The 57,032-nt window shown below is 42.5% G+C and carries 58 protein-coding genes, 3 tRNA genes, 1 other RNA gene, 1 pseudogene, 1 riboswitch and 1 other annotated feature (1 of these 65 running past the window's edge); of the genes and pseudogenes, 54 read left to right on the top strand and 9 right to left on the bottom strand.

Annotation, left to right across the window (positions count from 1 at the left end):
* The 6 genes from atpA to AABI20_RS06065 form a co-directional block, all read left to right on the top strand.
* Positions 1-680, top strand: partial view of a F0F1 ATP synthase subunit alpha gene (gene atpA, locus AABI20_RS06090; protein ID WP_168778879.1) — the 3' end only. Its footprint begins 835 nt before the window's first position; 680 of the gene's 1,515 nt are visible here — the last part of the coding sequence; the start codon falls outside the window, past its left edge; it ends in the stop codon at positions 678-680.
* An 11-nt stretch (positions 681-691) separates the two neighbouring features.
* Complete coding sequence (locus AABI20_RS06085; RefSeq protein WP_047975167.1) at positions 692-1,603, top strand: F0F1 ATP synthase subunit gamma; 912 nt, start codon at positions 692-694, stop codon at positions 1,601-1,603.
* Positions 1,604-1,666: 63 nt separating this feature from the next.
* Positions 1,667-3,067, top strand: a complete 1,401-nt coding sequence (atpD, locus tag AABI20_RS06080) for a F0F1 ATP synthase subunit beta (protein ID WP_047975166.1) — start codon at positions 1,667-1,669, stop codon at positions 3,065-3,067.
* A gap of 11 nt (positions 3,068-3,078) precedes the next feature.
* Positions 3,079-3,522, top strand: a complete 444-nt coding sequence (locus AABI20_RS06075; protein ID WP_338347126.1) for a F0F1 ATP synthase subunit epsilon — start codon at positions 3,079-3,081, stop codon at positions 3,520-3,522.
* Between the two features lie 217 nt (positions 3,523-3,739).
* On the top strand, positions 3,740-4,732 hold the full coding sequence (locus tag AABI20_RS06070; RefSeq protein ID WP_338347124.1) for an aggregation-promoting factor C-terminal-like domain-containing protein: 993 nt from the start codon (positions 3,740-3,742) through the stop codon (positions 4,730-4,732).
* Between the two features lie 104 nt (positions 4,733-4,836).
* Positions 4,837-4,908: transfer RNA gene (locus tag AABI20_RS06065), tRNA-Glu, on the top strand.
* 145 nt (positions 4,909-5,053) lie between these two features.
* Here the strand turns inward: AABI20_RS06065 and AABI20_RS06060 are convergent.
* Complete coding sequence (locus AABI20_RS06060; protein ID WP_288846501.1) at positions 5,054-6,034, bottom strand: ketopantoate reductase family protein; 981 nt, start codon at positions 6,032-6,034, stop codon at positions 5,054-5,056.
* A gap of 131 nt (positions 6,035-6,165) precedes the next feature.
* Here AABI20_RS06060 and trpS point away from each other — a divergent pair, with 131 nt between their 5' ends.
* The 3 genes from trpS to AABI20_RS06045 all read left to right on the top strand — a co-directional run bounded on the left by trpS (position 6,166) and on the right by AABI20_RS06045 (position 9,677).
* A complete protein-coding gene (trpS, locus tag AABI20_RS06055; RefSeq protein ID WP_288846502.1) occupies positions 6,166-7,182 on the top strand; it encodes a tryptophan--tRNA ligase in 1,017 nt (338 codons plus the stop codon).
* Positions 7,183-7,464: 282 nt separating this feature from the next.
* Positions 7,465-7,938, top strand: coding sequence for a hypothetical protein (locus AABI20_RS06050; RefSeq protein ID WP_288846503.1), 474 nt, complete (start codon positions 7,465-7,467; stop codon positions 7,936-7,938).
* Positions 7,939-7,957: 19 nt separating this feature from the next.
* A riboswitch (Lysine riboswitch) is annotated at positions 7,958-8,128 on the top strand.
* Between the two features lie 97 nt (positions 8,129-8,225).
* Complete coding sequence (locus AABI20_RS06045; protein ID WP_047974810.1) at positions 8,226-9,677, top strand: amino acid permease; 1,452 nt, start codon at positions 8,226-8,228, stop codon at positions 9,675-9,677.
* Positions 9,678-9,791: 114 nt separating this feature from the next.
* Here the strand turns inward: AABI20_RS06045 and AABI20_RS06040 are convergent, their stop codons facing one another.
* Positions 9,792-10,382: an HTH domain-containing protein gene (locus tag AABI20_RS06040; RefSeq protein WP_338347122.1), complete on the bottom strand. Its 591-nt coding sequence runs from the start codon at positions 10,380-10,382 to the stop codon at positions 9,792-9,794.
* Between the two features lie 704 nt (positions 10,383-11,086).
* On the opposite strand from AABI20_RS06040, the gene AABI20_RS06035 reads away from it, so the two are divergent.
* From AABI20_RS06035 to rlmH, 32 genes are all read left to right on the top strand, one after another.
* The gene (locus AABI20_RS06035) at positions 11,087-12,088 is read left to right on the top strand and encodes a FecCD family ABC transporter permease (protein WP_288846505.1); all 1,002 of its coding nucleotides are present in this window, start codon (positions 11,087-11,089) and stop codon (positions 12,086-12,088) included.
* The gene (locus tag AABI20_RS06030; RefSeq protein WP_338347120.1) at positions 12,085-12,834 is read left to right on the top strand and encodes an ABC transporter ATP-binding protein; all 750 of its coding nucleotides are present in this window, start codon (positions 12,085-12,087) and stop codon (positions 12,832-12,834) included. The genes AABI20_RS06035 and AABI20_RS06030 overlap by 4 nt, the downstream gene beginning before the upstream one ends.
* The gene (locus tag AABI20_RS06025; protein ID WP_288846507.1) at positions 12,831-14,009 is read left to right on the top strand and encodes an ABC transporter substrate-binding protein; all 1,179 of its coding nucleotides are present in this window, start codon (positions 12,831-12,833) and stop codon (positions 14,007-14,009) included. Before AABI20_RS06030 ends, AABI20_RS06025 begins: the two co-directional genes overlap by 4 nt.
* Before the next feature lie 296 nt (positions 14,010-14,305).
* Positions 14,306-17,923, top strand: coding sequence for a DNA-directed RNA polymerase subunit beta (gene rpoB, locus AABI20_RS06020; RefSeq protein ID WP_047974806.1), 3,618 nt, complete (start codon positions 14,306-14,308; stop codon positions 17,921-17,923).
* A gap of 23 nt (positions 17,924-17,946) precedes the next feature.
* Entirely contained in the window at positions 17,947-21,600 is a 3,654-nt protein-coding gene (rpoC, locus tag AABI20_RS06015) for a DNA-directed RNA polymerase subunit beta' (protein WP_059394063.1), read from the top strand.
* A 94-nt stretch (positions 21,601-21,694) separates the two neighbouring features.
* The gene (locus AABI20_RS06010) at positions 21,695-22,147 is read left to right on the top strand and encodes a hypothetical protein (RefSeq protein WP_047974804.1); all 453 of its coding nucleotides are present in this window, start codon (positions 21,695-21,697) and stop codon (positions 22,145-22,147) included.
* A 191-nt stretch (positions 22,148-22,338) separates the two neighbouring features.
* Positions 22,339-22,749 carry a Mini-ribonuclease 3 gene (locus tag AABI20_RS06005; protein ID WP_047974803.1) on the top strand — a complete coding sequence of 137 codons (411 nt, stop codon included), beginning with the start codon at positions 22,339-22,341 and terminating at the stop codon, positions 22,747-22,749.
* On the top strand, positions 22,742-23,491 hold the full coding sequence (rlmB, locus tag AABI20_RS06000; RefSeq protein ID WP_047974802.1) for a 23S rRNA (guanosine(2251)-2'-O)-methyltransferase RlmB: 750 nt from the start codon (positions 22,742-22,744) through the stop codon (positions 23,489-23,491). The genes AABI20_RS06005 and rlmB overlap by 8 nt, the downstream gene beginning before the upstream one ends.
* A gap of 46 nt (positions 23,492-23,537) precedes the next feature.
* Positions 23,538-24,104, top strand: coding sequence for an RNA polymerase sigma factor (locus tag AABI20_RS05995; protein WP_338345141.1), 567 nt, complete (start codon positions 23,538-23,540; stop codon positions 24,102-24,104).
* 53 nt (positions 24,105-24,157) lie between these two features.
* The gene (gene rpmG, locus AABI20_RS05990) at positions 24,158-24,307 is read left to right on the top strand and encodes a 50S ribosomal protein L33 (protein ID WP_082131899.1); all 150 of its coding nucleotides are present in this window, start codon (positions 24,158-24,160) and stop codon (positions 24,305-24,307) included.
* Between the two features lie 11 nt (positions 24,308-24,318).
* The gene (secE, locus tag AABI20_RS05985) at positions 24,319-24,495 is read left to right on the top strand and encodes a preprotein translocase subunit SecE (RefSeq protein WP_338347118.1); all 177 of its coding nucleotides are present in this window, start codon (positions 24,319-24,321) and stop codon (positions 24,493-24,495) included.
* Between the two features lie 93 nt (positions 24,496-24,588).
* Positions 24,589-25,158 carry a transcription termination/antitermination protein NusG gene (gene nusG, locus AABI20_RS05980; protein WP_047974799.1) on the top strand — a complete coding sequence of 190 codons (570 nt, stop codon included), beginning with the start codon at positions 24,589-24,591 and terminating at the stop codon, positions 25,156-25,158.
* Positions 25,159-25,320: 162 nt separating this feature from the next.
* Positions 25,321-25,785, top strand: a complete 465-nt coding sequence (gene rplK / locus AABI20_RS05975; RefSeq protein ID WP_047974798.1) for a 50S ribosomal protein L11 — start codon at positions 25,321-25,323, stop codon at positions 25,783-25,785.
* Complete coding sequence (gene rplA, locus AABI20_RS05970) at positions 25,785-26,477, top strand: 50S ribosomal protein L1 (protein ID WP_047974797.1); 693 nt, start codon at positions 25,785-25,787, stop codon at positions 26,475-26,477. Before rplK ends, rplA begins: the two co-directional genes overlap by 1 nt.
* Positions 26,478-26,513: 36 nt before the next feature.
* Positions 26,514-26,632: a sequence feature (ribosomal protein L10 leader region), on the top strand.
* Between the two features lie 23 nt (positions 26,633-26,655).
* The gene (gene rplJ, locus AABI20_RS05965) at positions 26,656-27,174 is read left to right on the top strand and encodes a 50S ribosomal protein L10 (protein WP_047974796.1); all 519 of its coding nucleotides are present in this window, start codon (positions 26,656-26,658) and stop codon (positions 27,172-27,174) included.
* Between the two features lie 50 nt (positions 27,175-27,224).
* Positions 27,225-27,593, top strand: coding sequence for a 50S ribosomal protein L7/L12 (gene rplL / locus AABI20_RS05960; protein WP_047974795.1), 369 nt, complete (start codon positions 27,225-27,227; stop codon positions 27,591-27,593).
* A gap of 75 nt (positions 27,594-27,668) precedes the next feature.
* On the top strand, positions 27,669-28,286 hold the full coding sequence (locus tag AABI20_RS05955) for a class I SAM-dependent methyltransferase (RefSeq protein WP_047974794.1): 618 nt from the start codon (positions 27,669-27,671) through the stop codon (positions 28,284-28,286).
* A complete protein-coding gene (gene tadA, locus AABI20_RS05950) occupies positions 28,279-28,812 on the top strand; it encodes a tRNA adenosine(34) deaminase TadA (protein WP_047974793.1) in 534 nt (177 codons plus the stop codon). The genes AABI20_RS05955 and tadA overlap by 8 nt, the downstream gene beginning before the upstream one ends.
* 70 nt (positions 28,813-28,882) lie before the next feature.
* Positions 28,883-28,969, top strand: an RNA gene (gene ffs, locus AABI20_RS05945) — signal recognition particle sRNA small type.
* 46 nt (positions 28,970-29,015) lie between these two features.
* Complete coding sequence (dnaX, locus tag AABI20_RS05940) at positions 29,016-31,019, top strand: DNA polymerase III subunit gamma/tau (protein ID WP_338347115.1); 2,004 nt, start codon at positions 29,016-29,018, stop codon at positions 31,017-31,019.
* A 3-nt stretch (positions 31,020-31,022) separates the two neighbouring features.
* Positions 31,023-31,628 carry a recombination mediator RecR gene (gene recR / locus AABI20_RS05935; protein ID WP_047974791.1) on the top strand — a complete coding sequence of 202 codons (606 nt, stop codon included), beginning with the start codon at positions 31,023-31,025 and terminating at the stop codon, positions 31,626-31,628.
* Entirely contained in the window at positions 31,628-31,894 is a 267-nt protein-coding gene (locus tag AABI20_RS05930; RefSeq protein ID WP_047974790.1) for a YaaL family protein, read from the top strand. The genes recR and AABI20_RS05930 overlap by 1 nt, the downstream gene beginning before the upstream one ends.
* A 9-nt stretch (positions 31,895-31,903) precedes the next feature.
* Positions 31,904-32,536 carry a dTMP kinase gene (gene tmk / locus AABI20_RS05925; RefSeq protein WP_288846518.1) on the top strand — a complete coding sequence of 211 codons (633 nt, stop codon included), beginning with the start codon at positions 31,904-31,906 and terminating at the stop codon, positions 32,534-32,536.
* A 4-nt stretch (positions 32,537-32,540) separates the two neighbouring features.
* Positions 32,541-32,864, top strand: coding sequence for a cyclic-di-AMP receptor (locus AABI20_RS05920; protein ID WP_047974788.1), 324 nt, complete (start codon positions 32,541-32,543; stop codon positions 32,862-32,864).
* A gap of 6 nt (positions 32,865-32,870) precedes the next feature.
* Entirely contained in the window at positions 32,871-33,833 is a 963-nt protein-coding gene (locus tag AABI20_RS05915) for a DNA polymerase III subunit delta (protein WP_288846519.1), read from the top strand.
* A 6-nt stretch (positions 33,834-33,839) separates the two neighbouring features.
* Positions 33,840-34,757: a 16S rRNA (cytidine(1402)-2'-O)-methyltransferase gene (rsmI, locus tag AABI20_RS05910; RefSeq protein WP_338347113.1), complete on the top strand. Its 918-nt coding sequence runs from the start codon at positions 33,840-33,842 to the stop codon at positions 34,755-34,757.
* Positions 34,750-35,508 carry an acyl-[acyl-carrier-protein] thioesterase gene (locus AABI20_RS05905; RefSeq protein ID WP_338345150.1) on the top strand — a complete coding sequence of 253 codons (759 nt, stop codon included), beginning with the start codon at positions 34,750-34,752 and terminating at the stop codon, positions 35,506-35,508. Before rsmI ends, AABI20_RS05905 begins: the two co-directional genes overlap by 8 nt.
* Positions 35,509-36,504 (top strand): UDP-glucose 4-epimerase GalE, encoded by a 996-nt coding sequence (gene galE / locus AABI20_RS05900; RefSeq protein WP_338345152.1) that lies wholly within the window; start codon positions 35,509-35,511, stop codon positions 36,502-36,504.
* A gap of 165 nt (positions 36,505-36,669) precedes the next feature.
* Positions 36,670-37,548 carry an ROK family protein gene (locus tag AABI20_RS05895; RefSeq protein WP_338347112.1) on the top strand — a complete coding sequence of 293 codons (879 nt, stop codon included), beginning with the start codon at positions 36,670-36,672 and terminating at the stop codon, positions 37,546-37,548.
* An 86-nt stretch (positions 37,549-37,634) separates the two neighbouring features.
* Positions 37,635-37,707, top strand: a tRNA-Lys gene (locus AABI20_RS05890).
* Positions 37,708-37,775: 68 nt separating this feature from the next.
* Positions 37,776-38,531, top strand: coding sequence for a M15 family metallopeptidase (locus AABI20_RS05885; RefSeq protein WP_047974783.1), 756 nt, complete (start codon positions 37,776-37,778; stop codon positions 38,529-38,531).
* A 592-nt stretch (positions 38,532-39,123) separates the two neighbouring features.
* Positions 39,124-39,603 (top strand): 23S rRNA (pseudouridine(1915)-N(3))-methyltransferase RlmH, encoded by a 480-nt coding sequence (gene rlmH / locus AABI20_RS05880; protein ID WP_047974782.1) that lies wholly within the window; start codon positions 39,124-39,126, stop codon positions 39,601-39,603.
* 62 nt (positions 39,604-39,665) lie between these two features.
* Here the strand turns inward: rlmH and AABI20_RS05875 are convergent, their stop codons facing one another.
* Complete coding sequence (locus AABI20_RS05875) at positions 39,666-40,319, bottom strand: NAD(P)H-hydrate epimerase (RefSeq protein WP_288846525.1); 654 nt, start codon at positions 40,317-40,319, stop codon at positions 39,666-39,668.
* A 78-nt stretch (positions 40,320-40,397) separates the two neighbouring features.
* Between AABI20_RS05875 and AABI20_RS05870 the strand changes: the two genes are divergently transcribed.
* From AABI20_RS05870 to AABI20_RS05855, 4 genes are all read left to right on the top strand, one after another.
* The gene (locus AABI20_RS05870; RefSeq protein WP_288846526.1) at positions 40,398-40,727 is read left to right on the top strand and encodes a hypothetical protein; all 330 of its coding nucleotides are present in this window, start codon (positions 40,398-40,400) and stop codon (positions 40,725-40,727) included.
* Positions 40,728-40,774: 47 nt separating this feature from the next.
* Positions 40,775-40,862 (top strand) — tRNA-Ser (locus AABI20_RS05865).
* A 214-nt stretch (positions 40,863-41,076) separates the two neighbouring features.
* Entirely contained in the window at positions 41,077-41,415 is a 339-nt protein-coding gene (locus AABI20_RS05860) for a hypothetical protein (RefSeq protein ID WP_338347110.1), read from the top strand.
* A gap of 778 nt (positions 41,416-42,193) precedes the next feature.
* Complete coding sequence (locus AABI20_RS05855) at positions 42,194-43,942, top strand: glycosyltransferase family 2 protein (protein ID WP_338347108.1); 1,749 nt, start codon at positions 42,194-42,196, stop codon at positions 43,940-43,942.
* Between the two features lie 362 nt (positions 43,943-44,304).
* Here AABI20_RS05855 and AABI20_RS05850 read toward each other — a convergent pair whose 3' ends face one another.
* From AABI20_RS05850 to AABI20_RS05840, 3 genes are all read right to left on the bottom strand, one after another.
* Positions 44,305-44,490: a hypothetical protein gene (locus tag AABI20_RS05850; RefSeq protein ID WP_338343695.1), complete on the bottom strand. Its 186-nt coding sequence runs from the start codon at positions 44,488-44,490 to the stop codon at positions 44,305-44,307.
* Positions 44,491-44,541: 51 nt separating this feature from the next.
* A complete protein-coding gene (locus AABI20_RS05845) occupies positions 44,542-44,958 on the bottom strand; it encodes a DUF4231 domain-containing protein (RefSeq protein ID WP_338343694.1) in 417 nt (138 codons plus the stop codon).
* Between the two features lie 100 nt (positions 44,959-45,058).
* On the bottom strand, positions 45,059-45,613 hold the full coding sequence (locus AABI20_RS05840; RefSeq protein ID WP_338347106.1) for a helix-turn-helix domain-containing protein: 555 nt from the start codon (positions 45,611-45,613) through the stop codon (positions 45,059-45,061).
* Between the two features lie 152 nt (positions 45,614-45,765).
* On the opposite strand from AABI20_RS05840, the gene AABI20_RS05835 reads away from it, so the two are divergent.
* The 7 genes from AABI20_RS05835 (at position 45,766) to AABI20_RS05805 (ending at position 52,180) form a co-directional block, all read left to right on the top strand.
* Positions 45,766-45,960 carry a helix-turn-helix domain-containing protein gene (locus AABI20_RS05835; protein WP_338343692.1) on the top strand — a complete coding sequence of 65 codons (195 nt, stop codon included), beginning with the start codon at positions 45,766-45,768 and terminating at the stop codon, positions 45,958-45,960.
* 2 nt (positions 45,961-45,962) lie between these two features.
* Positions 45,963-46,160 carry a hypothetical protein gene (locus tag AABI20_RS05830; RefSeq protein ID WP_338343691.1) on the top strand — a complete coding sequence of 66 codons (198 nt, stop codon included), beginning with the start codon at positions 45,963-45,965 and terminating at the stop codon, positions 46,158-46,160.
* A 242-nt stretch (positions 46,161-46,402) separates the two neighbouring features.
* A complete protein-coding gene (locus AABI20_RS05825) occupies positions 46,403-46,621 on the top strand; it encodes a hypothetical protein (protein ID WP_338343690.1) in 219 nt (72 codons plus the stop codon).
* 9 nt (positions 46,622-46,630) lie between these two features.
* Complete coding sequence (locus tag AABI20_RS05820; protein ID WP_338343689.1) at positions 46,631-48,034, top strand: DUF5906 domain-containing protein; 1,404 nt, start codon at positions 46,631-46,633, stop codon at positions 48,032-48,034.
* 492 nt (positions 48,035-48,526) lie between these two features.
* Entirely contained in the window at positions 48,527-49,651 is a 1,125-nt protein-coding gene (locus AABI20_RS05815; protein ID WP_338343688.1) for a tyrosine-type recombinase/integrase, read from the top strand.
* Positions 49,652-50,464: 813 nt separating this feature from the next.
* Positions 50,465-50,614: a hypothetical protein gene (locus AABI20_RS05810; protein ID WP_338347104.1), complete on the top strand. Its 150-nt coding sequence runs from the start codon at positions 50,465-50,467 to the stop codon at positions 50,612-50,614.
* 948 nt (positions 50,615-51,562) lie between these two features.
* Positions 51,563-52,180 carry a DUF5067 domain-containing protein gene (locus AABI20_RS05805; RefSeq protein WP_338347101.1) on the top strand — a complete coding sequence of 206 codons (618 nt, stop codon included), beginning with the start codon at positions 51,563-51,565 and terminating at the stop codon, positions 52,178-52,180.
* Positions 52,181-53,590: 1,410 nt separating this feature from the next.
* On the opposite strand, the pseudogene AABI20_RS07605 reads toward AABI20_RS05805, so the two are convergent.
* Positions 53,591-53,950, bottom strand: a pseudogene (locus AABI20_RS07605) (helix-turn-helix transcriptional regulator); the annotation flags it as partial.
* 335 nt (positions 53,951-54,285) lie between these two features.
* Here AABI20_RS07605 and AABI20_RS05800 point away from each other — a divergent pair.
* Positions 54,286-54,498, top strand: coding sequence for a helix-turn-helix transcriptional regulator (locus AABI20_RS05800; RefSeq protein ID WP_338345158.1), 213 nt, complete (start codon positions 54,286-54,288; stop codon positions 54,496-54,498).
* Positions 54,491-54,940 (top strand): hypothetical protein, encoded by a 450-nt coding sequence (locus tag AABI20_RS05795; RefSeq protein ID WP_338347098.1) that lies wholly within the window; start codon positions 54,491-54,493, stop codon positions 54,938-54,940. Before AABI20_RS05800 ends, AABI20_RS05795 begins: the two co-directional genes overlap by 8 nt.
* Before the next feature lie 864 nt (positions 54,941-55,804).
* Here AABI20_RS05795 and AABI20_RS05790 read toward each other — a convergent pair.
* Positions 55,805-56,344, bottom strand: a complete 540-nt coding sequence (locus AABI20_RS05790; RefSeq protein ID WP_338345163.1) for a GNAT family N-acetyltransferase — start codon at positions 56,342-56,344, stop codon at positions 55,805-55,807.
* Between the two features lie 170 nt (positions 56,345-56,514).
* Positions 56,515-56,907 carry a VOC family protein gene (locus AABI20_RS05785; RefSeq protein ID WP_338345165.1) on the bottom strand — a complete coding sequence of 131 codons (393 nt, stop codon included), beginning with the start codon at positions 56,905-56,907 and terminating at the stop codon, positions 56,515-56,517.
* Positions 56,908-57,032: the final 125 nt, after the last annotated feature.

Raw genomic sequence — 57,032 nt, 5'->3', positions numbered from 1 at the left:
GTCCGCCTGGACGTGAAGCTTACCCTGGTGATGTCTTCTACTTGCACTCACGTTTGCTTGAACGTGCAGCCAAGTTGTCAGACGAACTCGGTGGTGGATCAATGACTGCTTTGCCAATCATTGAAACACAGGGTGGTGACGTTTCTGCATATATCCCAACCAACGTGATTTCAATCACCGATGGTCAGATTTTCTTGGATGCCGACTCATTCTACGCCGGTGTTCGTCCTGCCATCGATGCCGGAACATCTGTTTCTCGTGTTGGAGGGGACGCCCAGATTAAGGCAATGAAAAAGGTTTCTGGAACTTTGCGTTTGGACTTGGCTTCCTTCCGCGAATTGGAATCCTTTGCTCAATTCGGTTCTGACTTGGATGCGGCAACGCAAGCTAAGTTGGGTCGTGGAAAGCGCACTGTTGAAATCTTGAAGCAACCTTTGCACGCGCCAATGTCTGTTCAGCATCAAGTCTTTGTCTTGTATGCCTTGACACACAGCTTCTTGGATGACGTGGCAATCGAAGATTTGCAACGCTTCCAAGATGAATTTGTTTCATACTTGGATGCTAGCCAAAAGGACTTGTTGGACGAAATCGTTACAACAAAGGCCTTGCCTGACGAATCTAAGATGGATGCTGCAGTGAAGAGCTTTAAGGATGGCTTTGCTGGCTCAGTTGACCAATAAAAGGAGGCAACATGGCTTCTTTACAAGATATTAAACGGCGGATTGGCTCAACAAAAAAGACTCGGCAGATTACAGCTGCAATGCAGTTGGTTTCAACTGCAAAGCTAAGTAAGATTCAAAATTCGGCCACTGGTTATCATGAATATGCTAACCGTTTGAAGGCGGTTGTGGGCCACTTAATTGAGGCGCACGTGTTGGATAATGTCGATTCTGCTCATTTACCAATGGTTGCTAAGCGGCCGGTAAAGAAGACAGGAATCTTGCTTGTGACCTCAGACCGAGGTTTAGTTGGGTCTTATAACGCCAACATCATCAAGGAAACCAATGCCTTGATGGAAAAGCACAACTTAACCAAAGAAAATACTGTAATCTTAGCAATTGGTGGTAACGGGGCTGATTTTTATAAGCAACGTGGCTTTTCAATTGCCTTGGAACACCGCGGTATTTCCGATGTCCCAACCTTCAATGAAATTCGCCAACTGTTAAAGACGGTGATTTCATTGTATGAAGCGGAAGCCTTTGATTCTTTGCACTTGGTTTACAATCACTTTGTGAACCGCTTGGAATCAGAACAACGAAACACGCAATTATTGCCATTGACAAAGGACATTTTGGAAGACATGGATGATAGTCACGAACACGTGGCAGCGGACTTTGAAGTTCAATCAGCCTATGATTCTGAACCTAATTCAACTGCAGTTTTGAACGTGGTTTTGCCTCAATACATCCAATCATTGGTTTTCGAAGCCGTGTTGGATGCTAAGACGGCGGAACATGCCGCATCATCAACGGCGATGTCATCGGCAACCGACTCAGCCGACGATTTGATTGGAACGTTAGGTTTGCAATATAACCGTGCGCGACAAGCTCAAATCACGACTGAAATCACCGAAATTACTGGTGGTTTGGTTGCTTTGGAATAAGCTAATCGCAGCATCTTTGCTGATTTTTAAGCAGCAAAGCTTTGAATTTGAAAGGAAACAACGATGACTACTGGAAAAGTCGTACAAGTGATCGGTCCAGTTGTTGATGTTGCCTTTGAAGAAGGGCAAGTTGTTCCTGAAATCAACAACGCCTTGTTGGTTGATTTGGGATCTGACAAAACATTGACGGTTGAAGTTTCTTTGGCTTTGGGAAACGGTGTTGTCCGTACCATCGCCATGGACTCAACTGATGGATTGCAACGCGGCATGGCCGTGACCGATACCGGTAAGCCCATTGAAGTTCCCGTAGGGGAAGCTACTTTGGGTCGAGTTTTCAACGTCTTGGGTGAACCAGTGGATAATGCAGGTGCCGTCGACTCTTCAGTCGAACGCCACCCAATTCACCGTGATGCCCCTGAATTTGATGAACTTGCAACTTCAACGGAAATTTTGGAAACAGGAATCAAGGTTATTGACCTCCTGGCACCATATATCCGTGGTGGAAAGATTGGGCTCTTCGGTGGAGCCGGGGTTGGGAAGACCGTTCTAATCCAAGAATTGATCCACAACATTGCCCAAGGGCATAATGGTATTTCTGTCTTTACTGGTGTCGGGGAACGTACCCGTGAAGGTAACGACATGTACCACGAAATGAAGGAATCTGGCGTTTTGAAGCAAACTGCCATGGTTTATGGTCAAATGAACGAACCTCCTGGTGCGCGTATGCGTGTTGCCTTGACTGGTTTGACAATGGCCGAATCATTCCGTGATAACGAAGGTAAGGACGTTTTGCTCTTTATCGATAACATTTACCGTTTCACGCAAGCTGGATCTGAAGTCTCTGCCCTTTTGGGTCGTATTCCTTCAGCCGTTGGTTACCAACCAACGTTGGCTTCTGAAATGGGCCGTTTGCAAGAACGAATCACTTCTACTAAGAAGGGTGCCGTTACTTCAATTCAAGCCGTTTATGTGCCAGCCGATGATTATACCGACCCCGCACCTGCAACGACTTTCGCCCACTTGGATGCCACAACCAACTTGGAACGTTCATTGACACAACAGGGTATCTATCCTGCCGTTGATCCTTTGGCATCAACTTCTTCAGCTTTGGACCCACAAGTTGTTGGTCAAGAGCACTATGAAGTTGCCACTGAAGTGCAACGGACTTTGCAACGTTACCGTGAATTGCAAGATATCATTGCAATTTTGGGTATGGATGAATTGTCAGACGAAGAGAAGGTTACTGTTAACCGTGCTCGTCGTATTCAATTCTTCTTGTCACAACCATTCTCAGTTGCGGAAACCTTTACTGGTGTGAAGGGTGAATATGTTCCTGTTTCAGAAACTGTTCGCTCATTCAAGGAAATCTTGAACGGTCAGTATGATAACTTGCCTGAAGATGCCTTCCGTAACGTCGGTGCTATCGAACAAGTGGTTGATAAGGCCAAGTCGATGGCCCAATAAGGGGGTAATCCATGGCTGATGAAGAAACAAGCTCACGGGGAATCACAGTTAAGATTGTGACCCCTGAAGGCCAAGTCTACGACCAAGACCAAGTTGAAATTGCTGTGATTAATACACAGGGTGGACAACTTGGAATTATGGCCGGCCATGAACCAATTTTGGCCGCCATGGCCATTGACGAAATGTTGGTTAAAAAAGACCAGCAAGAGAAGTCACTCGCCGTTAACGGTGGCGTGGCTGAGTTTTCTAATAATCTGTTGACGGTCATCGCCGACAGTGCGGAAACTGCTGATAATATCGATGTGAATCGTGCTGAAAGTGCTAAGGAACGTGCGCAAGTTCGTTTGAACCATGCACAAGAAATCAAGAACCAACACGAAATGGATATGGCTCGTGTCGCTTTGATGCGTGCCGTTAACCGAATTCACGTTGCTTCAATTCGCTCAGGTCGTTAAAATCAAAAAGGGAGTTAGCTGTTGGCTAACTCCTTTTTTTGTCGTTTAAAGTAAAAAGCAGTGGGTCTGAGCCCAAGCTGATTTATCAGTAAAAGTTTTGCTCTAATGGCTTCTTATCATAATTTTAAAAACACTGTTACATAAAAAGGGTTATCATGAGACATAGTAGGCGCAGATTATCGATTTTTTCGCGCCTCAAAAAAGAAAGGAGAGTCATATGAACGTCAAAAAGCAATTATTAATTGCTGCTGGTTTGGCCGGCTCCGTTGCAGCCGGTCAACATGCAGTTAGTGCCGACCAGGTACAAAAACATACAGTTGCCCATGGCGAAACGCTATCAGCATTAGCGTCTCGTTTTAATACGACGGTGGCACAGTTGGCATCGGATAATAAAATTCAAAATGTTGATCAAATTTATCAAGGACAAGAATTGATTATCGGTGTTGCCAATACAAACGCCACATCACAAAATGCCACAACACAAACGACCGAAAATACTTACCGAGTCCAAGCGGGTGATAACCTGTGGACATTGGCGCAGAAGTTTGCTTTGAGTGTTGATCAGTTGGCCCAAGAAAATAATATCAAGGATGCCAATCAAATTTTTATTGGACAGACTTTGTCTGTCAATAAGAATGGCAGTCAGACGAGTTCGCAAAGTGCCCAAACGTCTACATCGCAGTCAGTTAGTTCTCAGGCAGCGGTTTCACAAGCCCCTGTATCACAGTCAGTTAGTTCTCAGGCAGCGGTTTCACAAGCCCCTGAATCGCAGTCAGTTAGTTCTCAGGTAGCGGTTTCACAGGCCCCTGAATCGCAGTCAGTTAGTTCTCAGGCAGCGGTTTCACAGGCCCCTGCATCGCAGTTAGCCAGTTCTCAGGTAGCGGTTTCACAGGCTCCTGCATCGCAAGCGGCTCCAATGATAGTAACTAGCCAGCAAAGCCAGGCGGTGCAAGCCAACAACTTGGATTATAATCAAGCTGAACAGCAGGCCCTTCAAACCATCATTATGAAGGAATCCGGTGGCAACGTGAATGCGACAAACGGCATTTACTTTGGAATTGGCCAGTTATCACCAACTTTGCGTGCTCGCTATGGTGGTAATTCAACTGATTATCAAGATCAGTTGCAAGCAATGAAAGCCTATATCGCTGCTCGTTACGGGACTGCACAGGCCGCATTGGCTCATCATTTGCAGTATGGTTGGTACTAAAATCAAAAAAATAAACTTTTTTTGATTTAAGTGTTGACGAAAGCGTCTTACCTTGATATACTGATATAGTTGTTTGATAGAGATATCAAGTAACGACTGACCATGGCTCGTTGGTCAAGTGGCTAAGACGCTGCCCTTTCACGGCGGAATCGAGAGTTCGATTCTCTCACGAGCTACTATTAAAGTCGCAACTTCGGTTGCGGCTTTTTTGTTGTCTAAAAAAGCAATTAAAAAACCGTTGATTTGACTGGAAAGGTAAGGAGCTTTTAAGCTCTTTAATAATGTGCTATCAGTCGTTATCAGCGATTCTTACTATAATTTTTACTTTTCTGGTTGTGCGAGCTTGTTAACTGGTGGGTTAAATTCACGCATTGCTTCCGCAAGATGAACCAAGTTGGTAATCAAACGTTGGTTAGGAGCCGGTACGCCGTTCTTTTCGGCCAAATCAGCCAAGTAGCCGTTGATGTAGTCAACTTCCGTTGGACGACCCTTAACGAAGTCTTGATACATAGAAGGGAAGTGGAGTGGGTTACCAACGCGAGAAACGTAATCGACTTGTTCCAACATTTCCTGTTCTGTTTCAATCAATTCGATGCCGGCTGCCTTGGCACCAGCATAAACTTCCGCTACCAAAGGTGCGGCGATTTTGGAAACGAAATCCTTGTATTCAATCAAGTGACCCATGCGGGATTGGAACATGGTTGCGATTGAATTCTCCACTGAATTAAAGGTAACCTTCGTCAACAATGTTCCCATAAAGTTTTCAGAATATGAAGGATTCAAGCCGGCTGCTTGGAAATCCTTTTGCACTTCATCCATGACCTTGGATGGCTTCTGGGTCAAGTTTGCATAAACGGAACTTGTTTCCCCAATAAAGTCGACATCACCAAAGTTGTTCAAAATGGTGGCAATCATGGCTGTTCCGCCAATAATGTGCTCGTCATCGAAATATTTTTGAATCTTTTCAATGTGACCCATACCGTTCATGGCTGCCAAAGCAGTTTGTCCCTTTTGGAACTTAGGTTGCAAGCGCTGCAAAGCATCTGCCAATTGCATTTGCTTCATGAAGAAGATCCAGACATCTGGGGTGCCTTCATATTCTTCTGGTGAATATATGTTCACCTTAATGGGCGTCTTGTCTTCGTGGTCAACTGATCGGTAAACAACGTCGCCTTGTGCCTTAATGACGTCAACAGAGCCTTGTGTTGGCTCAACAAAGTCAACGTCTAGGCCAGCTTCTTCTTGCAACAAGAGACCGTATCGCAGTCCCATCGCACCCGCACCAACAACAGCATATTTCATATTGATTCCCCCTTAGTGTGAAAACATTCTAATCTTTTTCTCATAATATAACAATAAAACAAGAATCCTGCAAGTCGAGTTTGATTTCGTTATAATGGAGAAGTTAATAACTAGAAAGAGAAATAGAAGCCATGGAAAAAGAAATTTATTTAACCGGTGATCGTCCAACCGGGAAACTACATATCGGTCACTATATCGGATCTCTCAAAAATCGAGTGGCCATGCAGAACTCTGGGGAATTTGATCCCTACATTATGATTGCGGATACCCAAGCCTTTACAGACAACGCTCGAAATCCTGAAAAAATTAGACAATCATTGACGGAAGTTGCCTTAGATTACTTGGCTGTTGGATTGGACCCAAAGAAATCAACTATTTTTGTCCAGTCTCAAATTCCAGGTTTAGCTGAATTAACGATGTACTTTATGAATCTGGTTTCATTAGGACGGTTAGAGCGTAATCCAACAGTCAAGACTGAAATTCAACAAAAGGGCTTCGGGGAAGGGATTCCTGCTGGTTTCTTAATGTATCCAGTTTCCCAGGCTGCCGATATTACGATTTTTAAGGCCAAAAAAGTCCCAGTTGGTGACGATCAAAAGCCAATGATTGAGCAGACACGTGAATTAGTTCGTTCATTCAATAATGCTTATCAAAAAGATGTCTTTGTTGAGCCTGAAGGCGTTTTTCCACCAAAAGGGCAGGGTCGTCTGCCGGGAATTGATGGGAACGCTAAGATGTCTAAATCTTTGAATAATGGAATTTACCTCTCTGATGACCCAGATACCTTGGCTAAGAAGGTCAAGTCAATGTATACCGATCCAACACATATTCGTGTTGAGGATCCGGGGCATGTTGAAGGCAACGTCGTCTTTACTTATTTAGATATTTTTGACCCCGATCCAGGGCGAGTACAAGAGCTAAAGGAACAGTATCAGGCGGGGGGCTTAGGTGATATGAAGCTTAAGAAACACCTATTGGACGTGATGGAAGCTGAATTGGCACCAATCCGTGAGCGCCGGTTAGAGTACGCACAAAACATGGATCAGGTATTAGCCATGTTGAAACATGGCTCAGAAAAAGCCAATCAAAGAGCTGAAGAAACCATGAAAGAGGTTCGAGCAGCTATGGGTATCAACTATTTTAATTAAGAACAATTCTTGATTAAAATAGTTTCACTTTGCTTTTTTTTATTACATGACGTAAAGTCTTTTACATAAGAATGTTATTTATTTATCGAAGAGGACCGTCTTGTGTTAATATCACCATTAAAAAAGAGACCATATTTGTCAAAGTGCTTTTTAGCACTTTTTATTATTCTATCGATTATGCTGCGCTTCAATAGTGGTTTTTTAGAATTAATGGATACTGTTTTTGCCATTATAGCCCAAGAAATTGCTAGTCATTTCTTATTTTTAGCAGGCCCTGCTAATATGATGGGAAGTTTGTGGTTCATTTGGTTAGTTAATATTTTCTGGGCGTTTTTCATTCGATCTTTGGGCTTTAAAGTTGGCTCTTGGTGGGCGATTAACGTGACTGCAATTTTCTTTATCAGTATGATTATTTGGTCGGCAATAGTTTTCTTAACCTGGAATCACGGGTTAACTTTAGATCAAACGATGCCTGATTTATCATTGGCAATGTGGGCCTTGTTTTTCTTTGAATTTGACAACATTCTAGTTCATCGATTTCACGTGGCCCACTGGGTCAAGACCACCATTCAGACTGTCTTTGTGTTAACGTGGATTGTGTTAGCTGGCAATAAGATGGTTGGGAGTGATTTGTCCTTTACCACGGTGTTGGGCGCTTTCTTACTGGCCTATATTTACTTCCGTTTAGCTGCTAAGGTTTACTTAAAGCACGTTAAAAGTTGGTTAGTTATTTTTGCAGTTGACGGTGATATTTAAATTGTGTTATGGTAGGAACAACAAACAAAGAGGTCGCAACTAAAATGAGTAGCCCTGAAGAGTCTGGCCAAGACGAAGACTGAGGGTGAAAGGTGCAGTTGCCGAAAGGAAATTTTGGGTCAAAAATTTTCCTTGGGCTGGTGAAGAAGATTCATCGGACTGTCGTTTTTAACGGTGCGCTTTGCTAATCATTGCTATCATTATTGAACGAATTTACCGCCTGTTTTTGTTTTGTGACAAAAACGGGTTTTTTTATTGTTTGAAATTCATATGAAGGAGTCATGCAAATGGCTGAACAAAATCAAAATGCCATCCAGCAGGAATTGAAGACACGTCATGTCTCCATGATTGCCTTGGGTGGATCAATTGGAACGGGGCTCTTTTTGGCCTCTGGGGCAACGGTATCACAAGCTGGACCAATGGGCGCCATTACTGCCTATTTGGTAATGGGTGTCATGGTTTACTTCCTGATGACTTCCCTTGGTGAAATGGCAACTTATATGCCAACCACTGGTTCGTTTTCAGAATACGGTAATCGTTTTATTGAACCGGCTATGGGCTTTGCCCTTGGGTGGAATTACTGGTTTAACTGGGCGATTACCATTGCGGCTGAAATCTCGGCGGTTGGTTTGGTCGCGCAGTTCTGGCTGCCTCACGTACCGGCTTGGGTTTTCTCAGCGGTTGTGCTGGCACTGATTTTCTTTATTAATCTCTTTTCTGTTTCGACTTTTGGTGAAACGGAATTTTGGTTGTCGACAATCAAGGTTGTGACCATTGTCTTTTTCTTGTTTGTTGGTGTCTTGACCATTTTTGGGGTTATTCACTCAAACCAAAACGTCATGCATAATCTGTCCGTTGGTAACCACGGTTTTGTTGGTGGTTTCCAGGGTGTCTTGTCGGTTTTCTTGGTTGCTGGTTTTTCATTCCAAGGAACAGAAATGGTGGGCATTACTGCTGGTGAAGCAAAGGACCCATCAAAATCAGTGCCAAAGGCGATTAACTCAGTCTTCTGGCGGATTTTGTTGTTCTATATCGGCGCAATCTTTGTGATTTCTGCTTTGGTTTATTACAAGGATCCAAATTTGTTGTCAGCTGCTAATAACAATGACATCACGGTTTCACCATTTACGATTGTCTTCAAGAATGCTGGTATCGCTTTTGCCGCCTCATTAATGAACGCAGTTATCTTGACGTCAATTATTTCAGCAGCGAATTCAGCTACTTATGCAGCGAACCGAACACTTTACGCCTTGGCCAAGAAGGGTCAGGCACCAAAGGTATTTTCTAAGTTGTCAAAGTTTGGTGTTCCTTGGGCATCCCTATTGTTGACGGTCTTCGTTGGAATGTTTGCTTTCTTGTCAGATATTAAGGGTGGTAGTGAAGCCTACACTTGGCTGGTTGCTGCCTCAGGTCTGTCTGGCTTTATTGCCTGGCTAGGAATTGCCTTAGCACATTTGCGCTTTCGCCGTGCCTATGTTCGCCAAGGTAAGGACTTGAACAAGTTGGTCTATAAGGCGCGCTGGTTCCCATTTGGTCCGATTTTAGCCATTGTTTTGTCAATCGTAGTGATTGTTTTGCAAGACCCAACTTCCTTTACTCACTTTGATTGGGAAAAGATTGGCATGACTTATCTGTCAGTGCCAATTGTCGTCATCCCATACATTGTCTATAAGATTGTTAAGAAGTCAAAGTTGATTCCATTGGATGAAATTGATTTGGATTCAAAGGCGGAACATTAAAAATTGGTTATTCAGCCGGATTTTGGTTGGGTAGGTTATGTTTCTTAATTAATAAAAGAGCTTCCACCGTTAAGGTGGAAGCTTTTTTTGTGAAAGGAAATCAGTGCTAATGGGTTAATCGCTCATTTCAGCTAAATCAAGAATAGAATTTGAGAAAAGATAGATAAAGCGGTGAGCGAAAATCTCAGGCTTAACAGGCTCTTCTTGCGTGAGCCAGATACTGATAGCGGCCATGACTTGGTTAATCGTAAGCTCAGCAAGTGTTTGTGAGGTTAATTCATGTTGGTTTCCATTTGCACCATCAAAGTAGGGGATGAGCATGTCGATGTACTGTTGATGTAAATAGGGACGCCAGGCTGGATCTGCTACTTTTGAATAAAAAACACCGAGGAATTCATGTTTTTCATAAAGTGATGAAATAACGTTTTCAGCGAAAAAATTTAGTAATTCTTTGAAGGAATGGTTTTTGTCATGAAAGGTAAAGCACTTTAACTGTTGGTATGGTTTATTATCAACGTAATAATGCAGTGATTGCGTTAGCTCCTCAATATTTTGAAAATGATTTTTGTAGATAGCTTGTCTGGAGACACCCAATTCTTCAGCGATTTTGGCTAATGAAATATCTTTTGTACTCTCAGCGACTCGGGCGACCTTCAGGTATGCGTAAAAAATGCGTTCGGTTGTCACGGGTTGGGGATTTTCCATGGTGTCCTTTCGATTAAATGAAAATTAATATTGTGGATTATTGAACATTATACCATCTCGGGGGATGATAAAATGGTCTTTTTAAAATTGCTTGACAGTTGTGGTTAACGCTTGACAACCAAAAGCCCTTGAAAAGAGTGGACAAAACTCGGTAGAATGTAACTGTTGTGACACTGTTATGTCTTTTATTTATAGCAAAGAGGAGAGACTTTGTGAAGAGGCAGAGCGGTCCGCGTGATGTCCGTGCGTCGTTTCACTTAATCTGCATTGGTGAGAGATGAAAGGACCGGTTGGGGCAACGATTAAACTCCCTGGTCCTTTTAAGGTGCATAACTGTGTTGATTAGCAAATCAGTAATTGGTGAATTGCAAGTATACATAGGTTAAAGGTCCACAACAAAATATTTTTCAAGAAAAGGATTGATCGAAGATGAGAGCGGTCAATCCTTTTCTTTTTTGTTGTCTGGGGATAATTTATTCAATTAATCAATTTAAATATTTATATTTTTTAATTTATTTAAAATGCGTATTAAGGCCGATTTAACCGTTTTTTGATAACAATTTTTGCTGAATTTTAAAGAAGGGACTCTTGACTTTGATTGACAGAAATGGCCACTTTCCGTATAGTGGATACTTAGTAAAAGTTTTAACAAAGTTCATGGATCCATGACATACCACCGTTTTCGAACAGAAAGGGACCTAACGATGGCATATCAAGAAAAGAATCGCCGCAAAATTTTACTCCTCCTCCTCATGGGCTTTTTGGCCTTCTCTTTAGTGATAGTCGATATCTATCATGGTTTTGGCGCCCTGTCTTTTCTAGGGACGAATGTAGCAAGTCAGCAGCCGGAATTGGCGGGTGTCGTCTTGAAGATGCGCTTAACTCGAACGTTGACAGCGACCTTAGTTGGTGCTTCCTTAGGGTTAGCCGGATTGTGCATGCAGAATATGCTGAAAAATCCGATTGCAACCCCCTTTACCCTGGGATTGTCATCGGCGGCTAGCTTTGGCGCCTCGCTGAGCATCCTATCGGGTTTTCCCTTTGTCTTTGGTCAGGCAAACGTTCAGGCCAGTGCCATTTTTTTCTGCTTTTTGGGCAGTGCAGTTATTTTGCTGATTTTTTCAGCTGGCCAAGTGAGTATGAACACGATTATCTTAGTTGGGACTGCCATTAATTTGTTCTTTACTTCTTTGCAGGAGTTATCCAAGTACTTTGCTAGCGAGCGGAATGCACAACGAATGACGACCTGGAGCCTTGGTGATTTATCAAAGTCTTCCTGGGATAGTGTCTTAGTGGTCTTTATTGTTCTCTACATTGTGCTGGTACTGATTTATCGGCAAAGTTGGGAAATGAATCTCTTGCAGCTGTCTGATGAAAGCGCCCAGTCGATGGGTGTCAACGTCAAAAGAACGCGTCTTTTAATTTTCTTTGCTTCGGCGCTGGTAACGGCTGTGGCCATTTCCTTTGTTGGGACGATTGGTTTTATTGGTTTGATTGCGCCACACTTTGTCAAAGTGCTTGTCGGTAACGATGCCCGGTTTACGATTATCGGATCGGCGATTATGGGGATTGTGGTCTTGCTACTGGCGGCGATTGTTTCCAAAGCTTTAATCCCTGGGACGATTATTCCGGTGGGCATTATTACTAGTTTGGTTGGCGTACCGTTCATGTGCTTGGTGGCCATTCGAAAGGGGCAACGTTCATGACAATTTTAGTAGAGAACCTAACGGTTCGAAAGAAAGAAAAGCCAATCCTAAAGGATGTGAATTGTCGCTTTGAAGATGGACACTTATCGACCATTATTGGTGTCAACGGTTCTGGTAAAAGCATTTTTCTCAAAGCACTATTGGGTTTTGAGAAAAAAGATGGGCAAGTGACTTTTGAAAAGGACCATAAAATTTCCTATATCCCACAAAAGGTCACGGCCGACCAATATTTTACGGTTTTTGAATTTATTTTATTGGGGCTGTATGGTGACTTGGATTTTCGAGTCAACGACGGCCAGTTGGCGGCGATTGAATCGGTCATGGATGAATTAGAAATTAGCGATTTGGCAGACCAACAGTTTGCTGACCTCTCAGGGGGACAGCAACAGCTGGTGGTTTTGGCGCAGGCCTTGGTCCGGCAGCCAACGGTCATTATTGCGGACGAACCCACGTCTGCTTTGGATATTAAAAAGCAGTTACAGTACTTGCAAACGCTGCAACGCTATGTTCATCGCCATCAGATTGTGGGCATCATTGTTATCCACGATTTGACCCTGGCTGCCCGGTTTTCAGATAGCCTTTATCTGATGCAGGGTGGTCAGCTGATTTCTGCGGGGGATCCGGACCGGGCTTTGCAACAGGAACGGTTAGAGGACTTGTATGGCGTTGAATTAGAAATGAAGGAAACAGTTGATCAACACTTAGCCATCATTCCTTTGCGACCGATTGAAGAGGGTTCACGATGAAAATAAGAAAATCCCTCTCTTGGAGTATTGTTGTCGTCGGCTTTTTCCTTGGCATTGCTGGGATTAAGGAATTGGAAGGGTTGGGGGATCGTCAGCGGGAAACACCGACGGTGGCGACGCGGCTGATTGAGGATGTTCGCGGCCGGAAGGTGCGAGTACCTAAAAAGGTTACACGAGCCTACTATCCTTACTACTATCAAAACTTGTTATCGGTGGCAGGGCCGGATGTCTTTGAAAAGGTAGTTGCAACGTCGACCTTTGATACGGCTAATTATTCCGGTGTCTTGTATAACCTATTGCAGGAACGGTCTGCGGGCTTTGACCAAGTCCAAGACGTTGGCTCAACTCTGAAGGGTAGTTTCGATATTGAAAAGCTGATAGCTTTGAATCCCGACGTCGTCATTTTGGCGAATTACCAATACGATGGCATTGGTGAAGCAAATATTAAGCACTTGGACGAGTTAGGGATTCCGGTTGTCTTCATTGACTACACAGACCTAAGCCCAGCCGCCCATTACCAATCAACAACCATCCTTGGTCAGGTCTTTGACACAACAAACCGCGCTAAGGCGCTTAATCAGAACTATCAACGCCATATCACCAACGTGGCGCAACGGTTGAAGTTGGTAAAGGAAAAAAAGCGGGTTTATGTGGAACAGCGGTCCTCAGGGGCTTCCTTTGCCGAATATGGTAAGGCGTATGGCGATGGGATGCTGATGGGTACCTTGGCCAAGGCGGCCGGGGCGGATAATATCTACCGCGACCAAATTAAGACCACGGGGGATGTCAATCCCGAGTTCTTGTTTGCACAGGACCCAGATGTCATCTTTATCGATGGGACCAACTATGCCGACCCACGCTCGGTTTCCTTGAAGGTTGGTTATGGGATTAGTCCAAAGGAAACGCAGCAGAGCTTGGCAAAATTAGTAGCGCAACGACCTGGCTTTAGCCAGCTCAAAGCGGTTCAAAGTGGCCAGTTGTATGCTTTAGATAATCATTTGATGCGGACGATGAAGGATTATGTCTTAATAGAGTATATGGCCAAGAGTTTGTATCCAGAACTCTTTACTGATTTGAAACCTGAAAAGAATCTGCAAGACTTTAATGAAAAGTATTTACCTGACTTGGCAGATAAAGATTCTTTTTTGGCGCAGTGGGATATGGAAAAATCATAACGAAGTAAGCTTAAATAAAAGGTGAGGTGAAACCTGTAAGCGTAGTGGGATTTGACCTTGCTTTTTTCTTTGATAATCGGTACAATAGTAACCAGAAACACTGTAAATAAATATGGCAGTTGGTGATCTCTTGTCCACTCAACGCCCTTATATCAGGCAATGCCCGCTCTTGGCGACAAAAACGTGGCTTGCTTTTTTTGTGCCTTATTAGCCGAAATAAGGGCTTGATTTCGCAAATTGTAACCAAATTGTAATATTTTCCCTAGTAAACAGTGAATAACAGACGAGGTGATACTGTGGCAGGACATTTAGTAAATTATGGTAAATATCGTACCCGCCGATCATACGCCAGCATTAAAGAAGTGTTGGATCTTCCAAATTTGATCGAGGTACAACTGGCATCCTACCAATGGTTCTTAGATGAAGGAATCAAGGAGATGTTTAACGACATCATGCCAATCGAAGACTTCCAGGGTAACTTGTCTTTGGAGTACGTGGACTATCAATTGATGGAACCAAAGTACAACATCGATGAAGCTCGTGAACACGATGCGAACTACTCAGCACCATTGCACGTGACGTTGCGTTTGACAAACCATGAAACTGGTGAAATCAAGTCACAAGACGTCTTCTTTGGTGACTTCCCATTGATGACAGAACAAGGAACGTTCATCATCAACGGTGCCGAACGAGTAATCGTTTCACAGTTGGTTCGTTCACCTGGAATCTACTACAACCAAGAAGCTGACAAAAATGGTCGCCCACACTTTGGAACAACAGTTATTCCAAACCGTGGGGCTTGGTTGGAATACGAAACAGACGCAAAGGGAATTGCCAACGTTCGTATCGATCGGACACGTAAGTTGTTGATGACGGAATTGGTCCGTGCCCTTGGTTTCGGTTCAGATTCTGATATCATCGATATCTTCTCAGACGGTTATGACGCCTTGAACATGACTTTGGAAAAGGATGTTCACAAGAACATGTCTGACTCCCGTGTTGAAGAGTCATTGAAGGACATCTACGAACGCTTGCGTCCGGGTGAACCAAAGACGGCTGACTCATCACGTGCTTTGTTGGTGGCTCGTTTCTTCGATCCAAAGCGTTATGATTTGGCACCAGTTGGTCGCTACAAGATTAACAAAAAGTTGTCATTGAAGACGCGTTTGCTGAACCAGACTTTGGCTGAAACATTGGCCGACCCTGATTCAGGCGAAATTATTGCTGAAAAGGGAACACTTGTTGATAAGGCTGTCATGGCTAAGTTAGCACCGTTCTTGGATCGGGAAGACTTCAAGACAGTTACTTACACACCATCTGGTGATGCTGTTTTGCAAGACGAAGTGGTCTTGCAAAAGATTAAGATTGAATCACCTGAAAACCCAGACAAGACTTTGCTTTTGATTGGTAACGGACACTTGCCTGAAGACGAGCATAATGTTCGTCCTGCTGATATCTTGGCAGGAATGAACTACTTTATGAACTTGCAAGAAGGTGTTGGCCAGGTTGATGATATTGATCACTTGGGAAACCGTCGTATTCGTTCCGTTGGGGAATTGTTGCAAAATCAGTTCCGCATTGGTTTGACGCGAATGGAACGAGTTGTTCGCGAACGGATGTCAATCCAAGATGCTGCGACTGTTACGCCACAGCAATTGATTAACATTCGTCCAGTTGTTGCAGCGGTGAAGGAATTCTTTGGTTCATCACAGTTGTCACAGTTCATGGATCAGACAAACCCATTGGGTGAAATGAACCACAAGCGTCGTCTGTCAGCCCTTGGTCCTGGTGGATTGACTCGTGATCGTGCCGGTGTTGAAGTTCGAGATGTTCACTACACGCACTATGGTCGAATTGACCCAATTGAAACGCCCGAAGGTCCTAACATCGGTTTGATCAACTCTTTGGCCACTTATGGTCGTATCAACAAGTATGGCTTTATTGAAACGCCATACCGTCGTGTTGATTGGGGAACTCATAAGGTTACCGAAAAGATTGATTATTTGACGGCCGATGAAGAAGATAACTATATCGTCGCCCAAGCCAATACGGAATTGGAAGACGATGGTTCATTTGTTCATAAGACTGCCATGGCTCGTTATGGTGAAGAAAACATCGAAACACCAATCGAAAAGATTGACTATGTCGATGTTTCGCCAAAGCAGGTTGTCTCAGTCGGAACGTCTGTTATTCCTTTCTTGGAAAACGATGATTCCAACCGTGCTTTGATGGGTGCCAACATGCAACGTCAGGCCGTGCCTTTGCTCGACCCACATGCGCCAATCGTTGGTACTGGTGTTGAATATAAGGCTGCTCACGATTCTGGTGCTGCCATTATCTCAACTGCTCCAGGAGAAGTTGAATACGTTGATGCCAAGGAAATCCGTGTTCGTCGTGAAGATGGTCAATTGGATACCTACGAATTGATGAAGTTCCGCCGTTCAAACGGTGGTAAGAACTATAACCAAAAGCCAATTGTGAAGGTTGGGGAACAAATCGATGATGACCAGGTCTTGGCCGATGGTCCATCAATGGAAAAGGGTGAATTGGCCCTTGGTCAAAACCCAGTCATTGCCTTTATGACTTGGCACGGTTATAACTTCGAAGATGCCATCGTCTTGAACGAACGCTTGGTTCGTGAAGACGTTTATACATCAATTCACATCGAAGAATACGATTCAGAGGCTCGTGATACAAAACTTGGCCCTGAAGAAATCACACGTGAAATCCCGAATACTGGTGAAGAACAGTTGAAGGACTTGGACGAAAACGGAATTATCCGTGTTGGTGCCGAGGTTAAGGATGGTGACATCCTGGTTGGTAAGGTAACACCAAAGGGTGTGACTGATTTGTCAGCCGAAGAACGTTTGTTGCATGCCATCTTTGGAGAAAAGGCTCGTGAAGTTCGCGATACTTCTTTGAAGGTACCACACGGTGGTGGCGGGGTTGTGCAATCCGTTCGAATCTATACACCTGAAAATGGTGATGAATTGGCTCCAGGTGTCAACATGATGGTTCGTGTTTACATCGCTCAGAAGCGTAAGATTCAAGTTGGTGACAAGATGGCCGGTCGTCACGGAAACAAGGGTACTGTTTCAGTCGTTGTTCCTGAAGAAGACATGCCATACTTGCCAGATGGAACACCAATCGACATCTTGCTGTCACCCATGGGTGTGCCATCACGTATGAACATTGGACAGGTTTTGGAATTGCACTTAGGATTTGCCGCTAAAAAGTTAGGCATCCATGTTGCTTCCCCTGTCTTCGACGGTGCTTCAGATGATGAAATCGAAGAAGCATTGGCCGAAGCCGGTTTGCCACAAGATGGTAAGTCTGTTGTTTATGACGGACAAACTGGTGAAGCCTTTGACAAGCGCGTTGCCGTTGGTGTGATGCACTATATGAAGTTGGCTCACATGGTCGACGACAAGATTCACGCCCGTTCAATCGGTCCGTACTCTCTTGTTACGCAACAGCCATTGGGTGGAAAAGCTCAGTTCGGTGGACAGCGTTTCGGAGAAATGGAAGTTTGGGCTTTGGAAGCCTACGGTGCTGCCTATACCTTGCAAGAAATCTTGACTTATAAGTCAGATGACGTTGCTGGTCGTGTCAAGGTTTATGAATCAATCATCAAGGGTGACGCAATCCCTAAGCCAGGTGTGCCGGAATCATTCCGTGTTTTGGTGAAGGAATTGCAAGCCTTAGGTCTTGACATGCGTGTCTTGGACCAAGAAGGTGAAGCCGTTCAATTGAAGCAGATGGATGAAGATGACTCAGTCTTGCCAGTTGATGCTTTGGAAAAGTTGGCTCGTACGAACCCTGATTTGCTTAACCGTGATGATGAAGAAGTTAAGGTAGCCTTTGATAAGGTAGAAGAAGACGCTGGTCAAAACTCTACCGATGAACAAGAATAATTAAAAGAAAGGTGACCGAATAGATGGCAATCGATGTTAATAAATTCGAGAGTATGCAAATCGGTCTGGCCTCACCTGATCAAATCCATGACTGGTCTCATGGAGAGGTCAAGAAGCCAGAAACGATCAACTATCGTACTCTTAAGCCTGAAAAAGATGGTTTGTTCGATGAACGAATCTTTGGCCCAACAAAGGATTACGAATGTGCTTGTGGAAAGTACAAGCGTATCCGTTATAAGGGAATCGTCTGTGACCGCTGTGGTGTTGAAGTTACTTCTGCCAAGGTTCGTCGCGAACGCATGGGTCACATTGAATTAGCTGCCCCAGTTACCCACATTTGGTACTTCAAGGGAATTCCATCACGAATGGGATTGGTCTTGGATATGTCACCACGATCATTGGAAGAAGTGATTTACTTCGCTTCTTATGTCGTTGTTGAACCAGGGGATGCTCCTGTTGAAAAGAAGCAATTGTTGACTGAACGTGAGTACCGTGATTATAAGAAGGAATTCGGTGCAAACTTTAAGGCCGGCATGGGTGCTGAAGCTGTGAAGGAATTGTTGGCCAATGTTGATTTGGCTGGCGAAGCCGATGCTTTGAAGCATGAATTGCAAGAAGCAACTGGCCAAAAGCGTGTTCGTGCGGTTCGCCGTTTGGATATTATTGAGGCATTCTTGCAATCAGACAATAAGCCAGAGTGGATGGTCATGGATGTTATTCCAGTTATCCCACCTGACTTGCGTCCAATGGTTCAATTGGAAGGTGGCCGTTTTGCCACTTCTGATTTGAACGATTTGTATCGTCGTGTGATCAACCGTAACAACCGTTTGAAGCGTTTGTTTGATTTGCATGCCCCAGGCATCATTGTTCAAAACGAAAAGCGGATGTTGCAAGAAGCTGTTGATGCCTTGATGGATAATGGTCGTCGTGGTCGTCCTGTTTCTGGTCCTGGTAACCGTCCTTTGAAGTCTTTGTCTCACATGTTGAAGGGAAAGCAAGGACGTTTCCGTCAGAACTTGTTGGGTAAGCGTGTTGATTACTCAGGACGTTCTGTTATCGATGTTGGTCCATTCTTGAAGATGAACCAAATGGGATTGCCACGCCCAATGGCAATCGAATTGTTCCGTCCATTTATCATGCGTGAATTGACGAAGCGTGGCCTTGCTGGCAACGTGAAATCAGCTAAGCGTAAGATTGATAAGGCTGACGAAGACGTCATGGACGTTTTGGAAGACGTTATCAAGGAACACCCAGTTCTTTTGAACCGAGCACCTACATTGCACCGTCTTGGAATCCAGGCCTTTGAACCGGTCTTGGTTTCAGGAAAGGCAATGCGTTTGCACCCATTGATCTGTGAAGCGTATAACGCCGATTTCGATGGTGATCAGATGGCCATTCACGTGCCTTTGTCTGATGAAGCGCAAGCGGAAGCTCGTTTGCTGATGTTGGCCGCAGGCCACATCTTGGCACCCAAGGATGGAAAGCCAATCGTTGCTCCTTCACAGGATATGGTGATTGGTAACTACTACTTGACGACTGAAGAAGCTGGTCGTGAAGGTGAAGGCATGATTTTTTCATCTGTTGATGAAGCTCGCATTGCCTTTGCTAACAAATTAGTTCACTACCAAACTCGTGTCGGTATTCAGACTTCTTCATTCTCAGAAAAGAAGCCATTTACTGACGACCAACGGTCAAAGATTATGGTGACCTCAGTTGGTAAGCTGATTTTTAACGAAATCTTGCCAGTTGAATTCCCATTCATCAACGAACCATCTGATGATAACTTCCAAGGAGTTTCTGATGACTTCTTTATGGAACCGGGGGAGAATATTCACGAATTCTTAGCAGATCGTGAAATCATTAAGCCATTCAAGAAGGGCTTCTTGTCTGACATCATCGCGGAAGTCTACAAGCGCTACAAGGTGACGGAAACGTCATTGCTTTTGGACCGCATGAAGGATTTGGGTTATGACATTTCAACCCAATCTGGTTTGACCGTTGCCATGACAGATGTTACGGAATTGGCTGACAAGCCAAAGATTTTGGCTGATGCGCACGCTGAAGTTGAACAAGTAACGAAGCAATTCCGTCGTGGTTTGATTACAGATTCAGAACGTTACCAACGTGTTATTGATATCTGGTCAAAGGCCAAGGATGTTATCCAAGACGAATTGATGGCTACTTTCGACACTCGTAATCCTATCTACATGATGCAGGATTCAGGTGCTCGTGGTAACATTTCGAACTTCGTTCAGTTGGCTGGAATGCGTGGTTTGATGGCTGGACCTGGTGGTAAGATTATCGAATTGCCAGTTACATCAAACTTCCGTGATGGTTTGACTGTTATGGAAATGTTTATCTCAACTCACGGTGCTCGTAAGGGTATGTCTGATACGGCCCTTAAGACGGCCAACTCAGGTTACTTGACTCGTCGTTTGGTTGATGTTGCTCAGGACGTTATCGTTCGTGAATACGACAACGGCTCTGATCGTGGTGTTGCTGTTAAGGCTATCGTTGATGGCAGTTCAGTGGTTGAACCATTGTACGACCGAATTCTTGGTCGTTACGCTATGAAGACTGTCTTTGATCCTGAAACAGGTGAAAAGATTGTTGCCCGCAACGAAATGATTGATGAAGATGCCGCTAAGAAGATTGATGCTGCTGGTATCGAAGAAGTCACTATCCGTTCAGTCTTTACATCAACGACAGAACACGGTGTTTCTGTCTTAGATTACGGACGTAACTTGGCTACTGGTGAAGAAGTTGAAGTTGGTGAAGCCGTTGGTACTGTTGCCGCCCAATCAATCGGGGAACCTGGTACGCAGTTGACCATGCGTAACTTCCACACGGGTGGAGTTGCCGGTGGAAACGATATCACGCAAGGTTTGCCTCGTGTGCAGGAAATTGTTGAAGCTCGTATCCCTAAGGGACGTGCTGAAATTTCTGAAGTAACTGGTAAGGTTACGACCATTGAGGAAAATCCAGCCGAACGTACAAAGGAAGTGACAATTGAAGGTGAGACTGATACTCGCACCTACACATTGCCTTTGGCTGCTCGGATGCGCTTCGGTGAAGGTGACATGATTAACCGTGGTGATGCCATCAATGAAGGACCAATCGATCCAAAGGAATTGTTGGCCGTAACGGATACTTTGACTGCTGAATCATACATGTTGTCAGAAATCCAAAAGGTTTACCGTTTGCAGGGTATCGAAGTTTCCGATAAGCACATCGAAGTTATGATTCGTCAGATGTTGCGTAAGGTTCGTGTCATGGATCCAGGTCAGACTGATTTGTTGCCTGGAACTTTGATGGATATCGCTGATTTCAAGCGTGCTAACGAACCAGCGTTGTTTGCTGGTAAGGTTCCTGCGACTGCTCGTCCTGTCTTGCTTGGAATTACAAAGGCTGCCTTGGAGACTAATTCATTCTTGTCAGCTGCCTCATTCCAAGAAACAACGCGTGTCTTGACGGATGCTGCTATCCGTGGCAAGAACGATCCACTTGTCGGTTTGAAGGAAAATGTTATCATTGGTAAGATTATCCCTGCCGGTACTGGAATGGCTGAATATCGTAAGATTAAGCCAGAAGTTGTTGGTGAAGTTGTTGACCAACCAGAAGAAAAAGACATTCAATCTTTGGACCAAGTTGCCCAAACAATTGACGGTCAAGACTAAAAGAATCATGGGAAAACCAGCGAAAGCTGGTTTTTTTATTGTCCAAAGTCTCTGAGTACGGTAGACTAGGAGTAGATTTAAAAACGAGGCAAGCATGAAAAAAGTAAAAATTGACTGGATTGATTGGATCCAAAAGCTGAATAAAAAACAACTTTGGGCAACGGCGGTCATTCCGGCGGTGCTCCTATTAGTCTTATTGTTGGTTCGCATTGAAACCGGTAACGAAGCCTATAATCAAAACTGGTTTGTTTATTTCTTTGCGGTCCTTTACGCTGCCGCGTTTAGCCCGATTGGGGAACAAATCCAATTCCGTTTGTTTCCACAATCCATTCCGCATAACCAATACCAGGTAACCACTTGGTCGCAATGGAAACAGGCGATGATCACGGCTGCTGTTTTGATGATTATTTCGCTTTTATTTTGGCCAATTCAAAAGCAAGGTGAAATTGCGATTCACCTGATTGCCGCGATTATTGTTGGCTTTTTGTCAATGTGGACAATTCGGATGGTGCAGGGAATGCGCCAAGAAAAGAAAAATAAGCGTTAAGTTAATCACTCGTTATCAGTCAGTGAGCTCACGACTGGGGCGAGTGTTTTGCCTTGTTAAATGAATGTTACTTAGGCTTTAATTTGGTAAAATCAGGACAAAAAGAGCCTGATTACTTGTTGGGTCAGAACAAAGTTGGTACTGTCTAGGTGTCGCTAGCCTGGTTGGACCAAACTGAAAAGAGATATTGAATGGAACAACTTGACTATGAACAGATGAATGGGCTGTCTTTAGCCTACATCGGTGATGCGATTTATGAATTAACGGTCCGCAATCATTTGGTCGCCATGGGATTAACAAAAGTAAACGACTTACAGAAAAAGTCACGGCACTATGTCTCGGCCAAAGCACACGCTGCCTTGTACCAATTGATGGAAGATGATCAATTGTTAAAGGAGAATGAGTTAACTTACTTTAAGCGTGGTCGCAATGCCAAATCATATACCAAGGCTAAAAATACCAACGTTGTGGCATACCGGATTTCAACTGGTGTGGAAGCGATGATTGGCTACTTGTACTTGTCTAAGCAAGAAGAGCGTTTACAAACGATTATGGAATGGATTTTCGACCAAGTGGAAAGTGGGAGAACGAACAATGTCTAATGAACAAGCACCAGCCTTTATTTACGGTCACCATGCCGTTGTTGAGGCTTTAAAACAAAAAACAGCAATCAACAAGTTGTGGCTACAGCCAGGTCTGCAGCCAAAGGTAGAGCGGGAAGTTAGCCAATTAGCTAAGCAACAAGGCATTGTTATCCAACAGGCGCCGAAAGCAAAGTTGGATGAGTTAGCGGATGGTGGTAATCACCAGGGCTTGGTTTTGTCAGTGGCTGCCTTTACTTATGCTAGTCTAGACGACTTGTTTGACAAGGCTAAGAGCAAAAATGAGGATCCTTTTTTCCTGATTTTGGATGAAATCGAAGATCCCCATAACCTAGGATCCATTTTGCGAACGGCTGACGCTGCTGGTGTTCATGGTGTCATTATCCCGAAGCGTCGGGCAGTGCAACTGACGGGAACGGTGGCTAAAAGTTCTACTGGTGCCATCGAGCACGTACCGGTTTGTCGCGTGACGAATTTGGTGCAAACGGTTAAGACATTGAAAGAACGTGGCGTTTGGATTTTTGGCACTGACATGGCCGGACAAGATTATCGGACATGGGATGCCAAGGGTGCTACGGCTCTAGTTATTGGAAATGAAGGAAAAGGAATTTCGCCCTTGCTGAAAAAGCAGGTTGACGGTATGTTAACCATTCCGATGATTGGTCATGTTCAGTCGTTGAATGCCAGTGTGGCCGCTAGTTTATTAATCTATCAAGGATATAGCTCAAGACACCCTCTCTAAGGGGCCTTGTGTTCACAAAGCCCCCTGTGAAAAGGAGGCTTTTTTGATGGAAAAAATACAATTGCGGGAGGGGAGCCACGAGGTGCTCTTAGCGCAACAAGGTGATGAGGAGGCATTTGTAACCCTCTATCGTCGTCATGTGGGCATGGTTTGGCTGGTCTACGGTAACTATTTGACCAATGTTTGCCGCGCCGATGATTGGGAGGCGTATGCCCTCGAAGCCATGCTACACTGCCTAAGGCGTTACGATGTGCAAAAGGCTCGGGCCAAGTTTTCGACCTATTTAATGGCTGCCTTGCGTAATCGGGCGATTGACTATATTCGCAAGCAAAATACAAAACAGGAGCAGTTTAACCGCGCCATGACGCATTTTGATGCCGGTCAGGATTTGCCTGTTGTTATTGCTGAGCCAACGGGAACACCAGAACAACAATGCATTGCTCGTGAAACTCTAGCGGAAGTCTTAAACTGTCGTAAAAGCGAAGTGGCTCAAATTATTAGTTTTTTAATTGGTGATGGAAAAATATTATTAAAACCGCATGAATCAAATCATCAAGTGACGAGGGTTCAATATCGGTTGAAACAGGCCTATTTACGTCGACTCCATGAGTGAATGTTGAAAATCAAGCCTAAAGATGCTATGATGCTAGTCAGTGAGGTAACTTTATGCCAAGTCAAAAAGCATCATTGGCCTGTGAGGTCTGTGGATCAAGAAATTACACCGTTACCCTGGCAAAGGGGCGGGTTGAGCGCTTGAGCGTGAAAAAGTTTTGTTCCCATTGCGGAAAGCATACGCTCCACCGAGAAACAAAGTGAGGTAGTGAACCATGATTACATACTTTAAAAATGTCGCTGTAGAAATGCGCAAAGTTTCTTGGCTGTCAATGGAACAAACGACAAAGGAAACGGTTGCTGTAATTAGCATTTCAATCGTTTTTGCTATCATTATCGGTGCATCAGACTGGCTTTTACAACAAGGAGTCAATTTGTTCTTGGCACGATAAGCCGGAATATAGTATACTAAAGGCAGTTAAAAGAGTCAGCGGACTCTTTTTTATTTGCAATTCAAGGAGGAAGGGCATTCGCCCAAAATAACCATGACTGAAGAAATCGAAAAAGCTTGGTTCGTTGTCCACACATATTCAGGTTACGAACACAAGGTTCAAGCAAACTTGGAATCACGAACACAAACAATGGGAATGGCCAACCAAATTTTCCGGATTTTGGTGCCAGAACAAGAAGTTTCGACTGTTCAAGATGGTGAAGTAAAGACTTCCATCGAAAATGATTTCCCTGGTTATGTCTTGGTTGAAATGGCCACTCCACAAGATGGTAACATGACCGATGAAGCTTGGTACGTCGTTCGTAACACGCCAGGCGTTACTGGATTCTTGGGTTCTCACGGAGCCGGATCAAAGCCGAACTCTTTGTTACCTGAAGAAGTCGAATTGCTGATGAAGCGAATGGGTATGACTGGTCAAGCAACTGTTGACTTGGACATCGAAGTTGGTCAAACAATCAAGATTGTTGCTGGTCCATTCAATGGTATGGAAGGAATTGTCCGTGCAATTGATAATGAGAAGCAGGAAGTTGAAGCAACGGTTGAGGTCTTTGGCCGTGAAACGCCAACTGAACTTGGCTTCAATGATATCGATACAAACTTTTAATTAAAGTTTAGACCTGTTACAAACGCCTTTGTTAACGGGTTTTCAGAAAAAACGTCCTTTACTTGGGACGTTTTTTTTGTTATACTGTTCTGGTATGTCAAAGACATGCGTGGAAGTAGCACTAAAGCTACGTTCTACCACAACACGAGGAGGAAATATATCGTGGCTAAAAAAGTTATCAATGTTGTGAAACTGCAAATTGCCGCTGCCAAAGCAACTCCAGCTCCACCAGTTGGACCTGCCTTGGGACAAGCCGGTATTAACATCGCACAGTTTACTAAGGAATTTAACGCACGGACTGCTGACCAAGCTGGTTCAACAATCCCTGTCGAAATCTCAGTTTTCGATGATCGTTCATTCGAATTCGTTACTAAGACTCCACCAGCAGCTGACCAATTGCGTAAGATTGTTGGTAAGGGTTCTGGTGAACCTAACCGTACTAAGGCCGGTAACGTAACCTTGGACCAAATTCGTGCAATTGCTGAAAACAAGATGGCAGATTTGAATGCCAACGACGTAACAGCAGCCATGAAGATGATCGAAGGAACAGCCCGTTCAATGGGTGTTACGGTCGACGGTGTGGACTTGACTGTTGAAGGAACAGCAATCAAGGAGGACGCAGAATAATGACACAAAAGCATGGTAAGAAGTATTTAGAAGCTGCTGCTAAGGTTGAAGCTGAAAAGGCTTACGCATTGGCAGACGGAATTGCTTTGTTGAAGGAAGTTTCATACGCAAAGTTTGACGCTTCAGTTGAAGTTACTTTCAAGTTGAACGTTGACACTCGTCAAGCTGACCAACAACTCCGTGGTGCTGTTGTTTTGCCTAACGGTTCTGGTAAGGACAAGACTGTTGTTGTCTTTGCTCAAGGCGACAAGGCAAAGGAAGCCGAAGCTGCTGGTGCTGACGTTGTTGGTGCTGCTGACTTGGTTCAACGTATCCAAGACGGTTGGTTAGACTTTGACGTTGCTGTTGCAACTCCTGACATGATGGCGCAAGTTGGTCGTGTTGGTCGTGCATTGGGTCCTAAGGGATTGATGCCAAACCCTAAGACTGGAACTGTAACCATGGATGTTACCAAGGCTGTTTCAGATGCTAAGGGTGGTCAAGTGACTTACCGTACTGACCGTGACGGAAACGTTGCCGTTACTGTTGGTCGTGTATCATTTGACGATGCAAAGTTGGCTGAAAACATCAAGTCAATTGCTGACACTGTTTTGAAGGCTCGTCCTGCAGCTGTTAAGGGAACTTACGTTTCAAACGTTGCTTTGTCTTCAACAATGAGTCCTGCAGTTACTTTGGACTTGGCTTCTCTTTAATTGACAGACTAGCTGAAAACTGCTAAGATAAATAAGTAAATAAAATCAATTTTGCCTAAGACTCAGGTGGTGCTTGCACCTTAATATCCTGCCGAGGAAGTTATCAATTAACTTTACCCGTCTGTCTTTTGCAGGCGGGTTTCTTTTGCAAAAAAAATCTTTGAAAGGAGAATTTCATATGAGTGAACAAGCTATTGCAATCAAAGCACAGAAGGTTTCAGAAGTTGCCGATCAATTTAAGGCCGCTTCAGCCGCTGTTGTTGTCAACCCTCGTGGTTTGACTGTTGCTGAATCAACTGACTTGCGTTCACAGTTGCGTGAAGAAGGCGTTGTTTTGGAAGTTATCAAGAACAAGGTTTTGGAACGTGCTGCTAAGGAAGCTGGTTTCGAAGAATTGAACGATTTGTTTGCTGGCCCATCAGCCGTTGCCTTCTCAAACGACGACGCTGTTGCCCCAGCCCGCATTTTGAAGAAGTTTGCTGACGGAAATGACAAGCTCGTTATTAAGGGTGGTGTTGTTGACGGAAGTATTGCTGGTGTTGATGAAATCAACAAGTACGCTTCATTGCCTTCTTACGAAGGTTTGCTTGGTCAGTTGATGGCCGAATTCCAGTTCCCAATCCGTTCTTTCGCTTATGCTGTTAAGGCATTGCAAGAAAAGAAGGAAGCTGAAGAAGCTGCCCCAGCTGCTGAATAAGCACAACTATAAATTACAAACTATTTAAAAACTAATTGGAGGAATTAATCATGGCTTTTGATAAAGACGCGATTATCGCATCATTGAAGGATGCAACAATTTTGGACTTGGCTGATTTGGTTTCAGCTATCGAAGAAGAATTTGACGTTTCAGCCGCTGCTCCTGTAGCCGCTGCTGGTGCTGCTGGTGCCGATGGCGCAGCTGCTAAGTCAGACTTTGACGTAGAATTGACTTCAGCAGGTACTGCTAAGGTTAAGGTTATCAAGGCAGTTCGTGAAGCTACTGGTCTTGGCTTGAAGGAAGCTAAGGACATGGTTGACAACGCACCTTCTGTTATTAAGGAAGGCGTTGCCGAAGCCGATGCTAACGAATTGAAGGAAGCTTTGGAAGCTGCCGGCGCTTCAGTTACTTTGAAGTAATCCTAGAAAAAGGGCCTTTAGGGGCTCTTTTTTTGTACATATTTTAGTAAAATGAGAACAGAGGACGACAACGCAATGACGGAAAAAATTTCAGGTGAACAATACTTCACAGCGCAACCAGATGCAGCCCATGACTATCAAAATTTTGATTTCGAGCTTTTAGGCAATAATTTGCATTTCACGACGGATGCTGGTGTTTTTTCCAAGAGAACGGTGGATTTTGGGACACGGACGATGCTTTCCGTCGCGGCGGAAACTGATTTTCCAGCTGGTCGGGTATTGGATTTGGGAACTGGTTACGGTCCGGTGGGGATTGCTATTGCCAAGGCGCTGAATAAGAATGTTGACATGGTCGATGTGAATCAGCGCGCTCTTGATTTGGCCCAAAAGAATGCCAATAAAAACGGGGTGGGCAGCCAGGTGAAGGTTTTCCAGTCCAATATTTATGAAGACGTTCAGGACCAATATGCCTTAATTTTGGTCAATCCGCCAATTCGAGCTGGAAAGCAAGTGGTGACAGCGATGCTCCAGGAAGCTAAAAACCATTTGCTGCCAGGTGGGAAGTTGTTGGCTGTTTTGCAAAAAAAGCAGGGCGCACCATCGGCTCGAAAGAACCTGGAAGCCGTTTTCAATGATGTTTCGATTGCCGGTAAAAATAAAGGCTACTATGTCTTGGAGGCAGTCAATGGCTGAAATCCCAACTTTAAGCTCTGACCAAGTGGCTTATTTTATGGATGTTGCTTTAACGGAGGCGAAGCGGGCGGGTGAAATTGGTGAAGTGCCAATTGGTGCCGTGATTGTCAAAGACGGGCAGGTGATTGCGACCGGTTCCAACCGGCGGGAAATTGATCAAGAGGCCAGTAGTCATGCTGAATTATTGGCGATTAACCAGGCAAATCAGGAGCTCGATACTTGGCGCCTGGAAAATACGGCACTCTTTGTAACATTAGAGCCCTGCTTGATGTGTGCAGGTGCCATCATCAACGCTCGGATTCCATTGGTCTATTATGGTGCCCAGGACCAAAAAGCAGGGGCTGTCTCGTCTCTCTATAATGTCTTTGAAGACGAACGGTTGAACCATCAAGTGAAAGCTTACGCGGGTGTTAAGGCTGAGCAATCTAGGGCCTTATTGAAGGATTTTTTTCAAGAAATTCGTCAGAAGCAAAAGGCAAAAAAGCAGGCTGCCAAGGAACTGAAAAAGTTAGCCGAAAGTGAGTAATCATCAGGTTTCCAGGCTGATTTTTCTTTTGGGAAACGCTTGCTAAAAACCTGATATTTCGCTATAATAACAGTGCAGGCAAGGGTTGCCTTTCGAACCGAGTCAGGACAGAAATGTAGCAGCTCTAAGATTGATTAACCTTGTGCTTGTGTACATAGTAAAACCGCCAAACGGCGGCTTTTTTTGTAAGGGAGGGGACCACCATGGCATATCAAGCACTTTACCGGGTGTACCGGCCAAGGACTTTTGAGCAAATGGTCGGCCAGGAAGTGATTACCAAGACGCTCGAGAACGCTATCGAGCAAAAGCAAACGGGTCACGCCTACCTATTCTCGGGACCACGAGGAACGGGAAAGACTTCAGCTGCCAAAATTTTTGCTCGAGAGGTTAATGGTATCAGCGAAGGCCATGCAAATGAGTCCCACCCTGACATTATTGAAATTGATGCTGCTTCGAACAACGGTGTTGATGAAATCCGCTCCATCCGTGATTCGGCTAATTACGCGCCGATTGAAGCACCGTTTAAAATTTATATTATTGATGAGGCCCACATGTTATCGACGGGGGCCTTTAATGCGCTTTTAAAGACTTTAGAGGAGCCACCAGCTCAGGTAAAGTTTATTTTAGCGACGACTGAAGTGCAAAAAATGCCCGCAACGATTCTGTCGCGGACACAGCGCTTTGAGTTTAAGCGCCTTTCAAACGAGACAATTAAGAACCGCATGACTGAAATCCTACACCAGGAAAATCAGGCATTTGAAGACCAAGCCTTAGATGTTGTGGCGACTGCCGCCGAAGGTGGGATGCGCGATGCTTTGTCAATTTTGGACCAGGTGATTGCCTACGGTCCCGATAAAATTACGCTCGAAAACGCCCTGACGGTAACCGGTTCGGTCAAAATCGATCAGTTACTGACTTACTTAAATCAGGTGTTGGACCAAGATACGGCGGCCGCTTTGGCCACTTTGTCTGCGATTTTGTTGGCAGGGAAGGATGCCAATCGCTTCTTAGCTGATTTGATGGCGACCCTGCGGGATGTGATGCTCGTTGATTTAGCGCCGGATTTGGTCAAGGCAACCAGCAAGGTGGAAGAGTTAAAGGCCTTTAAAATCAAAATCTCTCAAGACCAGTTGCAGCAAATGCTCGTTGTTATCGACGACGTAAAAACCCAGTTGGCGGCCTCGCTGCAAAGTGATATTTACCTTGAAATCTTAACGGTTAAGTTGACGCTTTCAGACGAAGACAAAAGTCAGCCAGTCTCAAAGGGTCAGTCGACTCAAACACCGCTGACAAATGGCGCAACTGAGAAACAAGTCAAGCCAACTGCTAAGGCAGTTGACACAGACCAGATTGAGTCAGCCGCTGTTTACGCTTTGGATACAAAGCAAGCTACAACGACCGGGGTTAGGGTTGCAAAAACATTGCAAGCCCAACCAGCTGCTATCGAGGCTGCTAACCAACATGCTCAACAAGAGCAGGCACCAAGCACAAAGCCAGAGCAGAACACTGATGTGTTGGCGGAAGATGACTTTGCTGGTGAAGAACCAGGTTTACCAGTTGAACCTGAGGTAAGCCGGCCAGTAGCAGAGCCAAAGAAAAGCACAGCGGACACTCAAGAACAGCCGGCCCAAGCAACAACGGCTACCAGCCAGCCAGCTACTCGAGCGCTCCCAACCGTTTATATCGGTCAAGAGCCAGTTCAAGCGGTTCTGTCTCAAGCAAAGCGTGAACGGCTGACACAGGCGCAAAACATCTGGCCCGACTTAGTCAAGGGCTTTGCAGTCAAAGATCAGGCGGTCTTGCAGACGGTCGAACCAATGGCCTCTTCCGACCAGGCCCTGATTTTAGCTTTTGATTTTCCGGCCATTATGGATGCTAGTTTACAGAATAACGATTTACTGGCGAACTTGGCAAATGCTCTGCGGGAAAATCAGCTACCAGAAACTTTAGTCTTGCGAAGTAAGGACGAATGGCAAAACGATCGGGCGGCTTACGTGGCAGCCTTGCGATCGGGACAAAAAATCGAGATTTCACTCGCTGACCTGACTCCGACTGTCTTAGAAGCCAATCACGACCAGGTGGCTCCAATGATTGAGACGGCGAACCAAGAAAAAGTTGACCAAGGGCCTGATTTAGTTCAAGAGGCAAAGGATCTCTTTGGGGATGATTTGGTCGTTGTGACCAAAACAGATGATGAAGGGAAATAGGACATGCAATATCCAGAACCAATTGCAAAATTAATCGATTCATATTCGAAGTTACCGGGGATTGGGGCAAAAACCGCCAGCCGGTTAGCCTTTTACACATTGGGGATGGATCAAGAAGATGTTAAATCCTTTGCAAACGCCTTGGCAACGGCGAAAGAATCAGTTACATTTTGTGAAATTTGCGGTAATATAACAACAAAGGATGAAAATCCCTGTGCCATTTGTTCCGATCCTAGCCGTGATCAAAGTACGGTTTTGGTCTTGCAAAATCCAAAGGATGTGATGGCGATGGAACAGACTGGGGAATACCACGGACTTTATCATGTCTTAAATGGCGTGATTTCCCCCAGTGCCGGAACAGGGCCAGAGGATATTAATCTGCCATCTTTAATTAAGCGCCTTTCAAAGGATGAACAGATTCAAGAAGTAATTGTTGGGACGAACGCCAATACCGATGGCGAAGCTACCGCGATGTACTTGGCGCGCCTTTTGAAGCCAGCCAATATTAAAGTAACCCGACTAGCAACCGGCTTAGCGGTTGGAGCCGATATCGATTATGCTGACCAACTGACCTTGATTAAGTCCATCGAAGGCAGAAATGAGCTCTAATGTTTAATAAAAAGAAAAAAGTGAATACGGGTTTTCTCAAAGAAGAGTTTGATGAATTGCTTTTAAGTCAAATTAATCAAGCGCGTTTAGAATATCACCAAGCGCAAGAATCCGAAACGGCATTGGTTGATTCGCGGGTCAACGGTCATATGATTCAGGCCCAAACGGCAGTCGATAAGGCAAAGTTCTTGTACCTCTACAATGAAGCAAAGCGTCGCAAAGCGGTGGCGAAGCAACCGCTGATTTTCAAGCAACCACAGGAATAGGAGCTTCACATGAGTGAGATGCATTTTTTATCATTTGAGGGTCCAGAGGGTGCAGGGAAAACCACGGTGATTGAGGCGGTGCGCCCGTACTTAGCAGAATTGGCTCAGGCGGATGTCTTAGTAACCAGAGAACCAGGTGGAACACCAGTAGCCGAAGGAATTCGAACGCTTCTCCAAGAAAAAACGGAGCCAGCAATGGATCCGTGGACGGAAGCGCTGCTCTATGCCGCTTCTCGGCGTGAGCACCTTGTCCAAACCGTCCAACCGGCAATTGCTGCGGGCAAGGTGGTTTTGTCAGACCGGTACCTTGATTCGTCATTGGCCTACCAAGGTGGTGGGCGTGAACTGGGTGTTGGCCGAATTGCCGAGTTAAATGCTTTTGCCACGCAGGGGCAACTACCAGACCTAACGATTTACTTGGATTTACCGGTTGAGGTTGGGTTGGAGCGGATTTTTGCCAATCGAAAGGGCAAGATTGACCGACTGGATGAAGAGGAACTTTCTTTCCATCAGACGGTCCGTCAAACTTATTTGGAATTGGTGGAAAAAAGCCCCAAACGAATCAAGCTGGTCAACGCCAACCAAGATGTTCAAGCTGTAATTGAAGAAGTCAAGCAGGTCCTGGCGACCTATTGGAGGTAAAAAGATGAAATTAGTCAATGCCATTGTTCAAGATAAAGATGCAACAAAGTTAGCCAACGCCTTCGTCAAGGCTAAGATTCAAGCAACTCGTCTCGCCACATCCGGTGGCTTCTTACGGTCTGGTAACACGACCTTCATCATTGCTATTGATGAGGACCGGGTTGAGGAAGTTCTGCAAATTATTAAAGATATTTCACAAAAGCGGAAGCAATTTATGGTGCCACCAATTAGCGTGGAGGGGGAGCGGACAGGTGCTTTCCCAGTCGAAGTCGAAGTGGGTGGGGCCACTGTTTTCACGCAGACAATTGATGATTTCTACCAGTTCTAATTTTTAATGGCTAAAAAAAACAGTAACAAGGGTCAAATAGCCCAAAATACCGCCGAACCGGCTCTTGTTGACCAAGACTTTCAGGCAATGGCAGAAGCGGCTTATCCGGCTAATTACCGCCAGTTTGAGCAAGCGGTAGCAGAAGATCGCCTTTCACACCTCTATTTGTTAACCGGTGTGGGGGATGCTGAAAAAATCGCCTTGGCGCAGTCGTTAGCTTCCTTTGTCCTTGGCCAAGATGAGCTGACAAAGCAGCGACTAGCGGCCTTTGACCATCCTGATTTTGTGACCGTTTTACCCGAAAAACCGGGAGCAGCGATTAAAATTGCGCAAATCAGGTCCTTGGTCCCAGAGCTGACGACAACTGCTTTGGAAGGAAAACGAAAAATCTTCGTGATCGACCAGGCGGATACGTTGACGACGGCCGCGGCTAATTCCTTGTTGAAGTTTATCGAGGAACCGGCGGGCCCGCAATTGATTTTGCTGTTAGCAAATAAAGCAAGCGATGTCTTGGCAACGATTCGATCGCGTGCCCAGCTGGTGAATCTACAGGCCTCCAATCAAGTCAACCTGGATAGTCAGGCTGCGAAGGAGGCTTTTGCCAAGGAAGCCCAGACAAAGGTTTTCAAGTGGTTTGAGCTAGCAATGACGCAGGATGTGGCTTTAATGGCTTATCTGCAGGGACAGCTTTTGCCCTTGGTGACCCTCAAGGACCAGGAAAATCAGGTTCTGTCTTGGCTTCAGTCACTCGGTCGCGATTTAGCAGTTTATGCTTATGTTGATCAAGACCAATTGGCTTTTCCACAGTTGCTTGGTTTTTATAAGGAAATGGTCAAACGTTATCAACCAGACCAGCTGTTAGCAGTGGGTAAGCTGATTTTGCAAACCGACCAATTGAAAAACGTTAATATTTCTTGGCAAAGTCGGTTAGAAAAGCTAGGGCTCGAAATCACAATAGCCTTGGGATAGGATGATATGCAGGTACAAAAAAGTTTTGCAGAACAAAAAACGGGGACGTTGTACCTCGTTGCCACACCAATCGGTAACCTTCAGGACATGTCAAATCGCGCCATTGAGGTCCTGTCGACTGTTGATGTGATTGCTGCTGAGGACACAAGACATACACAGCTGTTATTAAATTATTTTGATATTCATACCAAAAAGACGGCACTGCACGAACATAACTGGCAGGAAAGGGCACCATTGATTGTTCAGGACCTTTTAGCAGGACAGTCGGTTGCCCAAGTTTCTGATGCGGGCTTGCCCTCGATCTCCGATCCGGGGAAGGAACTAGTGGCCCAAGCAATTGTTGCTGGGATTCCAGTTGTGCCTGTGCCAGGTGCTTCAGCCGGTATTACAGCCCTAATTGCTTCTGGCTTAGTGCCTCAACCCTTTTATTTTCATGGTTTCTTACCACGAAAGAAGGGGGAACAACAGACCGTTTTGGCGGACCTTGCTCGTCGACCAGAAACGTTGATTTTTTATGAGGCCCCTCATCGCCTAAAGGCAACCATGGAAAATCTACTAACTGTTTGTGGCCCCAACCGTCGCGTCGTCTTGGCTCGGGAGTTAACAAAGCGGTACGAGGAATTCTTGCGCGGGACCACGAAAGAGTTGGCCGATTGGCTAGTTGAAAATCAGGCCCGTGGGGAATTTGTTTTGATGGTTGCCGGCGCTAGCACAGAAGACCTAAAAGAAATGGCTGAACCACAGCAAGTAGATGCACAAGTTTTGGCTGAAACCGCTGACCTCCCCGTGGACCAAGCGGTGGCCGAATTAGTGACGGCCGGTCAAAAGCCCAATCAAGCCATCAAGCAGGTGGCCAAGGACCGGGGATTAAACCGGCAAGAGGTTTATAAAATTTATCATCAAATCGAGGAAGACCATGGCTGATATTTTTTCAATTACACGACCTATTGAGTATTATCAGGTCGATTTGACACGAAAACTTTCATTACCAATGGTCTTGAATCTGGCCATCCTGTGCTCACGACTTCAGGGTGAGCATTTGAACGTTGGCTATACCGAAACCGATAAACGCGGTTTGGGTTGGGTCATCTTACAATATGATTTAAAGATTATTCGCCGGCCAAAATTAGGTGAAAAAATTACAATCGAAACCAAGGCTGGTGAATGGTCTTCTTTCTTTGCCATGCGTGGTTTTTACTTTAAGGATGCCAATGGTGAGGTCATTATTGATATTGATTCCCTTTGGGCCTTGATTGACCTAGAGACCAGGCGAATGCAGCGCTTGCCAGAGGACCTGGTGGTTCCCTATGGTGGCCAAGAGGTGCGCCGCTTGGACAAGATGGTTAAGGTTGATAAAATCAGAGATGAAGATGTTCAGGTTAGGCGACCCTATCAAGTGCGCTTCTTGGACATTGATGGAAACCGCCACGTTAACAATTCCAAATATTTGGAGTGGATGCTGGATGTATTGCCCTTTGATTTCCTAAAAGACCATGAGGCGACTAATTTGACCATTCGTTATGAAAACGAAGTCCATTACGGTCACCAAGTTGAATCACAAGCGATTTTAACAGATAATAAATCAAGACACCGGGTTGTCAAAGAAGACGGTATTTCGGCGGAAGCCGTGATTACCTGGATGGATCGACCCGAACAAAAAAGTGAGGAAAAGTAAATGTCTGTATTAGTATTAGGTGGCGCTGGCTATATCGGTTCGCACATGGTGCGCCGGTTGTTGGACCAAGGCCAGGATGTTGTTGTTGTTGATAATTTGGTCAAGGGACACCGGGCAGCGGTTGCGCCAGAAGCCAAGTTCTACCAAGTTGACATTCGTGACAAGAAGGCTTTGTCTGAGGTTTTTGAAAAAGAGAACATCGATGCCGTTGTTCACTTTGCAGCCTTCTCAATTGTGCCTGAATCCGTTGCCGAACCATTGATGTACTTTGATAACAACACGGCAGGAATGGTGACTTTGCTTGAAGTAATGAAGGACTTTAATGTGAAGAAGATTGTCTTTTCGTCAACGGCCGCAACGTATGGTAACCCAGTTAACATTCCCATCAAGGAAACTGACCCACAAAACCCAATCAATCCTTACGGGGAATCAAAGTTGATGATGGAAAAGATGATGGCCTGGGCCGATTCAGCCTATGACATCAAGTGGGTGGCCTTGCGTTACTTCAACGTGGCGGGTGCCATTGATGATGGATCAATTGGTGAGGACCACGGTCCAGAAACACACTTGGTGCCAATCATCTTGCAGGCAGCAGCCGGTCAACGTGACTACATCGAAATGTTTGGGGATGACTATAACACGCCAGATGGTTTCAACGTCCGTGATTACGTCCATGTTGTTGACTTGGCAGACGCTCACATTTTGGCCTTGGATTACTTGGCTAAGGGTAACAAATCAGCTCAATTTAACTTGGGATCAGCCACTGGTTTTTCTGTTAAGGAAATGGTTGAGGCAGCCCGTGAAGCAACTGGTGTAAACATTGAAGCCAAGGTTGGCCCTCGCCGTCCTGGTGACCCTGATATTTTGGTTGCGGATTCCACGCAAGCTCGAGAAGTCTTGGGCTGGCAACCAAAGTTTGACAACGTGAAGGACATCATCAAAACAGCTTGGAATTGGAAAGAAAAGCATCCAAACGGCTATGATGACCGCAAATAAAGTTAAAAGGCCAAAAGGCCTTTTTTTAGTGGGATTTTGTAATATAATTAATAAAAAAGCAAAAAAGTGTTGTTTGTTTTTCTGTAAGCGTTTACAATAAAGGTAAAGAAACGTGTTGACTAAAATCAACCTCCGGTTCAAAACAAAGCGGAAAGGATGTTCGCCATGGCACTATTAGGAGCAATTGAAGGCGGCGGTACGAAGTTTGTTTTAGCTGTCTGTGATGAGGATATGAAGATTGTTGACCGTCAGTCGATTCCGACTGAAGACGGTGAAAAGACGCTTGATGCGGTGATTGCCTACTTTGATCAGTTTGAGGATATCAAAGCAGTGGGGATTGCGATGTTTGGACCGATTGATATTAACCCGGAGTCCAAGACTTATGGCCGCGTCTTAGACACACCAAAACGTGGTTGGTCTGGTTATGATTTCATGGGTCGAATGAAAGCCTGGCGTGACATTCCTTACTACTGGACCACGGACGTTAATGGCGCTGCGTGGGCAGAGTATAAGACGGGGGCTGTGAAGGAAAATCAATCAATGGTTTACCTGACGATTGGTACTGGTGTTGGTGCTGGAATCATCAACCGTGGCCATTTTCTAGCTGGTTACGGCCATCCTGAAGCAGGCCACATTATGATTCAAAAGCATCCAAAGGATGACTATCAGGGCCATTGCCCATTTCACCAAGACCACTGTTTGGAAGGTTTGGCTTCTGGACCGGCTATGGCCGAGCGTTGGGACATGACGGCCAAGGAATTGCCTGATGATCATATCGCTTGGGAAATCGAAGCCGACTACTTGGCACAGGCCGCTGTCGACTTTACGGTCATCCTCCGTCCCGATAAGATTATTTTTGGTGGTGGGGTGCCACACCGTGAAAATTTGTTACCAATGGTTCGGAAGGCCTTTGCGGATAAGTTCCGTAACTATTTGGCAACACCTGATTTTGAGGACTACATTGTTCCCGTTTCGACTGGAGATAATGCAGGTATCATTGGTTGCTTCTATTTGGCCCAAGCTAAGCTAGCGGAAGAAGAATAAATTAGAAAATTCCACTTTTTTGGCGAAAAAGCTTGCCGATTGTCACTATATATGGTATGATATCTTTTGTTGTGAAAGACATCCATGGTTAGTTAGCTCAGTTGGTAGAGCAACGGACTCTTAATCCGTGGGTCCAGGGTTCGAGCCCCTGACTGACCATCATAAAATAAAAGGCTGGAATTTATTCCAGTCTTTTTTTGTACCGTAAGGCCATAGGAGGTTTGCTGATGACAAATAAAAAAAGAATCATAGCGGTGATTATCGTTCTGATTTTATTGGCGGTGATTGCTTGGTTGGCACTTGGATCACATAGGCAAAATCAAGGCCAGAAAACGAGCCAGTCACAGACAAAGGCAACGACAACTAGCCTGCCAAAGGGTGTCAAGAGCACCGACTGGAACCTTGTGTTGATTAATAAGCAACATCCAGAAAATCAGGAAATTAGTTTTACCCAGGCTAAGGTTGGGGATAAGGTTGTTAACCAAAAGATTCAGCAAAGCGTGATTGATTTTATGGCAGGAGCCAAGGCGGCCGGTTATGATACCACCTTGGTGTCAGGCTACCGATCAATTGAATATCAGAAGGAAGTCTTTGCGAATGTCTTAGCAAACAACGAAAAGAATGGTGAATCGGAGGAAAAGGCGTTGGCCGAAACTAAGAGGGTTGTGCAAACACCTGGTTCATCCGAACACCAAACTGGTTTGGCCATTGATTTAGCTGGAAACGATGCTTTAGCGAAGTATCCAGGCTTAACTGGTGAGATGGACCAGTTCGCTTCGCAGCGTTGGCTAATTGACCACGCCCCTGACTATGGTTTTATTCTTCGTTACCCAAAGGACAAGGCATCGATTAAGGAGACGGGCATCGATTATGAGTCCTGGCATTTCCGGTATGTTGGGGTCACAAATGCGAAGTATATGACAAAACATCATCTAACCCTCGAGGCCTATTTGAAGGCTCTGAAGGCGCGTGAGGCGTCTTAAAAAATGAAGGCGGATAACTTGGAATTACGTTCCGAGTTATCCGCTTTTTTGTTGGCTGTGATTTAGTGAATTATTCCTTTATCGAAACGATTAGATAAATTTAATACACAGATGGAAAATGACATCTAATCAATAAAATTAGCGACTATACCAATTTTAGAATGTCTGTTCGGTTGATTTGCGGTAAAATGAATAGTTGAGTTACAAAAGAGTTTTTAAATTCGCCTTTTCTGTGGAAAAAGGCGGTATTCAGCGCTTTATCACAAGGACAACCTTAGACTATGTGGCAAAAAGACGAATGTTGACATGGACTTAAGGGGAACAGATGTGCTCTTTTGTTCGTAAAAAGGGGAATGGGGGAAAATTTGGGATAAGTTTTCAAAAATCCCAGTCTTATCGCCTTTCTCTTTTTGGAAAAGTTCCCCCAAAAGCCTGTGGATAAATGGTGCGTTTGGGGATAAACCAGCAGAAATTGGTCTATGTTGGCTGATTTTGTGGGTATAAGTCTGGGGAATAGTGGATAAAAAAGTGGATAAGTTGAATGAAAGGGAACAAGTTTTGATTTTAGACCAAAACAAGTGGTGAAATTAAAATGAAAATTAAAGTATTAACGGTTGGAAAATTAAAAGAAGATTACTTGAAAAAGGGAATTGCGGAATATGCCAAGCGCTTGAATCGTTTCGGGACTGTTGAAATGGTGGAGGTTGCTGATGAAAAGACGCCTGAAAAAGCATCGGCAGCCGAAAATCAACAAATCAAGGCAAAGGAAGCGGAACGAATCCAAGGAAAAATTGGGGAGCGGGACTTTGTCGTTGTTTTAGCGATTGAAGGGAAGGAACTAGCTTCGGAAGACTTTGCGCAGAAATTAGAAGCTGCCAAGAACACGGGGCACGGTACCCTCACCTTCATTATTGGTGGATCCCTGGGGTTGGACCCCGCCATTAAAAAGCGCGCCAACCTCTTACTTTCCTTTGGACGGTTAACGCTGCCGCACCAGCTGATGCGTTTGGTGTTGGTTGAGCAGATTTATCGAGCAATGATGATTTCAGCGGGTTCGACTTATCATAAATAAGTAGTAATCAAATGCGACAAAAAAGCCAAACCCTTCGAGGTTTGGCTTTTTTCGTAGTATTGCTATTGCTCTTTAATTGAGAACTGAAAATCCTCTGGGACGACAATCCCAATATCCTTGACCAGGACTTGTCCAGCAGATTTTTTTCCTGGATTCTCAGTGACACCGGCCTTGATAAAGCCAAAGGAAATTGTCGTTTTGGCTTTCAGTGCGGCACCCATAATTTGGCCGGTAGTGCCATTCACACCTGTTGGGAGGTCGAGTGCCACAACGGTACTTTCGATATGGTTGGCCGCCTTGACCATCTTTTGCAGGCCTTCAGGTAGATCCTTATTTAATCCAGTCCCAAAGATGGCGTCGATGATTAATGAAGCCTGCTTGAAGTCTGATTTTTCAGAACGGGGAACGCCACAGGCTTCAGCAATTTGTAGCTGATGCTTGACGGCGGGCTTAGCCTTGTTGGCATTACCGACAAACTGTAATGAAACGGGAATGTGCAACTGGTGCAACAAGCGCGCAAGGGCAATCCCATCGGCACCGTTATTGCCTAGGCCAACTAAGACCAAGACGTTGGAGAGGTCATAGGCACCGGCGCCAAGAACGTCCAAGGCGGCTAAAGCCGCACGTTCAATCAAAACATCTTCTGACAAACCGATGGTTGTCATCGTGTATTGGTCTAGTTCCTGCATTTCTTCTGTTGTCACGAGTTGTGTCATTCAAATCACCTTAGTATAATAGATATATTCAATTATAATATAGAACAGCAAAAAAGAGTAATGAAAGGCGGCCACAAAATGGATAACATGGAAGTTGCTGATGATTATCAACAGGTAAAGGACCAAGTGGCGATTTTGAATGCCCGAGGTGAAGCGGTCACCGAAGAAGAAATGATTGAGCGGACCCTTTTGCGTGGTTTGGAAGAAATTTTGGACTACCGGATGGATGGTACCTTTTACACGGTTAAGTGGAACAACCAGAAGGAGTTGGAGCTTTACGATGTCTATCATGAGCTTTCCGCAACCATTAAGCCAAAGGGCAACTCTTTGATGGAAGACTTTAAGAATGACGATCAAGGATTGTGGGACAACTTCAATTTGTCCGTGATGGCAATCGAGAACCGTTAAAAATGCTTGCCGTAACAAACATTATCTGTTATGATATTATCTGTTACGGAGAAGTACTCAAGAGGCTGAAGAGGCGCCCTTGCTAAGGGTGTAGACGTGTTAAAGCGTGCGAGGGTTCGAATCCCTTCTTCTCCATTTTGCTCATCAGGAGCAGTCAAGAGGGGTCACAAATCCCAGTGTTAAGCGATTTTGATTTTTTGGTAATCAAGAGAAATCAAGAGAAATCAAGCAAAAGTACAGAAAAAGGTACAGAAAAAATAAGCATGTTCTAGCTCTGTGACGGCCTTCGGGTCGTCTTTTTTTGTTGGTTTGGTGTGCTGTACAATAGTCTTAAAAGCACTTATGGGGGATGATTAGAGTGACACCAACACGGCTATTAGAACATTACTTTAAGGGCAAGGCACACGCTATGCTTGAGTATGCTGAAACTCACCAAGAGAATATGGGAAGGTACGCCCGTGAGAACTTTAATTTTTGGGTTGAGTTGGTTGATACGTTAGATGATTACACCAAAGACCTAGCGCCTAAAATCATCGAGATGGAAAAAGACCACTACAAAAACAAAAAGCCATTTGGCGAGTTTTACAACATCACAGCGCCAACGGCCGAGATTGAGCGAGTTAACAGAGACTTGAGACGGTTGGCCAGGTCAATCAAACAAGCAGAAAGAATACAAGCCACTAGGTAGCTCTTAGAAGCCCACCACGGCTTTTTTTATTTGTCTGCAGGTAATTTGCAAGCGGACAGGCTAGAATCTCAACACGCCCCCCCATACGTTGCCAATCAAGAGAGCGCTCACATATCGTCATTTTACATAAAAGCCAATTTTCAAAAATTTTAGGGTGGGGGGGTGACCAGTAGCAACAATTTTTTGCCACTTTTGACAAAATGGCTCAACAATGGCGTTTATATGGTGTTGGGTGTGTGGTTTTACTTGTTGTATTTTGATTAAATTGTTCGGTTTTTGTCGGTTTTTTAGGCTTGAATATGAACAGCATTTGTCTTTTTATTGCTAAAATATTGGAAAAGGACAAGGCGCAAAATGGGCGCTAAACACAACCCTGTTTTGAGCACTTTAATTAAAGTGGTCTGTGTATTGCTGACTCCTTCACAACTTTCTGCGAAAAATTAAAAAACTTGTACCGTCATAAAGTCGGGTCAGGTAATACTTTAAATGCAGGGCCTATGTTTTGGTGGATATGGATAAGAGGCTAACGAAGTTAAGAATTTTATTATAAATTTCCCACAGTAATAAACGTTACTTGTATTTAATCTAAACAAAAAGTTTTGAACATGTAGTATATGTAACGTATATAGTATGTGCGAGTTGTCTTTAATAAAAGCGGATAGAGGAGGCGATATAAAAATGATTACGGGGGCTATACAACATTACTCATAGGTGCCAAGTAAATAAAGGGTATCTGTAGCTGGAAAGTATTATTAATAATAAAAAGAGATTTTTTATCATGAGAAAAGCATCGTTACAAGGAAATACTAAAACACTCTCTTCAGTATGGAAGTATCAAAATAAACGCTCGAAACCGTATACCTACAAAATGATTTTATCTATTTGGATAATTACAATGGTTATATTTGAATACTTTACCTTTCGATATGGAGTGCTGCCAACTTATTATGCCGGACACCCGTATTACTCAATGTTAATCATTCTTAATCAGCTGTTTGTGGGTATATTTTTTTACTTTGGCATTCTTCACTTTGTTTTTCCAGTGGTTTATCAGCGTGAAAAACAAGATGTAATAGCATATGAAAATAACGTATTAAGTACAGCGTTACAGGATAATTTTTACCCCAAGGTTTTATTGTTATATACAACATATAACGACTTCCTACCTTATGCTGCCGACCAATGTTTTCAGCAGACGTATACTAATTGTCAATCTGTTATCTTAGATAACTCGACAGATAATTACTACATTAATAAGGTGAGACGATACGTACAGTTACATTCAAATGTTCAGTTAATTCATGATGTAAATAATCGATACGCTAAGGCTGGTAATTTGAATCATTTCTTATGTCACGAGCTCCATGATGATTATGACTATTTTGTTATTTTAGATGCTGATGAGCTTTTAGAAAAGGAATTTGTTGAAAAAACATTAAAATTTTTTCAGTTTGCCCAACAACATGAGCAACGCCAGCTTGGGATTGTGCAAGCTAATCACATTTCTGGTCAGAATCTAAATGAATTTCAATCTCTTTTCTCTTCGTCAGGAAACTCTTTTTGGCCAGTTCAAAATACTGTTCGATCGATGTTTTCAGGGACTTTATCAAAGGATAACAATGGTGAGGTTATCCAAGTATCCAAGGGTGATTGTGTTGATATTGAATTGGGACACGGTACAATTGTTTCAAAAGAATGTTTTGAAGCCGTTGGGCAAATTCCACAAGCCGTTGCTGAGGACCTATGTTTTAGTGTTGAAGCGTTATTTAAAGGATTTAACATACAATTTGTCCATCAAATTTATGGTAACGAAGCTTTTCCTATTAATCAGGCGGCTTTAATGACACGATCAGCTAAGTTCAGTTCAGCAAATTTTGAATTTATGAAATTATACGGTAAGAAGATTTGGCAAACCAAAGTGTTATCCAAAACCCAAAAGTTAGATTTGTTATCCTTTGTTTTATCTGATATCCTGTTTGCTTTGGAATATCTCTCATTAACGTTGAGCTCGATTGTTTTCCCATTAGCGCACGTGCATACGGGAATGCAAACATTTTTTTTAATTCCAACACTGATTGTTTATTTCTCACAATCTATTGCAGATGGATGGTTTCAAAAGTTATCTGGTTGGACTTTGTGGAAAGTAATTAAGTACGAATGTTTAGCTGCTTTTTTATATGGTGGCATGTATTATATTACTGTGAAGGCAGCATTTTTATCATTATTTGGTGTGTCAGCTAAATTCCGAACAACTCCTAAAAAACATAATAAAATTACCTTTTTGGATGCATTTAAAGCGAATTTTTCAGGTATTATTTTTAGTCTATCAACAATTATCATAGTATTGTTTTGTTCTGGATCATCGTGGATTTTATTAAGTTTTGTACCTGGTGTTATCGGTTTCTTGGTTTATTCATTGGCTAATAAAAGCACATATAGTAATCGGAAGGCGCATGTAATTATTGAAAACGGAAATTATAACGCCCTAACAAGCCTTCAGGGAGAGATAGTCCCGTGGGACATTTAAAATCATGGTCAGTGTTATTTTTTATATTCTGTGCGGTTTGTTAGTGTATTAAAGTACTTCATTTTTGTAGATCGGTCTACTTTATCCTCAATCAGAATTCTCAAAAACTAAAAGCTGACACATTCGCCACGATTGGCGAAAGGGGAAAGCACTTCACAACATCACATCTAAGTGCGGTTGTTAATCATCCCCACATAAAAAAGGACCCGCAATTATGCAGGCCCACAGATATTTAATAACAGGAATAACGGCTATTGCATGGCGCACCAACGCAAACATTTAAGTTTAGGAACAATAGCCTATCCCTTAGGTGTATATTACTTTTTTATTGGCTTTAGGTTAATCGTTTAGAACGTCTTATATTAACTCATATGAATGGCGTTCATAAGAAGGATAATAGCGCCTAAAATGAAAATTAAAGAACCCCAGATGATTTGAGTGATGACACTTTTATCACCGAAGTAAAGCCTAAGCAGTGGTGCAATGCTACCAAAAATAAGAACAATGATACCAATAAATACGAGTGCTAATCCAATAAGTGCAATCATGTTTTTTCTCCTTTAATATTTATAATGTGGCTGTTGTGAACATTCCTATGACTATTTCACAGAATCAAAAAAGTCGTCAAGTGATTGTTCAGACGAATTAATAATATTTTTAACTAATGTTTTTACATCTTCATCGTCCGTTTGATCATAAGGGGAAGCGTGAATATCGAAAAGTAATTGTTCCTTTTTGATTGTAATTAGAGCTGTTCCCATTAAATTCTTTTTATCTTCAATTTTGAATGTTGACTTAGTTGTTTGAATTAGTGTGATAATAGCTGAAAATACTGAAACAATAATAAGCAAGTGAACATTTTTTTCGGATAATGAAATGATAATCGGTATGCTAGAAGATAATGTAATATTCAGCATACTCAAAATTGATGAAATTTTTTTGTAATACTTATACTGTGATTCGAGTTTTTTAATGGCAGTGGATAAATTATCTCTTAGCTCTAGTCTTGTTATCATAATATTTTTCCTTCATGTGAACTTTTACCATCCCCGATATCGGTGTTTGATTGCTGTATATCATTAAGCCTTACTCAATCGAGTAGGGTTATTTTTGTGTTTAAGAGCTGGTCAATTTTGATTTTTGTAGTTTGGCGAGTTCATCAATAAAGACACTAGCCCTTTCTTTTGTCTCGTCTTTCAGTTCTTCGGTTGATGAAAAACCACCAGTAGATAAATATTTATAATCAAAGTTTTCTTTTTCTTGCTCTGAAACAATTAAGTCAATATCAGGATTATCAGGGTCAAGATAATTAAAATAAGTGAAAAGGTTATTCATTGACTGAACGGTTTCTTTATCCCCGTATGAAAGCAGTTTAACCATTATTATCAGCCCGTCGATTGTTGGGGTGTTCGGCTGGTTATTAACCTGTTTGAGTGTCATAAGATAATCAATTAATAAACCAATCCCCTCATTAGAGTAAGTGTCTAACCCTTGTAAATGGCTGACAGATACACCAAAAAAATCAGCAAGCTTTTGCCAGGTAGCTAGTTTAGGTTCAGTCTTTTCATTTTCATAATTATTATAAGTACCGCGTGTAATGCCGGTAGCTTTGGCTATATCGTTTAAGGTATAGCCTTTTTCTTTTCGGAGTTCTTTTAATCTGTTAGCCATCTATTTTTCTCCTTATACTAATTATTTAGTAAATCGACATAAAATGCAATATAAATCTAAAAAAATTAGATACATAGTTGACATCTAATAATTTTAGATATAAGATTATTTTTGTTATCTAAGAAATTTAGACAAAGAAAAAGGAGGAGCTGATGAAAGCATTAACAAAAAGCTTTGTTGACGCCCTAACGATTAAGCAGGCACGAGAACGCCTGAACTATGGGCAGTTAGCAGAAAAGACGGGAGTTAATAGCGTGACTATCTCACGAATTATCAATCGTAAGGTAGACACGGCACAAGAACGGACGTTCGACAAGTTGAACGACTGGCTACTAGAGGAGGTATAGCAATGGAGCAAACAGTACAGACGGTCACAGAGTGGCCTAGGTGGTTAACATTGAAGGATGGGGCTAAGTACGCAGGGTGTGCAGTGAACACCTTCAGGAAGCATCTCATTGCCACAGGGAAAGTTAAGGCACATATTACCAGTTACCGAACTGTATACGACAGGGACGAGATTGACCAAGCCATTGAAAACTGGAACTAAGGGGATGACATGCAAATAATCAATATTTTAATCACGCTTGCCACCTTTACCCTCATTGGTTTAGGTGGTGTACAAGTCGGTTATACACTCGGCAAACAAGACAGGGCACGAAAGTAACAGAAAGGAAGTTAGTTAATCCATGACAAAGGCACAAAAAAAGACATCCCCTGAAAGTTTGGCGACAGTATGGGAATGACTTGGATTAAACGCCTTTTTAGTGGCTATTTAACTGTAATTTTATCATGAAAAAACAAGAAGTAACAACGGTATATAAATTAGACCTTGAAATTATATCAGGTTTATCATCAGAAATTAACGCCATTTCCAAGCTGTTAGCAGTTGCAATTAAAAATAAACAAGTGGATGAATACGACAGCGACAAGATATTAAAAAATATCTCGAGTTTGTCCATTGATATTACTAATAAGGTGGGCGAGTTGTGTTTTGAGATGGAAGACTAGGGGGAATTAATGGCAAAAATTGAAAAGCAACCAAAATGGCTAATTGTTGACGGTGATGGCAAACCTAAAAATATTAATCATTTACTACTGGCAGAAACAATTTTAAAAAAACATCCGATCAAGGTTGTCCCATTTGGTAATGACTTTAATTATTACAGCTATAATGGCGTGAATTGGGAAGATACCAAAAAAGAACGGGCGTTATTGAATGCCAAACGGTATGCGATGGACTACCTGAAAGAAGTGGATTTTTATAGTGTGAAGCGAATGGAAGACACAGCCAAGACTGTCATTATTAAAGCACAATTACAATACAATCCATTTATTAAGCAGAAAACGGACAGAGTGGCCTTTAAAAACGGCACATATTTGTTAAAGTCGGGCGAAATGCTAGGGGTAAATGTTCCTACTGATTATTTAGTAAATGGTCATGACTATGAAGCAAGGCCAGAAGGAACAACTACCAATATTAACGTTTGGGGTAAATACATTTTTGGCCCATCATGGGAATACGTAAAAGAGATTGTTGGTTATGCTTTCATACCAGAGCAACACACATTTAATACGCTGACAATTATTCTCGATGAAATAGGAGGAACAGGCAAAAGTTACTTTATTAGCCGTATCATACTCCCGCTTATTGGAAAAGCCAACTTGGTAGCTAAAGACATCGATACCCTGACAGGTAGCAATGGCAAAAGTTCACGATTTGGAACGGTTGACCTCATTGGGAAGTTGGCGAATATCCATTTGGACATTCCCGACACGGTTATTAGTACGCCAGACGCCCTTAAAACCATAACGGGGGGCGACGTGGTGGAAGTTGAAGGAAAAGGAACAAACGCTATCAGTGTCGAATTATACGCAAAATTAATTTTTGCAACTAATAGCCGTCCTAAAATCGCTATGAGTTCGGCACTGGCTCAACGTATTCACCTTGTACCTGTGGTAGCTCCAAAGGTGCGAGATAACCCGCAAGAGGCCGAGAAACGTTCAAAAAAATGGTCCGAGTCTAAAGCTGTTAAAGAAATTGGGAGCTTTGCCATTGAGTGTATTGAGGCCTTTAAACAAGCTAGAGACATTGGCCATCTAACTGTTAATGATGAAATTAAAGAACTAACTGAAGCTTGGGCAATTGAACAGGACTTAGTAACGTTGTTTTTATCCGAGGCCAAAACGCCGCTTCCTGAAGGGGCAGACGGTGGAATAAAGAAAGGGACAGCATATGCACGATTTAGAGATTGGTTAGTTGACAATAAACAACAAAGCAAAATAAAAGAACGGCAATTTAATAAAAAACTCGAATTGCTGGGATATATTGGGGCTAAAACAAGAAACCATCCAGAGGGCGATACCGAAAACCCACAAGCAAGCTGGCTTGGCTTGGACCTGAAAAAGTATACAAAGGAATAGTATTTTGCTGATTTGTTCCGCAAAGTGTTCCGATACAACAAAAAATAAAAAAACAGCTATAAAGCTAGTTATACCAAGCGTTCAAGGAAACTAATAGATAAAGTTTGTTCCGCTAGTGTTCCAATGGTGTAAATGCGTCACTCCTAGAGTCTCTAGGTATTAACTGTGTTTGTTCCATTTGTTCCATATAATTTATTAGTTGTATATATAGGTATATAAAGTATATACGCATATAAAGGAAAAAACGACCTGGAACATTTGGAACATCGAAACAATCCTTAGAGCCACAAGGATTACAGCGTTTTTATAGCGGAACATTTTTGGAAAATTAGCGGAACAAATTAAATAGGAATACTTAAGCTATTACATTGTGCAAAAGTAAAAACGGTGGCAAAATAAGAGTCGTGGTAGTCAAGAGTAATCAAGAACTATCACGCCTTTTTCATTTTGCTTAATCTTTGAAGGAGCTAGAACTATCAGAGAGGCGAACAAATGAAATTAAAAGAGGTTGAAAGTAAAAAAGGTAAGTCGTGGGAAGTGTCGGGAATGCTCGGGACTAACTATGACAAGACCAAAGCACGCGTACAGAAACGAGGTTTTTCAAGCAAGCGAACAGCTCAAGCATGGTTTTATAATGAAAAAGTTCTGTTTGAAAATGGTAATAGTAAATACAATAAAAAAGCCCCCAAGAACGTGCTAACCGTTCGGGAGCTTTATCAAATTTGGCTAGATGGCTACCAGAATACGGTAGAAGAGAGTACCTTAGCCAAAGTATTGAACTATTTTGATCTGCACATCTTACCAGTTTGGGGGGGTGTGCTTGTTAATCAGATAGAGCCAATCAAATTACAGGGTTATCTTAACACAATGCAGGCTAAACTTCTAAGATATAAAAAGGTGGTTGGTTACCTCAATCAACTTACTAAGTTAGCTGTAAAGATGGATATGATTGAGGTTGACCCGTTTACTAAGGTTGATATGCCAAGGGAACGAAAAAGCCAACCAACAAAGAAGGCCATGGATGGGGATGAGTTCCGTAACTTTATTGGGGTGCTAGATAGTCAATATTGTCAGATTAATCGGCAGGCTTACACGCTTTTGAGGCTGGTGGCCTTTACTGGTATGAGGACAGAGGAAGTTCTAGCCTTGCAGTGGCAACACGTTGACTTTGATGGCGGTTATATCAACATAGAACAAGCGCTAGGCCGTGGCTTGCATGGTGGCACTTACATTAAGGGCACTAAGAGCATGACAAGTACCAGAACAATCAAAGTTGCTACTGATATGCTTAGGGTGCTCTCACACTGGTATAACTTGAGCCAACGCAATGAGCCGACTGATTTTGTATTTAACAACAATGGGAAGCCGTTGCAATCATTAAGGCCTAATAAATGGTTACATGAAGTTAGCGATCAGTACAATGTAGCCAATGGGGTAGCAATGCACGGCCTCCGCCACACTTGGGCCACGTTAGCCCTGGAGCAAGGCGCAAGCGTGAAGCAGGTACAGAGTTATTTGGGCCATGCTGACGCCAATATAACCTTAAATATCTATGCAGAGATAACGAAAAAAGCCAAGGAGCAAACAGGGGAGTTTTTGACTGGATTAATCAGTTAGCAAGGGCAAAAGTACAGAAAAAGGTACAATATTAGTGACAAAGCCCATTACACCAGTGATTAACTGGAGTCCCTTCTTCTCCATTTTGCTCATCAAGAGGGGTCACAAATCCCACTGTTAAACGATTTTGATTTTTTGAGTAATCAAGAGTAGTCAAGAGAAATCAAGCAAAGGTACAGAAAAAAATAAGCATGTTCTAGCTCTGTGGCGGCCCTCGGGTCGCTTTTTTTGTTGCTCTAATAATTAAAAAGTGCAGAAAAATATGCCATAAAGACCTGGCGCCCTGTTTTAGGGCGTCAGAAACTCAAAGCCAAATTTTCTGCCAGTTTTGGCAGAAAACTAAAATATCTTTGTTCGGGCAGAGTTGTCAAGTATTGGATAATAGGCTTTAGCTTATTATCTATAAAATTCGTTATCGTTTTGAACGATTAGAAAGTTTTTACTAATTCTAATGTAAATTTGAATGAACAACCGTGCTTGCGAACACGCCTGTTCAAGTTGTCCAGTATTGGACAATGTACAAACACGATTGGAATTTGTCCAATGGTACTAATTTAGTGCGCTTTGTCTAATTGTCAGCCCTGTATAATTATCTTAAAAGCTATTGGGGGATGACATGAAACAAAGGCACATAATCGTTCACTACTTTACTGGATATGCTGATTGGGCTTTAAAAAGGCTTGAATACCGAAAGCAAGCAGAGGGCGGACAGTTTTTAGCAGTCGCTATGCAGAAGAAAATTATAATTTTTGGTTAGAAGTACGCCGGGTGTTTGATGGCTATACAGCCACACTACCGCCAGAAATCATTAAAATGGAGCGTGAACACTATAAGGAACGTATTCCCTTTGGCCAGGCTTACAACATTGTAGCGCCTACTGCTGTGATCCAAGAGGTCAACAACGAACTGAATAGATTGGCAAAGTCAATCGAACAGCCCGAGCGGATCAGACAAGTTAGTTAGTTATCTCCGCCATAAGTGGCGGAATGCCTGTGGTACTGATTTGGTACTTGAAGTGTGGGCATATTTCTAAGGTTGTGAAATGCGATCCCAGCTTTTTCCAAAAGTGGCAAAAATAGACGGGGTGGCGATTTACCACCCATACAAGAATGTTATTTTGACCGAAAGTGGTCAAAACGGCTTCATCAATAAAGCACTTAGAGGGGTGTCCGTTTTGGATAGTCCTTTTACTGTGAGAACTTTAGTTAAAGAGGTCTGTGTATTGCCGACACCTTCGTAACTTCCTGCGAAAGGTTAAAAAACCTGTACCGCCATGAAGTCGGGGCAGGTAGTTGGGCTAGATTAAACCTAGGCCGTTATTTTGTTGGTATTGAATAAGGTAGTGACGAAATGTGACACCCTAAGTTAAACTTAGCCCGTTCATTTTCTCCACTAGTGGGGAAAGCATTGCCAACGGTGCACGGATTGTTTACCGTCTGGACCTAACATAACGATTCGTTATGCCAGCTTATCTTTTCTGATGATTGATATAGGTAGCTAGAGGGGATGAGATGAAAGAGAGTTAGCTAATCAATAGCCGACACAGTGTCGGGTTTGGAGTTTTTGAAACCATAAGTAGCAAGAGTTAATGTCTGTTTATTTTGGACATTCCTTGTACTGATTTTGTGTCATGATTTTTAACCTCTTTTTTCCAAAAGTGGAAAAGATAGGCGAGTCGGTGTTTTGCCACTACGGTCCGTTAGAAGTGGCAAAATTAAACCCCTATGTAAAAAAAATTATACTTATGTTCGTTAAACTATGTCAATTTAATTGTAATTTTGGTTATAAACGGTCTTAAAATTTAACTTTTCTCACATAGGGTCAATAGGATAACTATTCTAAATAAGATAGAATAGTTATAACGTTTTTTTAGAAACAAACCAAGTTGAAAGTAGAGAGGAGATTTAACTGTTGAAAAATAAAAAGAGGTTCACGTCCATATTGGGCTTTGCTACTGTAGTAATAGCTACTTTTGCTATCGTATTGAGTACAACATCTGGTAAGAATAAGGACACAGCCGATTCTCGTTCTGAAGCAAAGTCGCCTAGTAAAACTGCAACCAGCCAAAAATCGTCTAGTGATGATTCAAAGTATGATGGGTACACAAATACAGATTCATCTAACGGTTGGTGGCTAAATGATTCAACTTTCAAAGCGGGTAATTTGAGATTTGATTTTAAAAAATCAGAGGTTGTCACTGGTACAGATAATAGTAAAATTCTTGTAATTCATGCCAAGATGTCGAATGTTTCCCAGAAAAATATTGATTCTGTCGTGATTTATCCAGACACTATTTGGGCAACACAAAAGTCAGATAATCAAGAAGTAAATCTCACGAATGTCGATAATAAACTGCCAGAGAATAGTGCTGCTTTTCAGGAAGCACAGAATTTTCATAAGCAGCTTTTGCCTGGAAAGTCTACAGAAGTCGTTCTCAATTTTGAATTGGTAAATAATAGTCCAATTACGGTTTACTTCATTGGTTATGATAATAAGGAATTAGGACACAAGGTATTCACTATCAAATAACTATTTATTCTGTTGTCCATACTTATAAAGAGTTTACTTATAACGAGCTGTAGCTATTCATATGAATAGTTACAGTTTTTTTATTTTACAATTAAAATAAAAACCAAAAAATCTAATAAAAAAAGTATTATTTCCGTAAATTATAAATTATTCTTGGTGTCTCTTGATTACTCTTGATATTAAAGTGCGGTTGTTATTTCGTTCCCGTTTTGGGATTGAGTAACATCCCCACATAAAAAGGCAGGGTGTGCTTACATCCACGCCCTGAAAGAAAAGGCCTTACTCAATCGAGTAGGGCTATTTTTGTGCTTAATTATGCCAACAAATGCTGACATCTAGGACTTGACAAAACTTGACATAAAAAACCTATGAAAACCTATGCCTACAACCTCATAAAACCTCAGATAAAATGCTAACATTTGCTATCATTTATGTGAGTAAAAGTAAGTATTTTATACCAACAAATACCATCATTTTATTCCAACATTTTCCAACATTTTCCAACATTTTCCAACATTTAACCTTAACAATTATTAACATTTATTCCAGTATTTTCCAGTGTGAACCTTAGCATTTCTTAGCATTTAATCTAAGTAAATATGAGCATAAATACTAGCAAATAATTACATTGCAGTTTGAATAGGCTTGTTATAGTGGTTTTGTACCTGAAAATATGCACTTAAACAGCGTTGCAACGTTGCTGAAAGTGTTGCAAAAAACGTTGCAACCTTTTTGGGGGATGGTTGCAAAAGGTTACACCCAAAAAGTTACATAGTTACAGGCTTTAAGACTTGGTTTAAGCGCTCTTATGGTGGGAATTGTTCCTAGTAATTACTAGTACTTGAAGGATATAAAATGTTAGGTTTTGTTAGGTTTTTAGGTCTTAAAAATGTTAGCAAATGTTAGCATTTTAAGCTTAAATAATCCTAGCATTTTTCAGTGTTTTTCTCTGTATTATAGGGCTATGAATCAGGCGAAAAAGGGTGCACACAAAAGCAAAAAGGGGTGCACCCGCAAAGTCACAAGGTCACAAAAAAGGTCACAAAAAAGTCACAAGGTTACACCTAAAAAGTTACAAACCATATCCCTAAATTAGGGAGTTGGTTGGATCAATATTGACATTAATTGCTACTCCTATAAACTCCTGCATTCTGTCCAAAAAGTCAAAACGGGGTGCAGTGGTAAACAGCTATATTTGGCTGTTTATGATTGTTTTAGCTCTGCACCTTTTTTGAATTGGATCTATTTATTAAAATCGTGCTTTTTTTGAAGATAGCCAATGTTTGAAGGGGATGCAAAGACAAATATTAGCTAATTTTAGCAAATAGGCAGGGCGTGGATGTGTCCACACAGCAAAATAAAAAGCACCCACAAATGTGAATGCTGAATGAGTAGACGAGTGGGGTATGCCTACATATTATTATTAGGGTTAGTGAGACTATCGCTTGGTAGCTTTGTATAGGCGGTGGTATAACTCAAGAATGGGTTAAATCGATCAATGACGGAGACCCCATTGGTATATCCGATAATCAGGGTACTTACCCATATAACTACAAGAGCAATCAGAGATCCGAGAACGACTACTAATTTTTTATATCGACTCTTTTTTACTAAATCTTGGTCCACCTTTTGGGCTAATGTTCTATTGTCCTTTGTCATTTGTTCTTCTCCAAAAATTAATTTTTCAAAAGAAATGTCAAAAAATTGACTAAGCTCGCGTAAAGTGTCGATATTAGGATAATTTTTACCATTCTCCCAAGTTGAAACAGTTTGCCGGCTAACCTAACATGTAATTGTTTGGCTAATTTCTCTTGAGTGAGATGACGACTTATTCGCAAGGCTTTGATGTCTTCTTGAAAACTCATTTCTTTCTCCTATTATTGAAGCAGTTTTACTTTATCAATCCTAGCAAGTGAAACTGGCAAAAGTAAAGCAAGTGTTTCTAGCGTCATAGGTTCAGCCTTTTGTTTAGGTGATTTTTTAGCTTTTCTTTGATTGCTCCGTCAACCAACCTTATGAATATTTATAAATTTTTATTGACATTTTATGTCAAAAGAGTTTTACTTTATATGTAAAACATGTTTTACATTAACGGAAGGAACAATATGAAAAACCATATTCAAGAACTACGAAAATTATATAAATTGTCGCAAGATGAATTAGCCCGCAAAGCTTCCGTTACACGACAAACGATCAATGCAATTGAAAATGATAAATATGATCCTTCGCTTTCATTAGCTTTTGAATTAGCAAATATTCTTCAAGTTCCAGTGCAAGAATTATTTGAGTATACAAAAAAGGAGAATCACCATGTCTAAAACAAAGAAAATTATTCATACTACTTTTTGGTTTAATAACATTTGGCAAGGAGCATTTATACTAGCGGTATTATTTGCTAATTTAAAACGTTATGATTACGCTACATTTGCTGTATTGATAGGATTTTTTGTTGCCTTTTTAGAGTCGTTCACTCTAAAAAAAGTATATAATGTGAAAATTGGTAGCACGATCAATTTACTTGACTTTATTTCAGATGAAAGAGATAAAGATATTGCTTATAAAGTTCACACCAAATTAATGACCACTTACCAACTAATAATCTGGGTTGCAATTATTTTTGCCAATGATTTCTTATACGAAAATCATCTGTTATTTATTGTATGGATAGCCCTTGCACTTTATATTCCAATATTCAATATTATGTATTATGGAATCGCTATGATAAAGACTGATCTTAATAGATCAAAGCAAATATACTAACCTATATTTCGCGCACTACATTATGGTATAAATTTGTAGTCACAAAATAAAAAGGCAGGTCCCATTTTTTGGGGTCTGCTCTTTTTTTTGATGATAAGTCTACTTGTCAACTTTGATCCGAGACTCAGAAAAATTGTCCTATCTTTCATAATTTTGATTTAAAGCTTGTTAATTTTTGTGAAATTACCTTTGATGAGGGCCTTTATGAGAACGTCTATTTAAGAAATGGTCAACAAAAAAAGTAGTGATGAAAAAGATGGCTGCCGATAAAAGATCCCGTGCAAAACTATTATTATGAAACAGGAAATGTATAATAAAAAAGAAAATTATCGCCGCAATCAAATGGACGATTACCTGCTGGTTAATAAATTTTTTCAAAATCAGAGTCTCCTATGGTTAGTTAAAAATTATTTCTGAGAATCTCGCTTAAATAGTGAAAAAATAAACTCAACCACGACCTTCAAAGCGACAAAAAGCAAAAAACTAACAAAAATATAGAGCACAATGTTATGTAGCATTGGGATATACTTTAAAACTCCAACAAATAACAAAATTGTCACCGTTGCTGAATAATCAAAATTTTTAAAAAACTTTTTCAAAATAAATTCTCCCCCCTGAGTTACGTTTATCGAATTGTCCCATATATTTAGGGAAAAGAAAACAAAGAGTCATTTAAGCATCATTTCAAAAAGCGACCAATTCAATGGGTCGCTTCTCAAATCATTTCTGTTTATGGAAATGATCTTGGGTAATGACTGCTAAAGTAGGCGGTCGTTAAGCCGGTTTCGCCATCTGGCATCTGCAAACCAATTGATGCCACCAATGCCTCGTTACTCAAGAATTCCAATGAATCCGCTTCATTTTTTATTGCTGACGAGCAAACCAGTCGTCTTGAAAAATAGCGTAGTGGTCAAAGTCGACCCACTTACCATCATAGAAGACTTCATCTTTCGACCGTCCTTCTTTGACAAAGCCAACTTTCGTGTAGGCTCTTACGGCTCTAGTGTTGAAGGGGAAGACCGACAATTTTATCTTATGCATGTTTAAGTTGTTAAAACCATAGTCCAATATCAAGGATAATGTTTCTTGACCATAGCCTTTTGACCGGTCTTCTTCTCTGGGGAAGCCAACGCCTAGTTCACAAGAATGGTTACGAATATTAATGTTTGACAGACTGACAAACCCAACCAAGCTGTCATCGATGACCTTGCGAACAGTAAACTCAACATTTGCGTCATTCCTAGAAGCATTACGAAAAATCTTTTCCCAATCCTCTGCTGTAAAGGGGTGAATGACGTCACTAGACAGTGGATTGATAAAGTTTTTATCCCATTGCCAGTTGGCGAAGTCCTTGCCATCACCTTCATGGTAATGTGATAATTTTACATTCTTTCCTATAAACATAAATTCTCCTTTTTAACCTTGTATTGTCATTGCTTAGAGTTGAAATCAGAATAAAGGCTGATTTTTTAAAATCAGTATAACGAGATTCTGAAAGTTGCTGGGTGTTATATTACAAACAGTATAACTTAAAACGGCTTAACATATGCTGACCGTTGGGATGCTAGCCTTTTTTAATCCGTAAATCTCAGTAAGTAGCCATTTGAATCTTGAATTAAAAATTCTTTTTGAACAATCAAACCGTCAGCACCTTCGTATCGGTTGACTGTCAGTTTACGAAATAGGGACACACCACTGCTCATAATTTCATGATAGAAATTATCAATTGCTGGGATTTCAAATGATAAATTGATACCACGCCCGAGAGGATAAACGAGCTCTGAGGTGTTCCAACCGCTATCGTGAATTTCTTCCAACATGACCTGGTTACCATCTTTACTTAAGAAAACGAAATGTCCACCTGGTCGTTCATACTCAACTTTAAATTTTAAAGTCTCGAGATAAAAGCGTTTTGATTGTTCAAGGTTAAAGACTGAAAACTCGGGGATGGTTTTATTAAATTTCATTGCTTTTTTCCTTTAGGCAGATTCTATAATTAATTCGAACGATAATTGAAAAACAAAAAACCCAAAGAATTCTTTACAATGGTAGTTGCTAGACAAACCATGAGGAGAAATTCTTTGAGCTATTC

The organism is Fructobacillus cardui, from assembly GCF_963580785.1.
GTDB classification, from domain to species: domain Bacteria; phylum Bacillota; class Bacilli; order Lactobacillales; family Lactobacillaceae; genus Fructobacillus; species Fructobacillus cardui.
The sequence above is the reverse complement of the archived record's forward strand: the minus strand, read 5'-3'. Positions and strand labels throughout refer to the sequence as shown.

Excerpts from the sequence above, each read along its gene's own strand:
- AABI20_RS06075 (WP_338347126.1), top strand. The coding sequence starts at position 3,079 with ATGGCTGATGAAGAAACAAGCTCACGGGGAATCACAGTTAAGATTGTG.
- AABI20_RS05795 (WP_338347098.1), top strand. The coding sequence starts at position 54,491 with ATGTCTAAAACAAAGAAAATTATTCATACTACTTTTTGGTTTAATAAC.
- AABI20_RS05855 (WP_338347108.1), top strand. The coding sequence starts at position 42,194 with ATGAGAAAAGCATCGTTACAAGGAAATACTAAAACACTCTCTTCAGTA.
- atpD (WP_047975166.1), top strand. The coding sequence starts at position 1,667 with ATGACTACTGGAAAAGTCGTACAAGTGATCGGTCCAGTTGTTGATGTT.
- AABI20_RS05820 (WP_338343689.1), top strand. The coding sequence starts at position 46,631 with ATGGCAAAAATTGAAAAGCAACCAAAATGGCTAATTGTTGACGGTGAT.
- AABI20_RS06010 (WP_047974804.1), top strand. The coding sequence starts at position 21,695 with ATGAAAAAAGTAAAAATTGACTGGATTGATTGGATCCAAAAGCTGAAT.
- rpmG (WP_082131899.1), top strand. The coding sequence starts at position 24,158 with ATGCCAAGTCAAAAAGCATCATTGGCCTGTGAGGTCTGTGGATCAAGA.
- tadA (WP_047974793.1), top strand. The coding sequence starts at position 28,279 with ATGGCTGAAATCCCAACTTTAAGCTCTGACCAAGTGGCTTATTTTATG.
- AABI20_RS05850 (WP_338343695.1), bottom strand. The coding sequence starts at position 44,490 with ATGATTGCACTTATTGGATTAGCACTCGTATTTATTGGTATCATTGTT.
- AABI20_RS06035 (WP_288846505.1), top strand. The coding sequence starts at position 11,087 with ATGGCATATCAAGAAAAGAATCGCCGCAAAATTTTACTCCTCCTCCTC.
- AABI20_RS06085 (WP_047975167.1), top strand. The coding sequence starts at position 692 with ATGGCTTCTTTACAAGATATTAAACGGCGGATTGGCTCAACAAAAAAG.
- AABI20_RS06050 (WP_288846503.1), top strand. The coding sequence starts at position 7,465 with ATGATGGGAAGTTTGTGGTTCATTTGGTTAGTTAATATTTTCTGGGCG.
- AABI20_RS05955 (WP_047974794.1), top strand. The coding sequence starts at position 27,669 with ATGACGGAAAAAATTTCAGGTGAACAATACTTCACAGCGCAACCAGAT.
- AABI20_RS05920 (WP_047974788.1), top strand. The coding sequence starts at position 32,541 with ATGAAATTAGTCAATGCCATTGTTCAAGATAAAGATGCAACAAAGTTA.
- nusG (WP_047974799.1), top strand. The coding sequence starts at position 24,589 with ATGACTGAAGAAATCGAAAAAGCTTGGTTCGTTGTCCACACATATTCA.
- rplA (WP_047974797.1), top strand. The coding sequence starts at position 25,785 with ATGACACAAAAGCATGGTAAGAAGTATTTAGAAGCTGCTGCTAAGGTT.
- AABI20_RS05790 (WP_338345163.1), bottom strand. The coding sequence starts at position 56,344 with ATGTTTATAGGAAAGAATGTAAAATTATCACATTACCATGAAGGTGAT.
- AABI20_RS05905 (WP_338345150.1), top strand. The coding sequence starts at position 34,750 with ATGGCTGATATTTTTTCAATTACACGACCTATTGAGTATTATCAGGTC.
- AABI20_RS06030 (WP_338347120.1), top strand. The coding sequence starts at position 12,085 with ATGACAATTTTAGTAGAGAACCTAACGGTTCGAAAGAAAGAAAAGCCA.
- AABI20_RS05830 (WP_338343691.1), top strand. The coding sequence starts at position 45,963 with ATGGAGCAAACAGTACAGACGGTCACAGAGTGGCCTAGGTGGTTAACA.
- AABI20_RS05860 (WP_338347110.1), top strand. The coding sequence starts at position 41,077 with ATGATTAGAGTGACACCAACACGGCTATTAGAACATTACTTTAAGGGC.
- AABI20_RS05815 (WP_338343688.1), top strand. The coding sequence starts at position 48,527 with ATGAAATTAAAAGAGGTTGAAAGTAAAAAAGGTAAGTCGTGGGAAGTG.
- rplJ (WP_047974796.1), top strand. The coding sequence starts at position 26,656 with ATGAGTGAACAAGCTATTGCAATCAAAGCACAGAAGGTTTCAGAAGTT.
- AABI20_RS06025 (WP_288846507.1), top strand. The coding sequence starts at position 12,831 with ATGAAAATAAGAAAATCCCTCTCTTGGAGTATTGTTGTCGTCGGCTTT.
- AABI20_RS06005 (WP_047974803.1), top strand. The coding sequence starts at position 22,339 with ATGGAACAACTTGACTATGAACAGATGAATGGGCTGTCTTTAGCCTAC.
- AABI20_RS05875 (WP_288846525.1), bottom strand. The coding sequence starts at position 40,319 with ATGACACAACTCGTGACAACAGAAGAAATGCAGGAACTAGACCAATAC.
- AABI20_RS06045 (WP_047974810.1), top strand. The coding sequence starts at position 8,226 with ATGGCTGAACAAAATCAAAATGCCATCCAGCAGGAATTGAAGACACGT.
- AABI20_RS05785 (WP_338345165.1), bottom strand. The coding sequence starts at position 56,907 with ATGAAATTTAATAAAACCATCCCCGAGTTTTCAGTCTTTAACCTTGAA.
- dnaX (WP_338347115.1), top strand. The coding sequence starts at position 29,016 with ATGGCATATCAAGCACTTTACCGGGTGTACCGGCCAAGGACTTTTGAG.
- AABI20_RS05915 (WP_288846519.1), top strand. The coding sequence starts at position 32,871 with ATGGCTAAAAAAAACAGTAACAAGGGTCAAATAGCCCAAAATACCGCC.
- AABI20_RS05800 (WP_338345158.1), top strand. The coding sequence starts at position 54,286 with ATGAAAAACCATATTCAAGAACTACGAAAATTATATAAATTGTCGCAA.
- AABI20_RS05825 (WP_338343690.1), top strand. The coding sequence starts at position 46,403 with ATGAAAAAACAAGAAGTAACAACGGTATATAAATTAGACCTTGAAATT.
- AABI20_RS05895 (WP_338347112.1), top strand. The coding sequence starts at position 36,670 with ATGGCACTATTAGGAGCAATTGAAGGCGGCGGTACGAAGTTTGTTTTA.
- rpoC (WP_059394063.1), top strand. The coding sequence starts at position 17,947 with ATGGCAATCGATGTTAATAAATTCGAGAGTATGCAAATCGGTCTGGCC.
- AABI20_RS05835 (WP_338343692.1), top strand. The coding sequence starts at position 45,766 with ATGAAAGCATTAACAAAAAGCTTTGTTGACGCCCTAACGATTAAGCAG.
- secE (WP_338347118.1), top strand. The coding sequence starts at position 24,319 with ATGATTACATACTTTAAAAATGTCGCTGTAGAAATGCGCAAAGTTTCT.
- AABI20_RS05845 (WP_338343694.1), bottom strand. The coding sequence starts at position 44,958 with ATGATAACAAGACTAGAGCTAAGAGATAATTTATCCACTGCCATTAAA.
- AABI20_RS05930 (WP_047974790.1), top strand. The coding sequence starts at position 31,628 with ATGTTTAATAAAAAGAAAAAAGTGAATACGGGTTTTCTCAAAGAAGAG.
- rlmH (WP_047974782.1), top strand. The coding sequence starts at position 39,124 with ATGAAAATTAAAGTATTAACGGTTGGAAAATTAAAAGAAGATTACTTG.
- AABI20_RS05885 (WP_047974783.1), top strand. The coding sequence starts at position 37,776 with ATGACAAATAAAAAAAGAATCATAGCGGTGATTATCGTTCTGATTTTA.
- galE (WP_338345152.1), top strand. The coding sequence starts at position 35,509 with ATGTCTGTATTAGTATTAGGTGGCGCTGGCTATATCGGTTCGCACATG.
- AABI20_RS06040 (WP_338347122.1), bottom strand. The coding sequence starts at position 10,382 with ATGGAAAATCCCCAACCCGTGACAACCGAACGCATTTTTTACGCATAC.
- AABI20_RS05995 (WP_338345141.1), top strand. The coding sequence starts at position 23,538 with ATGGAAAAAATACAATTGCGGGAGGGGAGCCACGAGGTGCTCTTAGCG.
- AABI20_RS05840 (WP_338347106.1), bottom strand. The coding sequence starts at position 45,613 with ATGGCTAACAGATTAAAAGAACTCCGAAAAGAAAAAGGCTATACCTTA.
- rplL (WP_047974795.1), top strand. The coding sequence starts at position 27,225 with ATGGCTTTTGATAAAGACGCGATTATCGCATCATTGAAGGATGCAACA.
- AABI20_RS06070 (WP_338347124.1), top strand. The coding sequence starts at position 3,740 with ATGAACGTCAAAAAGCAATTATTAATTGCTGCTGGTTTGGCCGGCTCC.
- rsmI (WP_338347113.1), top strand. The coding sequence starts at position 33,840 with ATGCAGGTACAAAAAAGTTTTGCAGAACAAAAAACGGGGACGTTGTAC.
- AABI20_RS06060 (WP_288846501.1), bottom strand. The coding sequence starts at position 6,034 with ATGAAATATGCTGTTGTTGGTGCGGGTGCGATGGGACTGCGATACGGT.
- AABI20_RS05810 (WP_338347104.1), top strand. The coding sequence starts at position 50,465 with ATGGAGCGTGAACACTATAAGGAACGTATTCCCTTTGGCCAGGCTTAC.
- rlmB (WP_047974802.1), top strand. The coding sequence starts at position 22,742 with ATGTCTAATGAACAAGCACCAGCCTTTATTTACGGTCACCATGCCGTT.
- AABI20_RS05870 (WP_288846526.1), top strand. The coding sequence starts at position 40,398 with ATGGATAACATGGAAGTTGCTGATGATTATCAACAGGTAAAGGACCAA.
- tmk (WP_288846518.1), top strand. The coding sequence starts at position 31,904 with ATGAGTGAGATGCATTTTTTATCATTTGAGGGTCCAGAGGGTGCAGGG.
- trpS (WP_288846502.1), top strand. The coding sequence starts at position 6,166 with ATGGAAAAAGAAATTTATTTAACCGGTGATCGTCCAACCGGGAAACTA.
- recR (WP_047974791.1), top strand. The coding sequence starts at position 31,023 with ATGCAATATCCAGAACCAATTGCAAAATTAATCGATTCATATTCGAAG.